Annotated in this window: 40 protein-coding genes and 1 other annotated feature (1 of these 41 running past the window's edge); of the genes, 20 read left to right on the top strand and 20 right to left on the bottom strand. The window is 58.6% G+C overall.

Features of this window, described 5'->3' with window-relative positions; translation table 11 throughout:
- From INF37_RS12895 to pdxA, 6 genes are all read left to right on the top strand, one after another.
- Positions 1-489, top strand: the 3' portion of a protein-coding gene (locus INF37_RS12895) for a cyclase family protein (protein WP_101692131.1). Its footprint begins 177 nt before the window's first position; the window shows 489 of its 666 coding nt (coding positions 178-666); the start codon falls outside the window, past its left edge; its stop codon occupies positions 487-489.
- 173 nt (positions 490-662) lie between these two features.
- Complete coding sequence (locus INF37_RS12890) at positions 663-1,904, top strand: four-carbon acid sugar kinase family protein (RefSeq protein ID WP_193538704.1); 1,242 nt, start codon at positions 663-665, stop codon at positions 1,902-1,904.
- On the top strand, positions 1,905-3,179 hold the full coding sequence (locus INF37_RS12885; protein WP_193538703.1) for a nickel pincer cofactor-dependent isomerase, group 22: 1,275 nt from the start codon (positions 1,905-1,907) through the stop codon (positions 3,177-3,179).
- 12 nt (positions 3,180-3,191) lie between these two features.
- On the top strand, positions 3,192-3,479 hold the full coding sequence (locus INF37_RS12880) for a UxaA family hydrolase (RefSeq protein WP_101692134.1): 288 nt from the start codon (positions 3,192-3,194) through the stop codon (positions 3,477-3,479).
- Positions 3,476-4,636 carry a UxaA family hydrolase gene (locus tag INF37_RS12875; protein WP_101692135.1) on the top strand — a complete coding sequence of 387 codons (1,161 nt, stop codon included), beginning with the start codon at positions 3,476-3,478 and terminating at the stop codon, positions 4,634-4,636. Before INF37_RS12880 ends, INF37_RS12875 begins: the two co-directional genes overlap by 4 nt.
- Positions 4,637-4,691: 55 nt before the next feature.
- Entirely contained in the window at positions 4,692-5,732 is a 1,041-nt protein-coding gene (gene pdxA / locus INF37_RS12870) for a 4-hydroxythreonine-4-phosphate dehydrogenase PdxA (RefSeq protein ID WP_101692136.1), read from the top strand.
- A gap of 100 nt (positions 5,733-5,832) precedes the next feature.
- Here the strand turns inward: pdxA and INF37_RS12865 are convergent, their stop codons facing one another.
- The 9 genes from INF37_RS12865 to purF form a co-directional block, all read right to left on the bottom strand.
- Positions 5,833-6,621 (bottom strand): creatininase family protein, encoded by a 789-nt coding sequence (locus tag INF37_RS12865; protein WP_193538700.1) that lies wholly within the window; start codon positions 6,619-6,621, stop codon positions 5,833-5,835.
- A 15-nt stretch (positions 6,622-6,636) separates the two neighbouring features.
- Positions 6,637-7,476 carry an energy-coupling factor ABC transporter ATP-binding protein gene (locus INF37_RS12860; protein ID WP_193538698.1) on the bottom strand — a complete coding sequence of 280 codons (840 nt, stop codon included), beginning with the start codon at positions 7,474-7,476 and terminating at the stop codon, positions 6,637-6,639.
- On the bottom strand, positions 7,473-8,342 hold the full coding sequence (locus INF37_RS12855; protein WP_101692139.1) for an ATP-binding cassette domain-containing protein: 870 nt from the start codon (positions 8,340-8,342) through the stop codon (positions 7,473-7,475). Before INF37_RS12855 ends, INF37_RS12860 begins: the two co-directional genes overlap by 4 nt.
- A 12-nt stretch (positions 8,343-8,354) precedes the next feature.
- Positions 8,355-9,149, bottom strand: a complete 795-nt coding sequence (locus tag INF37_RS12850; RefSeq protein WP_180956781.1) for an energy-coupling factor transporter transmembrane component T family protein — start codon at positions 9,147-9,149, stop codon at positions 8,355-8,357.
- Positions 9,146-9,988, bottom strand: coding sequence for an ECF transporter S component family protein (locus INF37_RS12845; protein WP_101692141.1), 843 nt, complete (start codon positions 9,986-9,988; stop codon positions 9,146-9,148). The genes INF37_RS12850 and INF37_RS12845 overlap by 4 nt, the downstream gene beginning before the upstream one ends.
- Positions 9,989-10,018: 30 nt before the next feature.
- Positions 10,019-10,774 carry a GntR family transcriptional regulator gene (locus INF37_RS12840; RefSeq protein ID WP_193538696.1) on the bottom strand — a complete coding sequence of 252 codons (756 nt, stop codon included), beginning with the start codon at positions 10,772-10,774 and terminating at the stop codon, positions 10,019-10,021.
- Between the two features lie 371 nt (positions 10,775-11,145).
- Entirely contained in the window at positions 11,146-12,777 is a 1,632-nt protein-coding gene (locus tag INF37_RS12835; RefSeq protein WP_193538694.1) for a CTP synthase, read from the bottom strand.
- Between the two features lie 33 nt (positions 12,778-12,810).
- Positions 12,811-14,391 carry an asparagine synthase B gene (gene asnB / locus INF37_RS12830; RefSeq protein ID WP_193538692.1) on the bottom strand — a complete coding sequence of 527 codons (1,581 nt, stop codon included), beginning with the start codon at positions 14,389-14,391 and terminating at the stop codon, positions 12,811-12,813.
- Positions 14,392-14,432: 41 nt separating this feature from the next.
- Positions 14,433-14,674, bottom strand: a binding site (T-box leader).
- Positions 14,675-14,833: 159 nt separating this feature from the next.
- Positions 14,834-16,216 (bottom strand): amidophosphoribosyltransferase, encoded by a 1,383-nt coding sequence (gene purF / locus INF37_RS12825; protein WP_193538690.1) that lies wholly within the window; start codon positions 16,214-16,216, stop codon positions 14,834-14,836.
- A 326-nt stretch (positions 16,217-16,542) separates the two neighbouring features.
- Here purF and glnA point away from each other — a divergent pair, with 326 nt between their 5' ends.
- The 3 genes from glnA (at position 16,543) to gltB (ending at position 23,060) form a co-directional block, all read left to right on the top strand.
- Entirely contained in the window at positions 16,543-17,874 is a 1,332-nt protein-coding gene (gene glnA, locus INF37_RS12820) for a type I glutamate--ammonia ligase (protein WP_193538688.1), read from the top strand.
- Between the two features lie 34 nt (positions 17,875-17,908).
- Entirely contained in the window at positions 17,909-18,451 is a 543-nt protein-coding gene (locus INF37_RS12815; RefSeq protein WP_186964208.1) for an ANTAR domain-containing response regulator, read from the top strand.
- A gap of 85 nt (positions 18,452-18,536) precedes the next feature.
- The gene (gltB, locus tag INF37_RS12810) at positions 18,537-23,060 is read left to right on the top strand and encodes a glutamate synthase large subunit (protein ID WP_193538686.1); all 4,524 of its coding nucleotides are present in this window, start codon (positions 18,537-18,539) and stop codon (positions 23,058-23,060) included.
- A gap of 93 nt (positions 23,061-23,153) precedes the next feature.
- Here the strand turns inward: gltB and INF37_RS12805 are convergent, their stop codons facing one another.
- The 5 genes from INF37_RS12805 to INF37_RS12785 form a co-directional block, all read right to left on the bottom strand.
- A complete protein-coding gene (locus INF37_RS12805; RefSeq protein ID WP_193538684.1) occupies positions 23,154-23,906 on the bottom strand; it encodes a flavodoxin family protein in 753 nt (250 codons plus the stop codon).
- 119 nt (positions 23,907-24,025) lie between these two features.
- Positions 24,026-24,466 carry an arsenate reductase ArsC gene (locus INF37_RS12800; RefSeq protein WP_193538767.1) on the bottom strand — a complete coding sequence of 147 codons (441 nt, stop codon included), beginning with the start codon at positions 24,464-24,466 and terminating at the stop codon, positions 24,026-24,028.
- Between the two features lie 20 nt (positions 24,467-24,486).
- On the bottom strand, positions 24,487-24,945 hold the full coding sequence (locus INF37_RS12795) for a C-GCAxxG-C-C family (seleno)protein (RefSeq protein ID WP_101692149.1): 459 nt from the start codon (positions 24,943-24,945) through the stop codon (positions 24,487-24,489).
- A gap of 72 nt (positions 24,946-25,017) precedes the next feature.
- Complete coding sequence (locus INF37_RS12790) at positions 25,018-26,031, bottom strand: permease (RefSeq protein ID WP_193538682.1); 1,014 nt, start codon at positions 26,029-26,031, stop codon at positions 25,018-25,020.
- Positions 26,032-26,115: 84 nt separating this feature from the next.
- A complete protein-coding gene (locus INF37_RS12785; RefSeq protein ID WP_193538680.1) occupies positions 26,116-26,427 on the bottom strand; it encodes an ArsR/SmtB family transcription factor in 312 nt (103 codons plus the stop codon).
- A 163-nt stretch (positions 26,428-26,590) separates the two neighbouring features.
- Between INF37_RS12785 and INF37_RS12780 the strand changes: the two genes are divergently transcribed.
- The 5 genes from INF37_RS12780 to INF37_RS12760 all read left to right on the top strand — a co-directional run bounded on the left by INF37_RS12780 (position 26,591) and on the right by INF37_RS12760 (position 30,644).
- Positions 26,591-27,520, top strand: coding sequence for a sugar-binding transcriptional regulator (locus INF37_RS12780; protein ID WP_193538678.1), 930 nt, complete (start codon positions 26,591-26,593; stop codon positions 27,518-27,520).
- Between the two features lie 243 nt (positions 27,521-27,763).
- On the top strand, positions 27,764-28,372 hold the full coding sequence (locus INF37_RS12775) for a DAK2 domain-containing protein (protein WP_193538676.1): 609 nt from the start codon (positions 27,764-27,766) through the stop codon (positions 28,370-28,372).
- A gap of 35 nt (positions 28,373-28,407) precedes the next feature.
- Positions 28,408-29,406, top strand: a complete 999-nt coding sequence (locus tag INF37_RS12770) for a dihydroxyacetone kinase subunit DhaK (protein ID WP_193538674.1) — start codon at positions 28,408-28,410, stop codon at positions 29,404-29,406.
- A 3-nt stretch (positions 29,407-29,409) separates the two neighbouring features.
- On the top strand, positions 29,410-30,297 hold the full coding sequence (gene lsrF / locus INF37_RS12765; protein WP_193538672.1) for a 3-hydroxy-5-phosphonooxypentane-2,4-dione thiolase: 888 nt from the start codon (positions 29,410-29,412) through the stop codon (positions 30,295-30,297).
- Positions 30,298-30,323: 26 nt separating this feature from the next.
- A complete protein-coding gene (locus tag INF37_RS12760) occupies positions 30,324-30,644 on the top strand; it encodes a hypothetical protein (RefSeq protein ID WP_101692156.1) in 321 nt (106 codons plus the stop codon).
- A gap of 174 nt (positions 30,645-30,818) precedes the next feature.
- Here the strand turns inward: INF37_RS12760 and INF37_RS12755 are convergent, their stop codons facing one another.
- Entirely contained in the window at positions 30,819-40,985 is a 10,167-nt protein-coding gene (locus INF37_RS12755) for an S-layer homology domain-containing protein (protein ID WP_193538670.1), read from the bottom strand.
- 557 nt (positions 40,986-41,542) lie between these two features.
- Between INF37_RS12755 and INF37_RS12750 the strand changes: the two genes are divergently transcribed.
- The 4 genes from INF37_RS12750 to INF37_RS12735 are packed head-to-tail and all read left to right on the top strand — an operon-like array spanning position 41,543 to position 46,346.
- Positions 41,543-43,072: a sugar ABC transporter ATP-binding protein gene (locus INF37_RS12750; RefSeq protein WP_193538668.1), complete on the top strand. Its 1,530-nt coding sequence runs from the start codon at positions 41,543-41,545 to the stop codon at positions 43,070-43,072.
- A complete protein-coding gene (locus tag INF37_RS12745) occupies positions 43,069-44,112 on the top strand; it encodes an ABC transporter permease subunit (RefSeq protein ID WP_193538666.1) in 1,044 nt (347 codons plus the stop codon). Before INF37_RS12750 ends, INF37_RS12745 begins: the two co-directional genes overlap by 4 nt.
- Positions 44,093-45,148 (top strand): ABC transporter permease subunit, encoded by a 1,056-nt coding sequence (locus INF37_RS12740; RefSeq protein WP_186964217.1) that lies wholly within the window; start codon positions 44,093-44,095, stop codon positions 45,146-45,148. Before INF37_RS12745 ends, INF37_RS12740 begins: the two co-directional genes overlap by 20 nt.
- A gap of 34 nt (positions 45,149-45,182) precedes the next feature.
- The gene (locus INF37_RS12735) at positions 45,183-46,346 is read left to right on the top strand and encodes a DUF3798 domain-containing protein (protein WP_101692160.1); all 1,164 of its coding nucleotides are present in this window, start codon (positions 45,183-45,185) and stop codon (positions 46,344-46,346) included.
- Between the two features lie 90 nt (positions 46,347-46,436).
- On the opposite strand, the gene INF37_RS12730 is transcribed toward INF37_RS12735, so the two are convergent.
- Positions 46,437-49,010: an S-layer homology domain-containing protein gene (locus tag INF37_RS12730; protein ID WP_193538664.1), complete on the bottom strand. Its 2,574-nt coding sequence runs from the start codon at positions 49,008-49,010 to the stop codon at positions 46,437-46,439.
- 694 nt (positions 49,011-49,704) lie between these two features.
- Between INF37_RS12730 and INF37_RS12725 the strand changes: the two genes are divergently transcribed.
- Complete coding sequence (locus INF37_RS12725) at positions 49,705-51,870, top strand: M28 family peptidase (protein ID WP_193538662.1); 2,166 nt, start codon at positions 49,705-49,707, stop codon at positions 51,868-51,870.
- 134 nt (positions 51,871-52,004) lie between these two features.
- Here the strand turns inward: INF37_RS12725 and INF37_RS12720 are convergent, their stop codons facing one another.
- From INF37_RS12720 to INF37_RS12705, 4 genes are all read right to left on the bottom strand, one after another.
- Positions 52,005-52,610: an NADPH-dependent FMN reductase family protein gene (locus INF37_RS12720; protein WP_193538660.1), complete on the bottom strand. Its 606-nt coding sequence runs from the start codon at positions 52,608-52,610 to the stop codon at positions 52,005-52,007.
- The gene (locus INF37_RS12715; RefSeq protein ID WP_193538658.1) at positions 52,595-53,110 is read right to left on the bottom strand and encodes an NAD(P)H-dependent oxidoreductase; all 516 of its coding nucleotides are present in this window, start codon (positions 53,108-53,110) and stop codon (positions 52,595-52,597) included. Before INF37_RS12715 ends, INF37_RS12720 begins: the two co-directional genes overlap by 16 nt.
- Positions 53,111-53,220: 110 nt before the next feature.
- Positions 53,221-55,323 (bottom strand): rubrerythrin, encoded by a 2,103-nt coding sequence (gene rbr / locus INF37_RS12710; RefSeq protein ID WP_193538656.1) that lies wholly within the window; start codon positions 55,321-55,323, stop codon positions 53,221-53,223.
- Positions 55,290-55,667, bottom strand: coding sequence for a Fur family transcriptional regulator (locus INF37_RS12705; RefSeq protein WP_193538654.1), 378 nt, complete (start codon positions 55,665-55,667; stop codon positions 55,290-55,292). Before INF37_RS12705 ends, rbr begins: the two co-directional genes overlap by 34 nt.
- Positions 55,668-56,071: 404 nt before the next feature.
- Between INF37_RS12705 and INF37_RS12700 the strand changes: the two genes are divergently transcribed.
- A complete protein-coding gene (locus INF37_RS12700; RefSeq protein WP_193538652.1) occupies positions 56,072-57,532 on the top strand; it encodes a recombinase family protein in 1,461 nt (486 codons plus the stop codon).
- Positions 57,533-57,671: the final 139 nt, after the last annotated feature.

Below are 57,671 nucleotides of genomic sequence, written 5' to 3'. Positions count from 1 at the left end.
TATCACTTCTTCCCGGATGGGACTACTGTCGAGAAGATGCCTCTGGAATCGTTCCAAGGTCGTGGCGTAGTCGTCGATCTGCGGAATATCGGCCGTATGCCGATCCTTGCCTCTGACCTGGAGCCCTATGCCGATAAGATCCAAAAAGATGATGTCGTGCTGCTCTATACCGGCTGGGCACAGAAGCGGAGCATGAGCAAAGAATACCTGTTCGAGTGGCCCTATATCACCAAAGAGGCGGCTGAATGGCTGGCCCAGAAGGAGATCCGCTGTGTCTGCATCGATGGTCTGTCTGCCGGTGGTTGGCCCGAGGGCACTGGTGCTCCTCCGCACATCGTTCTGTTGGGCGCAGGCATCGTGATCATTGAAGAGGTCTACATGGACGAGCGCCTCTTTGAAGAGGACGAGTGGTACATTACCGGCTATCCCCTGAAGCTGCAAGGCATGGGTGGTTCTCCCTGCCGCGTGGTCGCCACTGTGTTTGAATAACTGCAAAATAGAGGCCCACATCCCCGTTCCCCAGGGATAGCCGCCGAATCTCTCGCCTCCCTGCCTGCCGGAAATCTGACCGGGCAGGCAGGGAGGCGAAACAACAGGTACAGATATAGAGCGGGAGCCAGGAGATCCTCGGTGCTCCCAGCCGTGAGATGATGTGAGAGCTTATGATACAATTACTGATTTGCGCTGACGATCTGACCGGTGCCATGGACACCGGCGTACAATTTGCAAAAAAGGGGATCCGTACCGAGGTACTGGTGGGAAGACAGGTGGACTTCGACCGCATTGACCCGGCGGTTCAGGTCCTGGTGGTCGATACCGAGACGCGCCACACCTCTCCCGCCGAAGCAGAGGAGGCCATTTATCGCCTGGTTGTTCTCGGCCTTGAAGCGGGCATTCGCTATTATTACAAAAAAACCGATTCTGCGCTGCGGGGAAACATCGGCGCGGAGTTAGGCGGCATGCTGCGCGCAGGCGGAAAACCACTTTTCTTCTTCCCCGCCTTCCCCAAAAACGGAAGGACGACAAGCAAGGGAATTCAGATGGTGAACGGTGTCCCAGTTGCGGAATCCGTTTTTGGAAAGGACCCGTTTGAACCGGTACGCCATTCCCGGGTAGGGGACATCATCGGGGAACAGAGCCAGGCAAGGGTACGAGACTGCTTGCCCGGGGACGCTCTGGCCCCGACATGCGAAGATGATATCCTGGTGTGCTCCGCGGAGACGGACCAAGAGCTGGAGACCTGGAGCAGACAATTTCCCGAGAACGACTCTCTGTTTCTGGCTGGATGTGCCGGATTTGCGGAGTATTTACCCAACAGCATCTCTTTTGTCCGGGAGCAGCCGGAAAAGACGGTTGCCTCGGAAAAGCTGGTGGTGGTTTCCGGCAGCGTGAATGAGATCACACTTCTCCAGCTGCAAGAGAGCAAAGCACAGGCCGATCTCTGGATCGAACTGTCGGACCGGCAGAAGTTCGATCCATCCTATACGCAAAGCGAAGAGTGGCAGGCACAGCTGCGCCGGATCCGTGAACCGGATTGCCACCTGGCCGTACTGGGCGTTGGCAGGATCGACCTGGAGCATGAAGGCGAATTTGAACGGCAGACGCCGCAGTCCCAGCGTCGGGATGTGGTCAGCAGCAATTTGGGCAGCATAGCCCGAGACATCTTGCGGAACATCAAAGATGTGACTCTGGCCGTCTTCGGCGGCGACACGTTGTATAAGCTGCTGAGTCTTGCGGATACCCGGATACGACCCTGCTGGGAGATCGAACCGGGTGTCGTGGCGGCGCAGCTGCAAATGGAGGGAGAAACTCGTTACCTCATCACAAAATCGGGCGGTTTCGGATCATCGGATATGATTGGCAAAATCCAAGCAGCAGTCAATCCATGTAAGGAGGAATTTTAGATGGGCGTTATTGCGGAATTGTTGAAATCTACCCCTCTCCCCAAAATGGTGAAGATCAAGGAAAAGTTTGACGATACCTGTATCCCGGTAGATCAGATCCACGATACGGTTTTCGAGCAGCTGGGTCAGAAAAAGCTGGAGGGCATGATCAAACCTGACATGCGGATCGCAATCACCGTCGGCAGCCGCGGCATCTCCAACATACCGCTGATCGTCAGAAGCATTGCCGACTTCGTGAAATCCCAGGGCGGACAGCCCTTCGTGGTCCCGGCCATGGGCAGCCACGGCGGAGCCACGGCAGAGGGACAGCGTGCGGTAATCGAAGGCTATGGCGTTACGGAAGAGGCCATCGGCTGCCCCATCCTCTCTTCCATGGAGACTGTGGAAATCGGCCGCACAGAGGAAGGCCAGCCCGTCCGGATGGACAAGAATGCCTATGAAGCGGATGGCATCATCGTCTGCGGCCGGATCAAGCCCCACACGGGCTTCCGTGGTCCCTATGAGAGCGGTCTGATGAAGATGATGGCCATTGGCCTGGGCAAGCAGGCCGGTGCTGAAATCATCCACCAGGACGGATTTGGCCACTTCAAAAAGAATATCCCCATGTTCGGCACTGTGATCCTGCGTAATTCCAAGGTGATCTGCGGTCTGGCACTGGTGGAGAACGCCTATGACCACACCCGGGAGATCGTGGGGCTTACCCCGGACGAGATCATTACGGAGGAGCCCGTAATTTTGCAGAGAGCCAAGAGCTACATGCCGAGAATCCTCTTTGATTCCTGCGATGTGCTGATCGTGGATGAGATCGGTAAGAACATCAGCGGCGACGGCATGGACCCCAATATTTCCGGACGGTTCCCCACGCCCTATGCCACCGGCGGAATCGATGCCCAGCGGGTCGTGGTCCTGGACCTGACCAAGGAGAGTCACGGAAATGCTTGCGGCATTGGCCTGGCAGATGTGACCTGTATGCGCCTGTTTGAGAAGTTCGACAAAGAGGCGACCTATCCCAACGCCATCACCAATACCGTCACCGGCGAGCTGAAGATCCCCATGATCATGTACAACGACAAGCAGGCCATTCAGCTTGGCATCAAGTCCTGCAACGAAATTGACCGGGCACATCCCCGTGTTATCCGCATCAAGAATACCATGCAGATCGAAACCATCGAAATTTCTGAGGGTATGCTGGAAGAGGCCGCACAGAACCCTGACATCGAGATCCTCACCCAGCCGGAGGAGATGCACTTTAACGAACAGGACAATCTTTGGTAAAGGAGCAAAGCAGTGAAGTCGAATGCGTTGATCATTACGCCCAACGACGATGTCGTCGTGGCCATCACAGCGTTGAAAGCAGGGGACGAAGTCACCTACATGTGTCAGGACAAGCAGGAGAGTTTCTCCGCGGTAACGGATGTTCCTCGCTACCATAAGATCGCTGTTCACGACATCCCCCGCGGTAGTGTAGTGAAAAAATATAACCAGATCATCGGGGCCGCGACAAAAGACATTCGGAAAGGCGAGCACGTCCATGTACACAACCTGGACAGCTTGAATAAGGTGCAGGGAAAATGAAATTTTATGGTTATCGGCGGCCGGATGGCAGAGTCGGCGTGCGCAACAAGATCCTGATCCTGCCTGCCAGCATGTGTTCTTCCGATGTTTGCCGGATCGTGGCCTCCCGGGTGGAGGGTGCCGTATCCTTCAACAACCAGGTAGGCTGTGCCCAAGTGCCCAGCGATGCCAAGCTGGCCATGTCCATGATGAGCGGCATGGCGGCTAACCCCAACATCTATGGAACGATCCTGATCGGCCTGGGCTGTGAGACCTGTCAGGTGGCGGACATCGCAGCGATCATCCACCAGCGTACGAACAAACCCCTGCGCATGATGACCATCCAGGGTGAGGGCGGCACACTTCGCACGGTGGAAAAGGCGGTCCGCTGGGCAAAGGAGATGGTCAAGGAATCCTCCATGCTTCAAAAGGAAGAATTCCCCATCAGCGAACTGGTATTGGCCACAGAGTGCGGCGGTTCCGACCCCACCAGCGGTCTGGTCGCCAATCCGGTGATTGGCAACATGAGCGACAAGCTCGTAGGCATGGGCGGCACGTCCATTCTCTCCGAGACGACGGAGTTTGTGGGCGCAGAGCATATCCTGGCCGCCCGCGCAAAGGATGAGCGGGTCCATCAGCGGATACTGGATATCGTGGCTCGGTACGAGCGGCACTTTGTCGTCAATGGTGAAAATGTCCGGGACGGAAATCCCACCCCCGGCAATAAGGATGGCGGCCTGACCACGCTGGAGGAAAAGTCTCTGGGCTGCATTCACAAAGGCGGCGAGAGCATCATCCAGGAGGTATTCGATTACGGAGAGCAGGTCACTTGCAAGGGCCTGGTCATCATGGATACGCCGGGCAATGACAGCTCTTCTCTGGCCGGCATGGCTGCCGGCGGCGCCCAGGTAGCGGTGTTCAGCACCGGCCGTGGCACCGCCCTCGGCAATGCCATCATGCCCACGATCAAGATCACCGCGAACCGTGAGACATATCAGAACATGTCTGATGACATCGATTTTGATGCAAGCGGCGCCATTTTTGACGGGGTGTCCATTGACCAGCTGGGAGATGATTTGCTAAAATTGGTGGTAGACACCGCCAGCGGCAGATTTACGAACGCGGAGATCTTGGGCTATAACGAGACCTCCACGATGCGTGCGTGCAATTTCGTGTAAAATCACCACATTCCGCGTAATGATCGGAAAGACGGAGTAAAGAGAGGTTTTAATCGTGGAATATAGACCCATTCTTGGAATTACCATGGGCGATCCGGCCGGCAACGGTCCCGAGATCACAATGAAGGCGCTGAGCAAAAAAGAAATCTATGAGACCTGCCGCCCTCTGGTGATCGGTGACGCAAAAATGCTGGAGCAGGCCGCCCGCATCATCAATCGGCCCGATTTGCGCATCAATCGTGTTGATGATCCCGCCCAAGGCCTGTATACCTTCGGAACAGTGGATGTATACCACATGGACTTGGTGGACATGGACAAGTTCGCCTTTGGCAAGGTATCTGCCATGTGCGGTGAGGCAGCCTTTCAATGCGTGAAGAAGGTCATTGAACTGGCTATGGACCGCAAAATCGACGGCACGGTGACCAATGCTCTGAACAAAGAGGCCATCAATCTGGCTGGCCACCATTATTCCGGCCACACGGAAATTTACGCGGAATTCACCCATACTCCCAAGTACACCATGATGCTGGCCCATCATGATTTGCGCGTGGTGCACGTATCCACACATGTCTCTCTGCGCCAGGCCTGCGACTTGGTCAAGAAGCAGCGGGTACTCGATGTGATCCGCATTGCCCACGAGGGCTGCCGTGCCCTGGGGATCGAGCGTCCCAGAATCGGTGTTGCCGGACTGAATCCCCACGCCGGTGAGAACGGAATGTTTGGAACTGAGGAGATCGAAGAGATCATCCCCGCCATCCAGGAGGCCCAGGCGGAAGGGCTCTGTGTGGATGGCCCGGTCCCGCCGGACAGCCTCTACTCCAAGGCGCGGGGTGGCTGGTACGACATCGTCGTGGCCATGTACCACGATCAGGGGCACATTCCTCTGAAGGTGGTCGGCTTTGTCTACAACCGGGCCGAGCAGCATTGGGACGCCGTGGAGGGCGTAAATGTGACCCTGGGCCTGCCGATTATCCGCGCATCGGTGGACCACGGAACCGCATTCGGCCATGCGGGACAAGGCGTAGCCAACGAGCTGAGCCTGGTCAATGCCATCGAATACGCCAGAATGATGGCAGTGAACGGCAAAAAAGCGTGATCCGCTGAAAACCATAGCAGCAGACAGAAGAGATCCTTCCAGACAACTGCTAGATAAAGAGAGGCCCCCCCGGTCTAGCCGGGGGGCCTCTTTTTCCTTTTTATGCCCGAGGGGTGACCGATGCGTCCCAGGCAGCAATTTCATGGAGGGCTGTACAGGCCTTCTCCACAATGTATGCCATCATCTTTTCTCCCTGCTCTTTTGTGGCAAAAGTCGGGTTCCCGCAATTGCCGGCCGCCGAGAGATCATTGGCCAGCCAGCCCATTCCCACAGGCCCCTCCAGCGTAAAGACCTGGTTGCCCAGGAATTTCTCCGGCCGCGTGGGAACGGCCCGCTCCATCCGCACCGCCTCCGGCCGCGACACCAGCACCAGCGCGCTCTCCAGCTCTCCTGCATGGGAGTCGCAGCCCGGATCGGTCCGCACTTCCACCGGCTTGTCCGGCTGTGCCAGCAAAATGGAGATATCGATGATAAATACACCCGCGCCCGTCTCCGAGCGTACGGTATAGGCCACGTTGTTCAGCGTGGCGGAGTTCCCGCCATGCCCGTTCAGGAAGACCAGCTTCCGGAAGCCATGCCGGACCAGGCAGTCACAGATCTCTTTCAGCATCCGGTAGTATGTATCCGGCTGGAAGGTTACCGTACCGGGATATGCCATATGCTCCACACTGAGTCCCACCGGAATCATGGGGAAGAGCAACAGCTTGAATTCCGGCTCCAACTGGGCAAGGATCCGCTCCGCCGCACACTGTGCATCCAGCGTATCGGTCCCCAGCGGCAGATGGTGGCCATGCTGCTCGGTCGCCCCCACTGGAATCAGTATGATCGTCTTCTCCCGGTCCATCGCCTCAATATCCGGCCAGCACATGTCCTGGTAATCGCGTCCCATTATTTCCCCACTCCCTCACATTTGATTTGCCTGTACTCTGGCCGCAATACATCCGGAGAGCTCCTGTGTCGACAGGATCGTATGGTCTACCGGAAGGACGGCGGACATGGCCCGCGCCAGACGCGTTACCTGAGGCGGCAGCACGAAGGACTCTTTCAGCTTCTCCTCCTGGGCAAATACCTCCGCGGTGGGTCCGTCCAGAATCCGCCGTCCCTTGCACATGACGATGACCCGGTCGGCGTACTCCGCCACAAGGGACATGGCATGTGTCACAACGATCACCGTATGTCCGCGGCGCTGAAACTCTTTGGCAATGTCCATGATCTGGGCGCATCCCCGCCGGTCCTGGCCGGTGGTGGGCTCATCCAGAATGATGATCTCCGGCTGCATGGCGATCACCGAGGCGATGACCACCTTTGCCCGGTCACCGGCCGAGAGCGCCATGGGGAATTCCCGACGCAGTCTGATCAAGCCGGTCTGCTCCATGGCATGTTCTACCCGGGCGTCGATCTCCGCCTTGTCCAGCTTTAAATTTTGAGGGCCAAACCGGATCTCCTCCTCCACCGAGTCGGCGAAGAGCTGCCGGTCCGGGTTCTGGAGCACAAATCCCACCTTGGTGGACAGGCGGGCCACGCTGATCTCCCGGGTGTTGACGCCATCCACGATAATATTTCCCTGGGTCGGCTTATGCAGCCCCACCAGATTTTTCAGGAGGGTGGATTTTCCCGCGCCGTTCTGCCCAATGATCGCCACAAAGTCATTCTTCTCGATGGTAAAGCTGACATCGTGCAGCGCCTCAAAGCCATTGGGGTAGGTATAGGTCAGGTGGTCCACTTGAATGACAGGTTCCCTCATATCCTCGCCTCCGTTTCTTGCAGCAGGGCGGAAAAGACCTCTACGCCCTCTTCCAGCCGGACCGGAAAGGCGTCCAGCGGGATCCCGCTCTGTTCCAGCTCCACCGCTACCATGGAGACCTGCGGAACGGCCAGCCATGCCTTGTCCACAATCTCCTTATTCCGGAAAATACGCTGGGGCGTGTCCATGGCCAGCACCTCTCCCTCATGCAGTACCAGAACACGGTCTGCAAACTGGGCGATCTCTTCGCTCTTATGGGTGACCATGATGATAGTCATATTGTATTTTTCCTTCAGTTCCCGGACCACCTGAAACACCTCGATGGTGCCGATGGGGTCCAGCTGGGAGGTCGGCTCGTCCAGAATCAAAATCTCCGGCTGCATGGTCAGTGCAGAGGCGATCGCCACGCGCTGCTTCTGTCCTCCCGACAGGCGGGTGGGGTCTTTTTCCTCATATCCCGCCATCCGCACCACCTGGAGCGCCCAATCCGCGTTGCGCTGGATCTCATCGGTGGGGATCTCCAGATTTTCCGCACCAAAGGCCACCTCATCCAGCACCTCTGTGGTAAAAATCTGCGATTCGGGGTCATCCAGCACAATGCCGATATGCTGGCAGAGCTCGGGGAGGGTATGCTCCTTGCTGTTCAGGCCGCAGATGGTCACATCGCCGAAGTATACTCCCTCCTGGCTGTGGGGGATGATGCCGGAGAGCATCTTGCACAGGGTGGTTTTTCCTGCACCATTCTCGCCCATGATGACCAGAAACTCGCCCTTCCGGACCTGAAAGTTGATGTGCTTCAGGCTATACGCCGGCGCATTGGGATAGCGGAACGAGGCGTCAAACACATCCAGAATGATCTCATCCATGATACTCCCCCCTTACAGCATGACATTCAGTGTGAACATACCGGCGCAGAAGGCCAGGATAAAACAGAGGAAGGCCCAATCCGCCCCGTGCATCGCGATATCGTGCAGATAGGTCCGCTTGGGACGGCTCCCAAAGGAACGGACATCCATCGCGGTTCCGATCAGTGTGGATTTCTTCATACTGCCCATCACCAGCGGCACCACCAGGGCAGGATACGACTTCAGTTTCTGGAGGGTTCCGCCATCTTCAAAGGCGGTAAATGCCCGGAGCTTCTGCGCATCCGTAATGGTGGCGATCTGTTCCTGGAGCACCGGCACCTGATTGAGGGCCGTGGTGATCATAAACGCATACCGGTAGGGCAGCCCCAGCTTGACAAATCCAAGTGCCAGATCCCGCACTCGGGTGGTCATGATGATCAGCGGCATCAGGCACATAATGACCATCAGGCGGAATCCCAGGAGCAGGCCAAAGAGCACGCCTTCCACCGCAATGCTCCCCATTCCTCCGATCAGCGGGACAAAGTCCGGAATAATGGGGCTGATCAGAATGGTTTCTCCGCCCTGGAAAAGCGTCTGGATCAATACCACAAAGAGCACCAGGCCCACCAAGAGCTTCAGGTATCCGCCCAACTCACGGATCGATATGCCGGACACCTTCCAGCAGATCATAATCAGAAGAAAGACCAGCCCCAGAACGGGGAAATTGCGGGTGACAAACACCAGAATCGTCAGGATCAGGAGCATAATGATTTTGACACGCGGATCCAACTTATGGAGAAAGGACTCTCCAGCATGGTATTTGATCATGACCGAACCTCCTCCTGACAAAAGACCTTCTCTGCACATTCCTTCTGCATCGCGTCCCGTTTTCTCCGGTTCTCCTCATACTCCAGCCGCATCTGCCGGTCCAGCTCTGTCTCCTCCTCCAGATTGTCATAGGCGGGCCCCACAAAGACCCCGATCTTGGGAAGGCCCATCAGGAGGGGGATCCCAATGATCACCGCCGCAAAGGAAAAGACAAGCCGCTCTGCCGGCACGCTGAAGGCCAGCACCTTCAGAAGATCCGCCGGGAGATCCATCAGCATCATCACGAAGATGCAGTTAATTCCCTGGGCCACAATATAGCACGGATAGAGGATCAAAAAGAGGCCGATCGCCTTCCAGAGAAAGCGCTTCTTTTCAAAGAGGTATACGCCAAGGGTCCCTCCCACCAGCGCCATGACCAGACCGACACACCAGACCGTCACGCTGTAGATCCACGCTTCCCGTGCGGCCGGGTAGAGCAGCCAGCTGCCGATGCTCAGTACGATCAGGCCAAAGGCCGGCTTCCAGTTTCCACGGCTCAGATAGCCGGCGGCAAAGGCATTGGATGCGCCCGTCAGGCAGGTAAAGATGCCCACGTTGGCGGTATGGGGCGCGATCAGCGTACCGATGAAATCTCCGATCAACGCGGCCAGTCCGCCCGGGATCGGTCCGAACATCACTCCCGCCAGGGGGGCCAGTGTATAGCTGATGCTGAAGTTTCCGCCGCCGCCCAAAATGGGGAACGAGGGCAGCATACTTGCCGCCGCCATCAGGGCGGCCCACACGGTGATCGTGGCAAAATGGGTCTTGCGTTTACGGGTCAGGTTTTGGCGCATGGTCATTCTTCCTCCTTCAACGCATGAGAGCGGTCGTCAGATTCGGTGCCGTACCAATTTGACCGGCAGAATGTCAGAGCGCAGATAGGCGTTGGCCCGGACAATGGCCTCTCCCTCCACGGTATATCCGGTATCCCGCATCAGAAGCAGGGGTGTCCCCTGGGATACCTCCAGCTGCTGCGCAAGGGATGTGTCCGCCGGCACAATGTTCAATTCTGCCAGTGTAATATGGACCTGCTTGACACAGAAGGTCTCCAGAAACTCAAAGATCGACAGGTCCTGATAACCGTTCCACTTGCTGTAATCCAATCGGAAAATACTCTCTTTGATGTACACGCGGCTATAAATCAGCGGTATCCCACCTCCATAGAAACAGCGTTCCAGACGCAGAAGACGCTCCCCCGGCTCCGTCCGGAAGGTCTCATCCAAAACAGGTTCCTCCGGCGTCAAAATCCATGCGTCTGATAGATACTTACATTCCGGCTCCCGGCCTGTGGCACGGATCAGCTCCAGATAGTCCAGCTGCTCATCCACCCGCGGCTGTGCCATAAAAATGTGGGTATTGATCCGGGTCCCCACACCGCGCTTGCGCGTTACGTATCCCCGGGACTCCAGTTCTCCCATGACATCCCGGATGACCATACGGCTCACGCCGAGCTGTTTTCCCAGATCTTCTTCCGACGGAAGACGCTCTACCCCCTGCCGGCTACAGGAAACCAGCATCCGAAGCAGTGCTACCTTTGTTTGTGCGTAGAGATCCATTGTCTCCCGCGCCGAAAATTTCGTCCCCATTCTGATCCATTCCTTTCTGATTCCACGGCATAGCATGAAACGCGCCAATTTGCTTCACAGCCTATCATAGCATATCACTTTATGCCGCTGCGCGCCTCCTTTCCTGGAACCAGTTTGATATAATATTATATTTCAAAATAAGTATTACTCTTTTATATTAGTATGATATACATATCCACCAAGAATGTCAAGTGCCCTTTTCACTTTTTTGTCGATTCTGTTCCAGGGCGGCACATCCGCTTTTCTGCACCTCACACAAATATCCCCAAAGAAACAGAGCGTCTGCCCTCTGTGACATCGCACAGAGAACAGACGCTCCTTCTAATAAAGCCATGATTGCGCTGTGGGCACTCCGTCCGCCCCGCCACAGGTCATCTCGTCTCGGCCTCTTTTGCCCCACGCTTGGCCGCATACTCAACCGCTGCGGCCACAAAGTCTCGGAACAGTGGGTGGGCTTTGTTGGGACGGGACTTGAATTCCGGATGGAATTGGACGCCCACAAACCAGGGATGCCCGGGCAGCTCCACCATCTCCACCAGACTGCCGTCCGGGGAGAGTCCGGAGAGGCAGAGCCCCTTTTCCACAAGCAGTGTCCGGAAATCGTTGTTGAACTCGTAGCGATGGCGGTGCCGCTCCCAGATCTCCTCTGTGCCGTAGGCGTGAAAGGCCCTGGTGTCCCGGCTGGTGATATGGCAGGGATAGGCCCCCAGACGCATGGTCCCACCCTTGCTGACCACCTCCCGCTGCTCGGGCATCAGATCGATGACCGGGTGGGCAGTGGAAGCCAGCTCCGTGGAATGGGCGTCCGCCAGACCGGCTGCGTGGCGGGCAAACTCGATCACCGCCATCTGCATGCCCAGACAGATCCCAAAGTATGGGACACGGTTCTCTCTGGCCCAGCGGATGGCCGAAAGCATCCCGTCCACCCCGCGGGAACCAAAGCCGCCCGGGACAATGACTCCGGCGCATCCGCCCAGCATTTGCGCGGCATTGTCATCGTTCAGCTGCTCCGAGTCCACCCAGCGGATGGCCACCTGAACACTGTTCTCGATCCCACCGTGGGCCAGGGCCTCCGCGACGGAGAGATAGGCGTCGTGCAGCGCCACATACTTTCCCACCAGCGCGATCTCCACCCATCCGTGCGGGTGTTTCGCCCGTTCCACCATGGTGCGCCACTGGTTCAGATCCGCATCCGCTCCGCCCAGCTTCAATCTTTGGCAGACCACTCTGGCCAACCCCTCCCGCTCCAGCATGAGCGGGACTTCATACAGAATGGGCGCCGTCTGATTGGCAATCACCTGTTCCGGCGGGATATTGCAGAAGAGGGAAATTTTATCCCGGATGTCCTGGGGGATCTCCGCGTCGGAGCGACAGAGAATCACATCCGGCTGGATCCCCAGGCCCAGCAGCTCCTTGACCGAGTGCTGGGTGGGCTTACTCTTGAGCTCCCCGGTCCCCGGGATGGAGACAATGAGAGAGACGTGGATATAGAGCACATTCTGCCGTCCCACCTCCACCGCCACCTGGCGGATGGCCTCCAGGAAGGGCTGGGACTCGATATCGCCCACCGTGCCGCCGATCTCCGTGATGACCACATCGATGCCCGGACGCCGTCCCACCCGGTAGACCCGCTCCTTGATCTCGTTGGTGATGTGGGGGATGACCTGGACGGTACCGCCCAGAAAAGCCCCCTCCCGCTCCCGGTTGAGCACCGACCAGTATATCTTGCCCGAGGTGACCGAGGAGTCCACCGTCAAATCCTCGTCGGTGAAGCGCTCATAGTGTCCCAGATCCAAATCGGTCTCGGCGCCGTCCTCCGTGACAAACACCTCGCCGTGCTGATAGGGACTCATGGTACCCGGGTCCACATTGAGATAGGGATCAAATTTCTGAAGGGCCACCTTGAGTCCCCGGGCCTTCAGCAGGCGTCCCAGGGAGGCCGCCGCGATCCCTTTTCCCAAGCCGGATACCACGCCTCCGGTCACAAAAATATACTTTGTCATGTGCTGTTCCCTCTTTTTTCATGGATTTTATACTCAAAAACCGCTGGCGCCGTAGTTTCCCAGCACCCGGGCGGATGGGTCATCCACATCGCAGCCCTCCCATTCCCGGTTGGGCATCCAGAAATCGCGGATCATTTCGGCCTGACCCGGGTAGTACTTCTCGAAGAGATCCCGGTAGAGCAGGCTCTCCTTGGTAAAGGGAGGCCGGAAAGGATACCTGGCGCACCCGCTCAAAAAGGCCCCGTCCGTGTACTGTCCGGCGGCGTATTCCTTCAGATCATCCACCATGGAGTGGCCCACCGCGTCGGAAAAGGCCGCCTTCTCCCGCCAGAGGATCTGTTCGGGCAGCAGGCCGTCCTCCGCAAAAGCCCGGCGCAGCAGATACTTTCCCTTGCCATAGGTGTTCATCTTGAGGGTCGGGTCCACCGACATGACGTACCGGGCAAAATCCAGGTCACCAAAGGGCACCCGCGCCTCCATGGAGTGGACACTGATACAGCGGTCGGCCCGGAGCACATCGTACAGATGGAGCTCCTCGATCCGCTTGCGGGACTCCTGCTGGAAGGCCTCCGGTGTGGGGGCAAAGTCGGTGTACTTATACCCAAAGAGCTCATCGGAGATCTCTCCGGTAAGGAGCACCCGGACATTGGTCCGCTCCCGGATGGCCCGGCAGCACAGGTACATGCCGATGCTGGCCCGGATGGTGGTGATGTCCCAGGTTCCCAGTGCGGCTACCACCTCAGGGAGTGCCCGGAGCACATCTTCCCGGGTCATGATGATCTCGGTGTGCTCCGCGCCGATAAAGTCGGCTACGGTCCGGGCATACTTGAGGTCGATGGCGTCCGTGTCCATGCCGATGGCAAAGGTACGGATGGGCCTGCCCAGGAGCTTGGCGGCAATGGCGCACACCAGGCTGGAATCCAGGCCGCCGGAGAGGAGAAATCCCAGGGGCGCGTCCGCATCCAGCCGCTTTTCCACCGCCGCGATCAGCTTGTCATGGATCTTGCGGCAGACCGTCTCCAGATCGTCGGTGCAGTCGCACGGCGTCTGCGCAATGTCCGCATACCGGATAAACTGTCCACGGTAATAGTAATGCCCCGGCGGGAAGGGAAAAATCTCTCCGCACAGCCCCACCAGGTTTTTTGCCTCACTGGCAAAGACGATGCCTCCGTCCCGGTCATAGCCGTAGAACAGCGGCCGGATGCCGATGGGGTCCCGGGCGGCAATGTAGGTGTCCTCCTGTCCATCGTAGAGGATGAGGGCAAATTCCGCGTCCAGCTTGGAGAACATCTCCACCCCATACTCCCGGTAGAGGGGGAGCAGGATCTCACAGTCGCTCTCACTGCGGAAGGAATACTTCCTCTTCAGGGCCTCCCGCCATTTTCTCCAGCCGTAGAGTTCCCCGTTGCACACCACCATATCCGCACCCAGGGAGAAGGGCTGCATCCCCCGCTCGTCCAGTCCCATGATGGAAAGGCGCCGGAAGCCCAGCCAGCCCGACGGCGTCTCTGTCACACGGGCCATGTCCGGCCCCCGGGAACGGGTCCGGTCCAGATAGTACCGCACCTCCTCCGCCGTCCTGGTCTTTTGGGTAAAACCGATGATCGAACACATAAAAAAGCACCTCCGGATCTCTTTGCGCAGCCTTCTCCTTTTCTTAGGACGAATGCTGCGCTCCGCGGTGCCACCTAACTTTGCCGCCTTCCGACGGCCCCTTTTCCAGCTCTGGACAAGCCGGTGCGATATAACGGTCGCGCCCGGTCCCCCTACTGGCCGTACCGGCGTTCAGGTTTCTGCTCCGGAGTGTTCTTCACGCAGCCTCTGGTGCGGGTTTTCCACTCTCACCCGTTCACTGTGACCGACCCTCTGCGCTACTTTTCTCCCTCATTGCCTCTGGTTTCTGATAAAAATAGACAAGGGCGCCGTGGCCCATGCCACAGCGCCCTTGCTGTTGTTAGGCATTATAGCCGGATGACGACGCTCTGTCAAGGGGGAGTCCCATTTTCAGCAAAGTGTCCCATTTTTTACACGGAACACCCCAACAGATTTTGTGCCTTTAAAAACGAATGGGATAGGTGCCGGTAAAGCACCCCTCACAGAAGCCGCAGGTGGCGTCCGGAACCATCTGATGCAGATCCTCCCGGCGGAGGAAGGCCAGACTGTCTGCCCCGATGAGGGTCTGGATCTCCTCCATGGAATAGCGGCAGGCGATCAGCTCCTCTCGGTCCGGAATATCCGTCCCGAAATGGCAGGGCGCCAGGAAGGGCGGGGAGGAAACCCGCATATGCACCTGTGCCGCTCCGGCCTCCCGCAGCAGGGAGACGATCTGGCGGGAGGTCGTTCCACGGACGATGGAGTCGTCGATCATGACCACCCGTTTGCCCTCCACGCAGCTTCTCAGGGCGCCCAGCTTGATGCGCACGGCCTGCTCCCGGCTCTGCTGTCCGGGCGTGATGAAGGTGCGCCCCACATAGCGGTTTTTAACCAGCCCGATCCCATAGGGAATGCCGGACTCCTCCGCATAGCCCATGGCGGCATCCAGCCCGGAGTCCGGAACGCCGATGACCACATCCGCCTCCGCCGGGCTGGACCGGGCCAGCAGGCGCCCCGCCTGCCGCCTGGCCATGTGGACCGATTGGCCGCAGAGGATGGAGTCCGGCCGGGCAAAGTAGATGTACTCAAAGATGCACATATGGCTGGAGGCGTTTACGCAGTTTTCCCGGATGGAGGTGATCTCTCCGTTCTCCACCACCACGATTTCCCCGGGTTCCACCTCCCGCACCAGTTCCGCCCCCACCGCACTCAGCGCACAGCTCTCCGAGGCAAACAGGATGGCCTCCCCCCGCCGTCCCATGCACAGAGGCCGGAATCCCCAGGGGTCCCGGACGGCGATCAGCTTTTGAGGGGACATGACCAGCAGGGAGTAGGCCCCACGCAGGCCCTTTACCGCCTGGCAGACCGCATCCTCCACACAGCTGCAGCGCAGACGCTCCTGGGCAATGGCATAGGCGATCAGCTCAGAGTCGGTGGTGGTCTGAAAGATAGCCCCCCGGTACTCAAAGGCAGTGCGCAGCTCCTGGGTGTTTACCAGGTTTCCGTTGTGCGCCACCGCCAGCGTCCCCTTCACATACTTCAGCGTGAGGGGCTGTGCATTTTCCCGCCGGTTGCCGCCGGTGGTGGCATAGCGCACATGGCCCACTGCCATGGTCCCGTTGAGCTGATCCAGACGCCCGGCATCGAACACCTCGCCCACAAGTCCCACATCCTTGTGGAAGGAGAGCTCCCGGTCATTGATCGCGGCGATCCCGCAGGCCTCCTGCCCCCGGTGCTGAAGTGCGTAGAGGCCATAGTAAACGGTGCGGGCACAGTCTCCGGCCGGGTCCCAGATGCCAAAGATCCCGCATTCTTCATGGATGGACAATTCTGATTCCTCCTCCATCGTTCCATCTCCAAAAAGAGACAAGGGCGCTGCGGTTAAATTCCGCAGCGCCCTTGCTGTCCGACATGATTATATATACTTTCCCCTTCTCCTGTCAAGACCACAGCTGCACGCTCCAGCCTAAAATATGAATGTTATAAACTTATTAGTTTTATTTTGCAGGAATTTCTCTCAAAAAATCATTTTCAAAAAATATTAAAAAAACTATTGACATCTTCAAAAAACAGGACTATACTTTCGCCCATAGTTCAGAGCAAAGGCGTTCTGACCGAAAGGTCGGTTCGCCTTTGTTTTTGTTTTATGAAAGTCCGAAAGGGGAGTCTTGCATGTCGTACAGCAAAGAAGATATCATCCGCATGGTAAAGGACGAAGATGTGGAGTTTATCCGCCTCCAGTTCACCGACATTTTTGGTCAACTGAAAAATGTCGCCATCACCGCATCTCAGATTGAAAAAGCGGTCAACAATCAGATCATGTTCGACGGCTCCTCCATCGAAGGTTTTGTCCGCATCGATGAGTCGGACCAGTACCTCTACCCCGATCTGGACTCCTTTGTCATTTTCCCCTGGCGTCCCAGCCACGGCAAGGTGGCCCGTCTCATCTGCGACGTCTACAACCCGGACGGCACCCCCTTTGCAGGGGATCCCCGCGGTGTGCTCAAGCGGATCCTGAAGCGGGCCTCCGACATGGGATACGACGCCTTCAACGTAGGCCCCGAGGCCGAGTTTTTCCTCTTCCAGACCGACGACGAGGGCAAGCCCACCACCAAGACCAACGATGAGGCGGGTTACTTCGATCTGGGCCCTCTGGACCACGGTGAGGGCACCCGCCGGGAGATCTGCATGGCGCTGGAGCAGATGGGCTTTGAGATCGAGGCCAGCCACCACGAGGTGGCCCAGGGACAGCACGAGATCGACTTCAAATACGCCGATGCCCTGCGGGCGGCCGACAACATCATGACCTTCAAGCTGGCGGTCAAGACCCTGGCCCAGCGCAACGGGCTCCACGCCACCTTCATGCCCAAGCCCATCTTCGGGATCAACGGCTCCGGCATGCACACCAACATGTCCCTCTTCCGCAACGGGAAGAACGTCTTCTACGACCCCGACGGGGAGAAGGGCCTCTCCAAGGAGGCGTACAGCTTCATCGCCGGTCTGCTCCACCATGTCAAGGGCATGGCGGCCGTGACCAACCCCCTGGTCAACTCCTACAAGCGGCTGGTGCCCGGCTACGAGGCCCCCTGCTACCTGGCCTGGTCGGCCTCCAACCGTTCCGCCCTCATCCGCATTCCCGCCGCCCGCGGCCAGTCCACCCGGGTAGAGCTGCGCTCTCCTGACCCCGCCTGCAACCCCTATCTGGAGCTGGCGGTCTGCCTGGCCGCCGGACTGGACGGCATCGAGCAGGGCATGACGCCCCCCGCCGAGGTGACTGAGAACATCTTCGTCATGGACCAGGCTACCCGGGAGGCCCACGGCATCGAGAGTCTGCCCGGCTCGCTGGAGGAGGCCATCCGCGCCATGCAGGCCGACCCCCTGATTCTGGAGACCCTGGGCGAGCACGTGTCGGAAAACTACATTGCCGGAAAAGTCAAGGAGTGGGATGAATACCGCACCCGCGTCAGCTCCTGGGAGTGCGACAAATACATGATCAACTACTGACCGGCACGCCCGGCCCCCGGAGGGAGAGGAATCTATGGAGCAGATCATTCTGGCTTTTGAGCAGGAAAAGACCGCCCGGCGGATCAAAGAGCTTCTGGAGAGCTCCGGCACCGCCGCCTGTCTCCTCTGTACCTCTGCCGACCAGGTGCGCCGGATGGTGTGCAAGCGCCGCATCACCACGGTGGTGTGCGGATACAAGCTGCGGGACCAGTCCGCCCAGCTGCTGGCCGAAGATCTGCCCCCGTTCTGCTCCGTTCTGGTCCTGGCCCCACAGAATCTATTGGAACTGCTGGAAAATGTGGAGCTCTTTCGTCTCCCCACCCCCGTCACCCGGCGGGACCTCCTCACCACGGTGGAGATGCTTCTGCGGATGGGGCACCGTCTGGAACGGATCCTCGCCCCCCGGCGTCCCACCGAGGAACAGCAGCTGGTGGACCGGGCCAAGCACCTGCTCATGGACCGCAACGGCATGACCGAGGAGCAGGCCCACCGGTTCCTGCAAAAAAACAGTATGGACCACGGCGTGCGGATGAGCCAGACCGCCCAGCTGGTCCTGGACAGTGAAGATCTGGAATAAGACAGAGACAAGGCGGTCTCGTGGCGGCAGTCCGGGAACGCGGCTGCCGCCTTTTTCTATCCCTTACGTGAAAGGAGCGCTATATATGGAGAGAACCGGCTGCCCGCCCCGAGGCCTGTACACCCCCTCCTTCGAGCATGACGCCTGCGGGATCGGCGCGGTGGTGGAGATCAACGGCCAACCCAGCCGCAGAACGGTGGACGACGCCCTGAAGATCGTGGAAAAGCTGGAACACCGGGCCGGAAAGGATGCCACAGGAGAGACCGGCGACGGAGTGGGCATCCTGCTTCAGATCTCCCACCGGTTTTTTGCCGCTGCCGCCCGGGATGCCGGCATCTCTCTCCCCGGCCCGCGCGAGTATGGTGTGGGAATGTTTTTCTTTCCCCAGGACGAGGCGGTCCGCCGCCGCGCCAAAGAGATGTTTGAGGTCCTTACCCGGCGGGAGGGGCTCCCCTTCCTGGGCTGGCGGAAGGTACCGGTCTGCCCGGATATTCTGGGCCGCAAGGCGCGGGACAAGATGCCCTGCATCGAACAGGCCTTTGTGACCAAGCCCGAGTCCCTCCCCACAGGCCTCCCCTTTGACCGGAAGCTCTACCTCCTCCGGCGGGTCTTTGAGCACTCCAACCGGGAGACCTACGTGGTCTCCCTCTCCAGCCGCACCATCGTCTACAAGGGGATGTTCCTGGTGGACCAGCTCCGCCGGTTCTATCCCGATCTCCAGAGCGCCGACTATGAGTCGGCCATCGCCCTGGTCCACTCCCGCTTCTCCACCAACACGAATCCCTCCTGGGAGCGGGCCCACCCCAACCGCCTCATGGCCCACAACGGCGAGATCAACACGATTCGGGGCAACGCCGACCGGATGATGGCCCGGGAGGAGACCATGTCCACCCCCCTGCTGGCCGGAGACATGGACAAGGTCCTGCCGGTGGTCGATCCCTCCGGCTCCGACTCCGCCATGCTGGACAACACGCTGGAATTTCTGATGATGGCGGGCATGGATCTGCCGCTGGCCGTCATGGCCTGTATCCCGGAGCCCTGGCGGGAGGACCGGAACATCTCCCGGGCCAGACGGGATCTGTACCACTACTATTCCACCCTGATGGAGCCCTGGGACGGCCCGGCCGCCATTCTCTTCTCGGATGGCGACCTGGTGGGCGCGGTGCTGGACCGGAACGGTCTGCGTCCCGCCCGCTACTACATCACTGCCGACCACCGGCTCATCCTCTCCTCCGAGGTGGGGGTGCTGGATCTGCCCAGCGGGGAGATCGTCCGCAAGGGCAGGCTCCAGCCCGGGCGGATGCTGCTGGTGGACACCGTGCAGGGACGCATCCGCTCCGACCAGGAGGTAAAGGAGGCCTATGCCGCCCGTCAGCCCTACGGCGAGTGGCTGGACCGGAATCTGCTCCGCCTGCGGGATCTCCCCATCCCCAACCGCCGGGTGGAGCGGCACAGCTGGGAGGAACTGCTCCGCCTGCGCACGGCCTTTGGCTATACCGAGCAGGAGATCACCGACACCATCCTTCCCATGGCGAAGACCGGCGCGGAGCCCACCGCCGCCATGGGCGCCGATGTGCCGCTGGCCGTGCTGGACCCCAAGGATCAGCCGCTCTTCCACTATTTCAAGCAGCTCTTTGCCCAGGTGACCAATCCCCCCATTGACGCCATTCGGGAGGAAGTGGTCACCGACACCACCATCTATGTGGGCGACGACGGCAATCTCCTCCAGGAGTGCGCCGAGAACTGCCGGGTGCTCCAGATCCACAATCCCATCCTCACCTCCACCGACATGATGAAGATCAAGGCCATGGACCAGCCCGGCTTCCGGGTGGAGACCGTGTCCATGCTCCAATATAAAAACACTCCGCTGGACCAGGCCCTGGACCAGTTGGCCCTCTCGGTGGACCGGGCCTGGCGGGCAGGAGCCAATGTGGTCATCCTGTCCGACCGGGGCGTGGATGAAAACCATGTGGCCATCCCCTCCCTGCTGGCCGTGTCCTCCATCGAGCAGCATCTCATCCGCAGCCGCAAGCGCACAGCCGTGTCCATCCTGCTGGAGACCGGCGAGCCCCGGGATGTCCACCACTTCGCCACCCTTCTGGGCTATGGTGCCCGGGCCGTGAATCCCTATCTGGTGGAGGAGACCATCGTGGACCTCATTGAGTCCGGGCAGCTGGACAAGGATTTCCACACCGCCGTGGCCGACTACAACGCCGCCGTGCTCCATGGCATCGTAAAGATCGCCGCCAAAATGGGGATCTCCACCCTCCAGTCCTACCAGTCCGCCCAGATCTTCGAGGCGGTGGGCATCCGACAGGAGGTCATCGACCGCCACTTCACCAACACGGTCTCCCGGGTGGGCGGGATCGGCCTGGAGGAGATCGGCGCCATGGCTGAGCGCAATCACTCCCGGGCCTTCCAGACTCCGCCCGGTACGCCGCCCTCCCCCCAGGTCACCCGGGAGGACCGCCAGGACCACCTCTTCAACCCCCAGACCATCCGTCTCTTGCGGGAGGCCACCCACCAGGGCAGCTATGAGACCTTCCGGCAGTACACCGCCCTGGTAGATGACGAGACCAGGCCCCGCACCCTGCGCGGTCTGCTGGAATTCCGCTATGCCGCCCAGCCCATCCCGCTGGATGAGGTGGAGAGCGTGGACGCCATCGTCCGGCGCTTCCGGACCGGGGCCATGAGCTACGGTTCCATCTCCCCGGAGGCTCACGAGTGTTTGGCCCTGGCCATGAACCAGCTGGGCGGGCGGTCCAACTCGGGCGAGGGCGGCGAGGAGCCCGACCGCCTCCGTGACCCGGCCCGCAACTCGGCCATCAAGCAGGTGGCCTCCGGCCGCTTTGGGGTCACCAGCGAATATCTGGTCAGCGCGGAGGAGCTCCAGATCAAGCTGGCCCAGGGGGCCAAGCCCGGGGAGGGCGGCCATCTTCCGGCCGGGAAGGTCTATCCCTGGATCGCCCGGTGCCGCCACGCCACCCCCGGTGTCCCCCTCATCTCGCCGCCGCCCCATCATGATATCTACTCCATCGAGGATCTGGCCCAGCTCATCTATGATCTGAAATGCGCCAATCGCAGGGCCTCCATCTCCGTCAAACTGGTCAGCGAGGCCGGTGTGGGGACGGTGGCCGCCGGAGCGGCCAAGGCAGGGGCCCAAGCCATCCTCATCTCCGGCTATGACGGCGGAACCGGAGCCGCGCCCCGCACCTCCATCTACAACGCCGGTCTGCCCTGGGAGCTGGGACTTGCCGAGGCCCACCAGACCCTCATCCAGAACGATCTGCGTACCCGGGTCATGCTGGAGGTGGACGGCAAGCTCATGTCCGGCCGGGACGTGGCCATCGCCTGTATGCTGGGCGCCGAGACCTTCGGCTTTGCCACCGCCCCGCTGGTGGCTCTGGGCTGCGTGATGAAGCGGGTGTGCAACCTGGACACCTGCCCTGTGGGCGTGGCCACCCAGAATCCGGAGCTGCGCAAACGCTTCCGGGGCAAGGCGGAGTATGTGGTGAATTTCATGCGCTTCATCGCCCAGGAGCTGCGGGAATACATGGCGCAGCTGGGCGTACGCACCGTGGAGGAGCTGGTGGGGCGCACCGACCTGCTGGCTGTCCGCTCCCCTGCCGCCAATCCCCGCTCTGCCACGGTGGACCTGTCCCGCCTCCTCCAGAACCCCTGCACCGCGCAGGATGGGCAGCACTTTCAGCCAAGCGATGTCTACGACTTTCACCTGGAGAACACCGTGGACCGGAAGGTTCTGGAGCCCGCTCTGGGGAAGGATCTGGCCGCCGGACACCCCCGCACTCTCTCTATCTCCGTCTCCTCCACCGACCGGGCCGTGGGTACTCAGCTGGGCTCGGAGATCACCCGTCTCCACGGGAACGATCTGCCTGAGGACACCTTCCGCATCCACTGTACCGGCGGGGGTGGCCAGTCTTTCGGCGCGTTTCTGCCCCGGGGCCTGACCCTGGAGCTGGAAGGCGACGCCAACGACTATCTGGGCAAGGGGCTCTCCGGCGGTAAGCTGGTGGTCTACCCGCCCCGGGACAGTCGGTTTGATCCGGCCGAAAATATCCTGGTGGGCAATGTGGCCCTCTACGGCGCCACCAGTGGTACCGCCTTCCTCAACGGCGTGGCCGGGGAGCGCTTTTGCGTGCGCAACTCCGGTGCAACCGCTGTGGTCGAGGGGACGGGAGACCACGGCTGCGAGTACATGACCGGCGGCCGGGTGGTGATCCTGGGTCCTACCGGCAAAAACTTTGCCGCCGGAATGAGCGGCGGCATCGCCTATGTGCTGGATGAGCACCGGGACCTGTACCTGCGCATCAACAAGGAACTGGTGTCCATGGACCCGGTGAGCGACCCACAGGATGCCGCGGAGCTGCGTGCTCTCATCCAGGCACACGCCGCGGCCACCGGCTCCCCCAGAGCCAAAGCCATTCTGGCCGAGTTTGAAGCGTACCTGCCCCGGTTCAAGAAAATCCTCCCCCGGGATTATGACCGCATGCTCCATGCCATTGCAGCCTATGAGGCCCAGGGTATGAGCCGGGAGGAGGCCGAAATGGCGGCCTTCTATGCCTCCCAGACATCCCGCACACCAACCTGATTCCCTCTCTTCCATTCTCTCCTATCGAAGTAGAAGCCAGCGTCCAAAGGACGCTGGCTTCTGCTCTGATACTCCCCTTACTCTTCTACTCTTTTAAGGATGCGTAGGGTCCTCCTTCCCTCCGCCCTTCATTTTGGACCGGATCAGTCCGCCGATCCCCCGGCTGATGAGAGCATAGGGGCGGTGGATTCTGCAGGGGAAATAATAGGGCCGGTCCACCCATCCCTTCTCCTCCCAGTAGGCCCGATCCAGCTTTCCCAGGAAGAGGGCCATGGATTTCTGCACCTCAAAGTCGATCATCTGGCCCAGCGAGGGGGAGTAGCGCTCCGGCTGCTCCATCAGGCATACGAATCGCTCCACCTCCCGCTCGGAGATCTTCCGGTCCTGATTGAAGATAGTCCGCCCCACCTTTCCTGCCGGCATGGCTCCCCACTGTACCGCAATGCTCTCCAGATAGGACAGGGTCTTTTTCAGTCCCGACCCCTTGGTGCTGGCTACCGCCAACATTGGCTTGCCCGTGAGGACCGGGCGGTGATACCACCGGCAGGTCCGGTCCAGAAAGGTCTTCAATTTTCCCGACACCTGCTGGAGATAGACCGGCGAGGCGAGGATCACGCCATCTGCCTCCGCGAGGCGTTCCATCAGCTCCTCCGCGCCATCCTTCCACACGCATTCCCCATTCAGAATGCAGCGGTCACAGCCCGCGCAGAATTGAATGTCATACCGGTAGAGCTCGATCACCTCCAGAGCGATCCCGTGCTTTGCCAAGATCTCCCCGATTTCCCCCAGCAGACGGAAGGTATTCTGTCTCCTCTGGGCGCCAAGCAACGCCACTGCCTTTTTCATTCCTACTCCTCTCCAACCCGGTTTTCCTATGGCAGCCATCATCTGCCCCAACCTAAGGATATTCCGCAGTTTCTTCCACAAACCGCAAAAGGCTGCCGCCAAGGGGCGGCAGCCTTTGCTCACATCCGCAGCGTCTCCTTCAGGGCCAGGACACGCGCCTCGATCTTGGCAATGGTCTCTGCCAAAACCTCATCCCCCTTGCCGGTGGGGTCATCCAGTCCCCAGTTCTCGGCATACTGGAAGGGGAGATTGGGGCAGCTCACATTGCAGCCCATGAAAATCACCACATCCGGCTGAGGGATGTCAAAAATCAGCTTGTTGTACTGCGTCTCCTCCATATCGATGCCGTGGAGGGCCTTCATCATCCGCACTGCGTCCGGATTGATATGGTCCTTCAATTCGGTACCGGCGGAGTAGCTCTCAAACACATCGCTGGCCAATTTCTTGCCCAGGGCCTCCGCCATCTGGCTGCGGCAGGAGTTATGGACGCAGACAAAGGCCACCTTGGGCTTGCCCTGGCATACGATCTGGGGCCGGGTGCGATCCGCGCCGCACTCCATGCCCGGATTCCAGCTTTCACTCATTGCTTCGCGCCCCGCTCTTCCTCCAGAATGATCTTCGCCGTCTCATAGGCCATCTCGCCCGTGAAGGCGATGCACTGCTCCATGTGCTCCTTGGAGCCCTTCTCCATCCCCTTGGTCAGCACTTTACAGCAGCTGACCTTGTGCCGCTGGCAGAAAATCTGATAGAGCTTCGCGCTCAGGGCCATGGCCCGGTCCACACTGGGGTCCTTTCCCTCGGTTCTGCCGTAGACCAGACCGATGGTCAGGATACCGCCCGTCAGCGCGCCGCAGGTACAGCCCATACCGCCCATGCCCACGGGAAAACCGGAGGCCATTTTGACCGCCTCCGCCGGTGCATCGATTTCCAGCTCCTCCACCACGGTCTTTACTACCGCCTCGGAGCAGTAGAATTCCCCCTTGCGGTAGTACTCCTCCGCCCGCGCCCGGATCTGATCCAGATCTGCCTCCAACCTCATAACTCAAACCTCCTGTATTTCTGGCTGATTTCTGTGCCTATTAAACCACACCAGTGTACGATTTGCAATGGATCAGACCAACAGGAACTGGATCGCATTGAAGAAATACCCTACCACCACGATTCCAAGGATGCAGATGGCAATAAAGGTGCCCAGCAGTCTGGGTTTGACCGCCTTTTTCAGCATGATCATGGAGGGCAGGCTCAGGGTGGTGACTGCCATCATGAAGGAGAGGATGGTCCCCAGCCCGGCTCCCTTAAAGAGCAGACTCTCTGCCACGGGGATGGTGCCGAAGATGTCGGCATACATGGGGACGCCCACCAGGGTGGCCAAAATCACGGCAAAGGGATTGTCCCCGCCCAGAACCCGCTCCACCCACGCCTGGGGCACCACATTGTGGATCAGCGCACCGATCCCCACGCCGATCAGAATATAGGGGGCCACCTTCCGAATCGTACCCAAAAGCTGCTCTTTCGCATAGAGCACCCGGTCGCGGCGGGTCAGTTTTCGGCCTTCCACTTCAATGTGGGGAGCGTTTTTGATGAAGTCCTCCACGTAGCGGTCCATCTTCAGCTTTTCGATTACGGTTCCGCCGATGACGGCAATGACCAGTCCCAGGAGCACATAAACCACAGCCACTCTGGCCCCAAAGATGCTCATCAGCAGCACCAGGGACCCCAGGTCCACCATGGGGGAGGAGATCAGGAAGGAGAAGGTCACCCCCACCGGAAGGCCCGCGCTGGTAAAGCCCATAAAAATGGGGATGGACGAACAGGAGCAGAAGGGAGTCACGGTCCCCAGCAGGGCTGCCACCGAATTGGCGCCGATCCCGTGGAATCGTCCCAAGATGCGCTTGGTGCGCTCCGGGGGAAAATAGCTCTGGATATAGGAGATCCCAAAAATCAGCACCGAGAGCAGCACAAAAATCTTAATGGTGTCGTAGATAAAAAATTGCAGGGCGCCTCCCAACATGGAATCGGTAGAAAGCCCGGCGGCGGTAAGCCCGTGGCCTACCAGCGCTTTGAGCCATTGCATGCCCAGGATCTGGTCCTGGAAAAACAGCCAGACCGTGCGAAGTACTTCCATTTCTTTGTCCCCTTTCCTCGGAAAACAGTTCTAAAATTTTCGATTTTACTTTCTGAAGAAAAGCCATCGCGTATGGGATGGCTCTTATCCTTGGCAGGTACAGTTCATTTCTGCACTGGTATTTACTTCCGTGAGGCATTGCAGCAGCTCTTTTGCATACCGGCTGCCCGCTTCACTGATTCCGTAGTGGGTCCACTTGCCCTCCACACGGCCCTCCACGATACCCGAATCACACAGGATCTTCATGTGATAGGACAGCGTGGACTGGCTGATGTTCAGGTCTTCCAGCAGGACGCAGGAGCATTTTTCCCCACTGCGGAGCAATTCCAGGATCTGCAGGCGGTTCACATCGCAGAAGGCTTTGAACACCTTTGCATCCGCCCCGTGGTCACGCATGGTATCCCTCCTTTCCAATCGATTCTATTCGAATTAATTCTCAGTATACCTTTCAAATCGAAAAAAGTCAATCTATTTCTTCACCTTGTCCTCATTGCATTCGGAGGTATTCTGTACTATGATAGAGTTACAAATGTAACACACTCCATCGCAGGGGGTATTTATGGACCGCAATCAGGAAAAATTGCAAAAACTGGCCTATGTCGCCCAGCGCTACTATCTGGATGACTGGAAGCAGAGCGACATCGCCGCAGAACTGGGTGTATCCCGCCCCCTGGTCAGCCGGATGCTCCACGAGGCCCGCGCCCTCGGCGTGGTCAAGATCATCGTCTGTCCCCCCGCCTCCGACGCAAACTCACTGCTGGAACAGCTGCGGCTGTCCTCCTCCATCCGGGACGGCGTTCTGGTGGAGGACGGCAAAGACGACGACGCCACCAACCAGCTGCTCTCCCAGGGTGCGGTACAGCTTCTGTGGCAGCTCCGCTCCCGGCATCTGGGGATTGGCTGGGGCCATCTGATCGGACAGCTGGTCACCTGGCTGGAGGCGCATCCCCAGCTGGGCAGTACCGTCACCGACATCTGCCCCCTGGTGGGCAACGCCAGTATCCCCGCCCGCAATTATCAGTCCAACGAGAATGTCCGCCTCATCGCCCAGCAGTTGGGCGCCACCCCCCACTTTATCTACCTCCCCGCCCTGCCGGACAGCCTGGAGGAAAAGCAGCTGCTCTGCTCCACCGAGATCTATCGGCAGATTCAGTTCCAGTGGAACAAGATGGACACCGCCCTGGTGAACATCGGAAACTATCCCTCCAGCCCGGACTTTGCCTCCCTGGTCCGCTATGGCAGCTTGCTCCAGGAGGAGCACACCTGCGGGCGGTTACTGGTCTACTATTTCAATGCCGACGGGAAGGTCATCCAGTCGGAGCAGGATTTCGCCATTCAGATTCCGCTGGATACGCTCAAGCGCTGTCCCAACATCGTGGGCGTCTGCTCTGCCAATACCAGCGCTAAGGCACTGCGCGGCGCGCTGAAGTCAGGACTTCTGACCCACCTGGTGGCCCGGGCCGATCTCGTCCGCGAGGCATTGAACTGATTTTCTTTTCAAATGTAACTCTTTCCTTCGGAGTTTCTTCCGTCGGAAAGAGTTCTTTTTGTTTATTGCACAATTTTAAAGGATATATTTTATAATTTATATAGAATCTGCACACCATTAATTGACTTTTGTTACATACAGAGATAAGATGATTGCACATAAGTAACACCCAATGTGTCGCTCTCCTATCTGTACACACCGGAACGGTCTATCTTTGTCTGATCGGAAAGAAGGAATCGCACCATGAAAAAGACGGAACTTGCCGCACGGTTTCAGCATGCCTGCGCCTGTGTCACTGCCGCAGAGCAGATTTTGACGGAAATCGACTCCAAATTCGGCGACGCGGACCACGGTCTCACCATGAACAAAATTGCAGGCGCCATCGCACAGGCCATAGAGGAGTCCGAGGGTGGGATCCAGTCCATGCTGGATGATGCCGCTATGGCGGTCATGGTCCTCAACGGCGGCAGCGCAGTCCCCCTCTGGAACACCTGGCTGGACGGCATGCAGGAGGCCGCCCCCGCTGGTGACGAGATCGATGTTCCCGGCCTCCAGGCCATGTTTGCCCATGGATTTGAGGCTCTGGACGACATCTCCGGGGCCAAGGTTGGCGATAAGACCATGATGGACGCTCTGATCCCGGCCAGTCAGGCCATTGCCGCCTACACGGGACAGGACGAAAGCAAGCTCTTTACCCTGGCGGCCCTGGCGGCCCACGGCGGTGCCGAGGCCACCAAACAGTTTACTGCAAAATTCGGCCGGGCCAAGAGCTACGGGGAGCAGACCATCGGTACCCCCGACGCCGGCGCCACCTCAATGGCCCTCTTTTTCCAGGGCCTGGCCCAGAGCTGAATCAATCTGCTATTTTAACCGGGAGGTAATGTCACATGAAAATGAAGAAGTTTATCAATGCCCCTGAGACCATCACGGACGAGGAACTGATCGGACTGGGCATGGCCTATCCCGATATCCTGGACGTGGACGGCCATCTGGTCATCAGCAAAGACCTGGCAAATGCCGACCGCGTGACCATCGTCACCTACGGTGGCTCCGGCCATGAGCCCGCCCAGGCCGGTTTCGTGGGCAAGGGCATGCTGGATGTGCAGGCCGTGGGCGATATCTTCGCCGCCCCCAACGCCAAGCTGGTCTTTGACGCCATGAAGCTGGCCGACAAGGGCCACGGCGTACTGCTCCTCACCCTGAACTACGCGGGCGACCAGCTGGCCGGCAAGCAGGCCATCAAGCTGGCCCAGAAGGCGGGCCTCAACTTCCGCCAGGTGGTCACCGGGGAAGAGGTCCAGTACGACCCCAACGGCGAAGACAACAAGCGCGGCCTGGCCGGCGCGGTGGCTCTCTACCACATCGCAGCCGCCGCTGCCCGGGAGGGCAAGAGCCTGGACGAGGTGGCCGAGATCGCCCAGCGCTATGCGGACAACATGGCTTCCATCACGGTCAAATCCACCGACGCCACCCATCCCCAGAACGGCATGTCCTTCGGCGACCTGGGTGAGACCGACATGATGGAGATCGGCGCGGGCCAGCACGGCGAGGGCGGCGGCGTCCGGGTTCCCATGATGTCCTCCAAGGACACGGTGGCCACAGTGGCCGAGGCCCTGAGCAAGAAGCTGGACCTAAAGGCGGGCGACAAGACCTTTGTGATGATCAACGGCTGCGGCACCACCACCATGATGGAGATGCTGGTGCTCTTCAAGGACACGGTGGAGTTCCTGAAGGCCAAGGGCGTGGAGGTAGTCGCCAGCATGGTGGGCGAGATCCTCACGGTCCAGGAGGCCGGCGGCTTCCAGATGAACATCGCCAAGTGGGACGAGGAGTTCATCCGTCTGTGGAATACCCCCTGTCACACCCCCGCATACAGCAAGGAGTAAGTTATGGCAGATAACATTGGAAACAAGGCCGCCCACGACTACCACCTGGACACCCCCGTGGCCCTGGATGGCTTCTTCGTCAAGGGTGCGGCCCACAGCGACTGGGGCATGCAGAACCGTCTGGCCCGACTCTTCAACCCGAAGTCCGGCAATACCGTCATGCTGGCCTTTGACCACGGCTATATCATGGGCCCCACCGCCGGTCTGGAGCGGATCGACCTGGTCATTCCGCCCCTCATCCCCTATGTGGACGTACTCATGGGCACCAAGGGAGTCATCCGCTCCTGCATCTCCCCTGCCGCCCGGGTGGCCAAGTGCGTGCGGGTCACCTACGACACCACCGTCCTCTTTGATGAGATGTCCAACGGAGGCGGCATCGCCTGCGACATCGAAAATGCCATCCGCATGAACGCCGACTGTATGGCCGTGCAGACCTTCCTGGGTGCCCCCGGCGAGTCCCGCTCTCTGGAGCTCCTCGCCCGCACCGCCGACGCCGGAACCAAATACGGCATCCCCACCCTGGGTGTGGTGGCCGTTGGCAAGCAGATGGAGCGCACCGAGAAGTTCTTCCAGCTGGCCACCCGCGTGCTGGCCGAAAACGGCGCCAATATCGTCAAGAGCTACTACTGTGAGGGCTTTGAGCGGGTGGCCGCCGCCTGCCCGGTGCCCATCGTCATTGCCGGCGGCAAGAAGCTGCCCGAACTGGAGGCTCTGGAGATGGCCTACCGCGCCATCCAGGAAGGAGCCCACGGCGTGGATATGGGCCGGAACATCTTCCAGTCCGACTGTCCCGCAGGTATGGCCCAGGCCATCGGCACGGTGGTCCACCAGGGCAGCACCCCCAAGGAGGCCTTCCAGGTCTATGAGGCCGTGAAAAACGGGGAAATTTGATTTCAAATCGTATAGGAGGCATTATTATGTCCGCTGAGTATATGCATATTGGTATCCCCGTCACCAACCGCAAGCCCAACATGACCTACAATGCAGAGGCCAAATTCTGGGTAAGCTGCGTGGATGACTATGACTACAAGATCGAATATCTGAAATTTGAGGAGGGCACCCCCTTCCCCGAGGACATCCACCGCAACCCCCATGTGGCCTATAAGGTGGACAATCTGGAGAAGTACATTGCCGACGCCGACCGTGTCATCTGCGGCCCCATGCCCGCCGGGGAGAAGGACCGTCTGGCCTTCGTGTGGAAGGACGGCGCGATCATCGAGCTCTATGAGGCGAATTGAGCCTTCTCATCGGGCAGTCCTCGTCACTCCGCTCTGCGGTGCAGGTCATTGACGCGTCCCTCAAATTTTCTGGTTCTCAACACACAAAATGATTGTTAGAGAAAATACGAGCGCCTCCGGCTATATTAGCCGGAGGCGCTCGCTACTTTTTCGATTGGATTTTGTATCAGAGCATTACTGCATGACATTCTGGGCAAACCGCATAAGAATGGCGGCGATCTGCCCGCGGCTGGCATTGCCCTGGGGCGACAGTGTCCCGTCTCCCATACCGCTGATCAGACCGTTTCCTACAGCCCATTCCACACCTTCTCTGGACCAGACAGCTACCGCACTCTGGTCCGGGAAGTCCGTCAAGTCGTTGTCTGCGGCCGTATCATAGCCCTTATATTGCGCATAGCGGTAAAGCATGACAGCCAACTGTTCCCGTGTGAGGTTGTCATCTGCACCGAACTGCTCGTCGCTGTATCCGCTGACGATCCCGTGGAGCCGTGCCCAATAGACGGCATCGGCAAACCAGGCGTCTCCCGGTACATCCGTAAAGGGATAGCCAAGGTTTTCCCCTTCCAGGCTGGGCTTCCCCTCCAGATTATAGAGGATCTGGGCCAGCTGGGCCCGGGTGAGGTCGTCGTCAGGTCCAAAGCGATCGGCTCCATAGCCACTCATTAAGCCGTTTTCGCTGACATACCGCACCGCGTCATAGTACCATGCATCAGCAGACACATCAGAAAACGGATTCGTCCACCCGCTCGCCTCCACAAAGGTCACTTTGAGCTCCACGGCTTCATCGGGCATGGTAAAGGTGTAGATTCCGTCTCCCCTGTCCTGAACGGCAACGGCATTGCCGTTTGCCCGGACTACGGTCACAGTACCAACCTGGTAGCCCTCGTCTGCCTTGGCGGTGATGGTCACGGTCTGGCCGCTTCTGGCCTTGTCCGGTGTGACGGACACCGTGCCGTGCTCCGTATTTTCCGGCACAGTGACAGTATAGAGGTTGCCGGAGCTGCCGCCGGCAGGATAGTTGTTCTGCACTGCCAGCGTGTAGGTCTGCTTCTCACTTCCGGAAGTGACCTCGATCGTCAGGATATTCTTACCGCTGCTCAGAGCGAGTGTCACGCCCTCCAGTCCCAAAGGCTGGCCATTCACTGTGACGGTTGCGCCGGGGTCTGCCGTCATGGCGGTGACCACAGTCGAAGCCACCTGAGATACGATCACAGAGGCGGCATAGCTGCCGTCCGCCTGCTGTGTGAAGTCCTGCAGCGTGGCAACGCCGCTCAGCTTCAAATCCTTCAGCGTTGCGTCCGCCTGATCCAGCACCAGATCGCCATAGGACACCTCTGCGCGAACACCGGTCTTGTCCGAGGAGAAGGTCAGCGTCTTACGCTCCTCCGGCGCCAGCGTGATCAGGTCCTGTGCCGTGGTATAGCTCTGCTGGACATCCACCACATTCCCCTGCTCATCGTACAGCCGCACGACCACATTTCCGCTCTCACTGTTCACGATCGAGTTGTTGTTCAGGGTAACGGTAACCACCGTCCCGCCGTCCGGAGTCTGGGTCAGCTGCTGACTGGTGGTCACGTGTTCGCCGCCCGCCTGCTTCAGCAGACTCTCCACCTGAACCGCAGCGATGTTATTGCTGCTCACAGCCTCCAGCATTTCACCGTCGCCATTCTCGTCGGTGGTCTCCACCCAGGCTTTGGCATACAGGGTGATACCTCCATCGCGCACTTCACCTGCCTCGTCCGCATAGAGCGCCTTTCCTTCCTCATTGGTCTGCTTGATATACTCTGCCAGATCGAACCGATACTGCACTGTGTAGTAGCCCTCGTCAATTTTGGCAAGATCACTGCCATCAATGATTTTCAGGGCATCCTCCCCGTCCGATCGGGTCACGATTTCCTGGAAATACTGGGCCGGGATGGGCTGAGTACATGCGGAGTCACTATAAAGATTGAATTTGACCTTCCGCCCGGAACCGGCCAGCTCCGCATCGCTGTTGTTATAAAGCGTGAATTGCAGCACACGCTGGCCATCCTTTGCCTCCAGCAGTGTTTCATTCCCGGCAATCCCCAGGTCGGGAATATTGAGAGTAAGCACGCCCTCTGTCTCAGAGGTAACGCCGCTCTGGAAGGTACCGGTAACCGTGTACGTGGGGTTAGGAATCCCATCGGCAGGAACGGTGTAGAACACGGTCAGCGCCCTGGTCTCACCAGGGGCAATGGACACAAAGCTGCTCTCCTGTGCCCCAGCCTCGAAGGTGGTGGTGCTCGTCCCAATGGTCACCTGGACCTTATCCATGGGCTGGGTCCCCAGATTGGTGACGCTGAGTTGAACAGGGATGGACATCCCCTTTTTGATGTTCAGATAGTCAGGAATGACGGAATCCAGCCGCATCGTGTCGGTGTAGGAGCCGGAGCCCAGATAGACGCTGGTCCTCTCCGCAGGCAGGAACACCGTGTATTCCGATCCGGTACCGGGATTCATCGTGATGGTCTCCGGGTTCTCATAGTCGTAGAACGTACCCTGGAGCACCGAAATCAGCTTCCCACTCTTATCCACATAGGCGTCAAAATGATCAATGGCTGTGGACTCGTCCATCTGAGCCACCCGCTGGGCAGCGGTAACCGAGAGATTGCCCATGTCGTCTGTGCGGAAGCGCAGGCCGCTGAGGTAGTCACGGTTGGCAGTGGTCGTCTGTTCGGTCTGTGTCGCAGAGTCCTCATTGCTCTCCACAACAGATTCCTTCCAGAGGATCGAGAGCTCATCCAGCGTATCCGCATTGCGCGAGAAGCGGAAGTTGGCATTGATGCGGACGCCGGTATTGGCCGTGAGATGGGACAGAGAGTCCACAAAGCCGATGACCCGGTTTCCGTCGGCATCCACAGCCGCCAGTCGGATATCGTTCTCCTGATTCTCATTGACACCGCTGGTGCTGCTCCAACCAATGACAAAGGACTCCTGTTCATCACTGTTTTTCAGCTTCACCGCGGCAATCTGGGGATTCTCGTCCATGGCCTCGTCATCGGTCAGCTGGACATAGCGCACCACCTGGTACTCCGCCGGAGTCCCATCGGCCAGCAGCTCAGCCTCGCCCTGGGCAGGCTTGTCGATTACGGCGTAGACCACCTCCTGCTGGAAGTCTCCAGTACGGACATTGTGCTCACCGGTCTGAAGCGTGAATACGACCGCAGCCTCACCGGAGTCCAGCATAGCGGCCTCGATGCCCTTGACCGAGCCGGAGGTACCGTTATAGATGGGCTGGGGCTGTGTCCACGTCTCTCCCTGATCTTCCGATACCGCGTACATAATGTAGTCCTTGGTGTCAAACGTGGTAATGGCGTCAGTCTGAGAAGAGGCTACCTGCCGCCACGCGACCAGAATGCGCTCACCGTTCGTGGCTACCACAGGCGCAAGATCGGCCATGCCATCAGAGGTCACAGCGCCGCTCTCATCCCTGTTTCCGGTGAGATAGCTGACATTCCAGCCGCTTCCGTTCCGGACCGCTACCATGATTTCCGAGCTGTTCATCATGCCCGCCTGCACGTCTCCGGTGACAGAACTTCCCGGCTCGGTGGTCGCAGGGCGCTCGGTGATCCGGCTCCAGACAGCCACCGCATACTCCCCGGAACCGGCCGCCTTCAGCCCGCTGTCGCCGTAGCCTTCGTCGCTCAGGGCCTTTGCCGCCCGGGCGTCATAGCCCTCACCGCTCTGGGACGCAGCCTTGACGCGTACCACAGTGGCGTCACTCCCATTGCCCATGTCATCCAAATAGAACATCCATGCGCCGTCATCTGAGAGGACAGGCGCGGCCTGGGGATAGGCGTTCCCAATGACCTCGGTGCGGATGGTACTCTCGGCCTCGCTACCGCCGGTAAAGAAATCGCCGATGGCGTTGAGGAAACCGCTGCTTTCCTCCGGACCGGAGCGGTCATAGGTGCGCGGATACTGGCTGAGATAGTCGCGCTCCAGAAGCTTGGGCTCCAAATCAGCCTCGTAGATACCCATGCCGTTTCCGGCAGACATCAGAAGACGGCCGCTTGTCCCGTCAGGCCAAATGATCTCGGAGCCCGACGTACCGTTTCCGACCTGCTCCCAGTAGTCGTTGATCATATCCCAGTCATCACCGGTACCGCTGTACACGTTGATGGGCTGGGACCAGAGAATACTCTCGTAGGAAATGAACAGAAGCTCCACCTGGAATTTCATACCCACGCTCCCCCTCACATCCACAGACCAGCCAAAATGCTCGCCATTCCGGAAGGAGTTGAGCCACTGGAGTTGGGCATTCATGGAAATCTGGCCGAACATACCTAGTTTCAGGGCGATGACCGCATAGTCAAAGCCAAAACCGCCGAATGCCTGCATGTAGGAATAGATGTAGAACTGGGTCAGATAGTCGGTGTCCTTGGCCACGTTATCCACCGCGGCGTTGAAATCCACAATAGCCGAGGCGCCCAATTCCAACTGGGCCAGCAGGGGGACAGGTCCCGCCTGGGTGTTCCAGGTCCACTCGTAGCCCATACCGCCGCCGGCCTGGAGTCCACCATTCATGACCACCATTTTCCAACGGTTGGCGGTAAAGTCAAAATAGACCTCTGTCTCAAAACCGCCGTTCAGGGCGTAATATGTCTTCCGGTCGCCGGTCTTGCTGGTACCGCCGCCCTGCTTGATATTGGCCTCGAGTATCTTGGCCGCCATCTTCACCTGGTTGGCCATGGTTTTGCCGTATGCCAAGCCCTGCCGGTACAGCCCCTTGATCTGCTCCAGGCCCGGTGTGGGATCCAAGTCATAGTCCCGCGCGGTTGTATCGGCGTCGATGCCAGTCACATTGTCACCCTGGATATTGTTCAGTCCAACATAGACGATGCCGCGGAACACGGTTGGATCCTCTGTGGGCACCAGCTTGAGCTGAAGGAAAGGCAGATCCAGCCCCACTTGGGTGGCAAGGGTGATCCCCGCACCGATAAAATCGTTGACCAGGGACTGGAACATGCTGCCATCTGCGGCACTGGATATGTTGGCCAGGCTTTTCAACTCTTCCGGCAATGCCGCAGAGCCGGTGGCCTTCTCCAGTTTCAGCGCATTGAAAAACGACCAGGACATGGTTTCACTCTTGGGCTCCTTGCCGTCTGCGCCCACATAATGAAGCTGAATGCCGCGCCCCCGCAGATCCTCGATCTTCAGGTACTCCACCTGTTTCTGGTCCATGGGGGTAAGAACGGTGGTCACGGGCATGGAGGCAAAGGGATACCGGTCATTGACAATCTCCTGCTCGGTGAGTTTGTTGTCACGGCTATCCGTGTAATAGGCGGAACGCTTGGTATCAGGATCGGTATCCGTGCCTTTCTCGCCCCACCAGAGCACGACGGTGGAGAGCAGCGGGTCGGGATAGTCCGCGCTGGGACCGACCTTTCCGGCACGGCCCCGGAGGTCCGCACTCAGTCCGCTCTCCTTGCCGGAGAAATACAGCGTCTGTTGGGCCGCAAAGGGCTGGTTCTCCTGTCCGGCGGGTACTTTCTCCAGATTAAGGATGCGCTCCCCCATACGGATGGCGTCACTCTCATTGGTGGTGCCGCTGGCCGAGAAGAAGATGGGATAATAGGTCTCTCCGGTCCGGATCTCCACCGCGAACTCAATGTTGTCCGCCGCCGTGATGGGATCTTCCCCGTTGTTAGTATTGAACTGGGTCACATCGAAATAGAAGGTGGCCTTGCCGTCCTGGAATGTGACCTTCTGGTCCTGATCACCGGGGAGCGCGGCAGCCTGTTCTTTCTTCAACGAGTAACGGGCATCCGGACAATACTCGCCGTTGCGGTAGACGCCCACGCGGACCGTGGCCTCCCCACTGTAATCCGCTCCATCCGGCGTTTTCAGATACAGGGGCAGGGTGGCAACCTTGCGCAGGGTCAGGGAATTGAGCGGATAGAGCTCCAGGCTCACCGCGTCCTTCTCCTGTGTAACCAGTCTGTTCTGGTAGACTGTTCCAAGATACACTTCGTCGTCAACCATTCCCTGCACATACACGTCAGATGCAATGCCGCTGGCCTCATAGATGGCAAAACGGCCCTGATCATCGCTTGTGGCGGTCTTTTCCTCTCCCGCGCCGTTGGTATAGGTCATGGTGAGGCCGGACACAGCGGGATAGAACTGGAACAGATAAAGCTTGTCCTTCAGAGTCTCCACCGTAATCTCTACGCTGGAGCCAAGTGCATCCCCAGCCAGGTCGTGGATGGCCTGCACCACCGTCTTGCCGTCATTCTTGCCGGACAGCAGAAACTGGGTAGCCGGGGCATAGGAGGAGTAGGGCAGCCCCTCGATGTTCTCATAATAGGCGCCCTGGGGATAGTTTACAGTGGCCGCTTCACTGTTTTCCACCACCCAGCGAATGCGGTCGCTGGCCTCGCCCCAGGCGTGGTCTCCGTAGTTAATGGAGATGGCGGTCTGGAGGTTGATATCCCGGTTCAGGGCCAGAATCTCATCCTGGGACAGCGAGGCGATCCAATCCTCGTTGGACATCGTGATGGTGTTTCCTTTTACATCCACAGTGCTGACGCCATTGCGGCTCACCGGCTGTACCAGGATGTCCAGAGCACTCTTGTCGTAAATATAGAGAGTGAAGCTGTCCCGGCTCCAGTCTTGTCCGGCGGTCGTATTTTTGGCCTGGAGCGATACGTCATAGATGGTACGGAATCCGTCATTGGGCCGGACTCCGCCCAAATCCAGGACGAAGGAACCGCCCGCAACATCGCCGTAAGCCTTGTAATCCGTTGTGTTGACGATGGTCTTGCCAGTAGCATTGTCGGTAACGGTGAGTTTGAATGCACCGCCGCCTCCCTCGGCGTCAAAATTGGCGAGGGTGTAGGGGATCGTCAGGCTGCCCTCATTGGTAACGAACAGCCGCTGGGGCCGGGCAAGGGCCACAGATACCGGCTGCGCTGTCACCGTCACGCGGGTCTGGGCCTTGAAGGTGCGCTCTTCCGCGCTCACACCGGGCACGCCCTTAGCCGCCTGCACGGAGAGGACGATGGTATAACCATCCTTTGTGTCATCCAGGCCCGGGATGAGAAAGGACTGATTGGGCGTCATCGTTCCGTCTTCTCCCATCGTCCACATGGGAGCGGTGGTCCCGTTGCCCATTTCAAGGGTACCATCGGGAGTGCTGGGATCATAGGTGACGGTGTAAGTCTTCACCGCCTGGCCCTGCGTCTTGTCCCCGGGGTAGACTGCAATGGTAAAAGAGGTCTTTTTTTCCTCCTCTGTCATGCCGAACTCGCGATTCTTCTGGGCCAGGTTGGAGGCCCAGCGCAGAGTCAGCGGGTCGCCGGAACGCAGGGTGATCTGGCTCTCCGGAATACGGAGATAGGGTTCTGCGCCCTCCTGAACGGTGAGGGTAATCCCCTCAGAGCGGTAGTCCTCCCCCTGATATTCTTCCAGATTGCCATTGACGGCCTCCAGGTAGAAGGTGACCGTACCGGCCTTCAGGGGGTGGATGACACCCTGGGCGTCGATACTGGCGATGGTCTCATCGTCGGATACCCAGCGTGTCTGGGTCCAGGTGTACCCACTGCCAGACACTTTTCCGGTGAGCATCAACGCTTCATCGGCGGGCGGGTCGTTCACATAGATGGTGTCCTGCCACCCCTCCGGTGTTTCGATGGCCAGATTCTCCCCGGTGAGCGGAACCGGGGGCTTCACCGAGAAAGCCGTATAATATCCGAACAACAGATCTCCAGCGGAGACTGTATTGCCGTTTTCCTTGTCCACGGAGATCTGATAGAACTCCATGACAAAGCTCTTGGCATCTCCGTCAAAACCGGCCAGCTCGGATGCGTCGATCTCCACCGTAGCGGTCATGGAGGCAGGCGATGTGCCATTGTCCAGAACCAGAGGGATGAGGGTATCCCCGCCGTCGATGGAGGCCGCCACCTTGCCGCTGGCAAAGCCGCTGTCCAGAGTATAGCTGTCCAGAAGCAGATTGCGCAGATCCTTGTTGGTCTTCTGCTCCTGGGTCAGCTGGTCATCAGGAGTCGTGTCCTCGTAATTTTTGAGGGGCAAGTCGATGGTAACGTTCACTGTGGCGGTGGTTTTTTCTGGCTGGTCGCCTTGGGCCGGCTCATAGGTCAGATCCGTGACCTCCGCTTCGTGGCCCGGCTGCCGCTTCAATGCCTCCAGAATGGTGATCGTATCCAGGATCTGGTCAGAGGTCCGGGAGGTCGTGTCCGCCGCCATGGCGTTCCCCGCCGCGTCTTTGGCGCCGGAGATTTTGGCAACAGAGATCCTCTGCTGCCCCACCGTTTCCACCGGATAGAGGAAGGTCAGGGTCTTGCTGACCGTGTTCTGTTCCTGAGCGGACAGTTCCTTTCCGTCTGCCGTCAGCTGGACGCCGGAGGACTGCACCGGCTCGGAGAAGGTGACGGTGATGGGAGCCTGTGCCCCCATGGAGAAGGTCTCCTCAGGGAAGGCCACCCCAGTCACCTTGGGTGCCTGTGTATCCTTAATGGTAACCGTAGTGGTAGCATCGAAGGTGCCGTCTGTTGCTTCCAGTCCGTAGTAATACGGGAAACTCGAATACACCCAAGAAGATTTTACATGGTCACAGATGCCCGTAGATTGCAATGTAATACTGTCCGCAGTTTTTAATGCGGCAGGGATCGCGGTATTTTGAGAACCGGTGTTTTTGACCGGGGTGCTCGCTGTGGAACCACTGACCAAAGGCAGCTGGGAAGAAGCGTTTCCTCCCAAAATCAGATTGTAAAAATCGGCTGCATCTTTATTTTTTAATGTACTTCCCCGCTGGGTGTAGCCCAATTCGGTACCGACCAACTGTTTATCACCCAAATAGGCCCCGCTCTTCAAGTACTGATAGTAAAGATGGTATTCACTCCATCCCGGATTTTCTTCTGTCTGTGTGAACACAGTGCTCTTATTGCCGGACACTGACACAGACCAGTCCATATGGCTGGCCTGGTTGCGCAAAAAGTACTTTTGCGCGTCCGTGAAGTTTACCGTTCGGCTGGTGTTTTTAGCGCTTTCTGAGATGAGGGTCTGGAAGTTTATCTCATTGGTTACCTTTACCGCCTGCGTGTGGCTGAGGGCGCCGCCGGCAAAGGCGGCATTTTTTACATTGGATGCGTAGAGATAGAAGGTCTTTTCTCCCTTCCAGGTATCATCCGTCCACTGGGAGGACAGCTTGCCCACTGGGATCGTCACGGTGCCCGTCCCGTTCCCGGTGATTTCCACCGGGTAGGTTTTGGACGTTACCAATCCTGCCGCAGAGGCAGGGAGTACGGACACCTCAAAGGAGATATCCTGGTCCTCCTCTGCTCCAGTGACCGTATAGGTAGCGGTCACGCTGCCGCCGGCTACCGCTGAAACAGAAGTTTTGTCCAGACTCACCGAGATCGCTGCATTCTGGTCGATACCCGACGGGAACACCAGGCCGTCCGCCCCCTGGGTGTTGTAGAGGGTAATCCCCTCATTCTGGAGCTGTAAATAGAGGTCATAAAGGCTCTCCAGTTGCTCCTCTGTCCAATCCACGCCTCCCTCGGGGAAGTAGGTGGAGCGGATACGCTCCACTTCCTTCTGGATGTCCATCATGGTCTTGAAGTCCGCCATGGTGATGGGAGTGCCATCCACAGTGATGACCATAGCGGGGTCGTAGTTACCGCGCTCCAGCATAGCCAGCAGCTCGGTCAGATCGGTCTTTCGCTCCCCGTCGGGCAGGATGATGTCCCACTCGGAGCGCGCGCCGGTGTCGGTCAGCAGGCCATACTGGTCCAGGAAGTCGATTACTGCCAGTACGTCCGCACTGTCCACGGCAGTTCCCAACACCGTCACTGCCGGTGTCTCGTCCTCCGACAGGGCGGCCGCCAATCCTGCGGGTGCCACCGACTGACCGTCTACCTGGAGCTGCCACTCTGCCGCGGGCACATCGCCCACCAGCAGTCCCAGCTTTTCCATGGTTTCCAACACAGCCTTCAACTCAGTGCTTTCACAGGCGCGGCCATTCACAGTCACATTGTTCTCAGACATGGTCCGCGCCTCAGCGATGGTCAAGGAACGTCCCTTCTCCTGGATGGTCATAGTTCCACTCCAGTCTGTGAGGACATTTCCCTCCTCGTCGATGAGTCCATAGGTACGCAGCAGCTCCATGGCCTCCTTGGCGGTCTTTTCATCGCCCCAGAATTCGGTCAGACTCTCCAAGATCTCCTGGTTCTGATCCGGGGTGTTGTCCCACAGAGCGGCATAGGCCGCTGTGGGCAGGAGTCCGGTCAGCATCACGACAGTCAAAATGCCGGATACTAACCGGTCCCGGAAGCGTGTATGCTTCCAATTTCCTTTCATTTTGCTTCCTCCCTCTATGATTTTCGTAGTGCCATCCTTAGAAAACAGGATCTTCTCTTATATTGCTGCTGCCATACATCGTCTCAGACCAGATGCAGCAAAAGCATCATAAATCCAACTTCAAAATCGAAAGATCCACAAAAGAAACAGATAGGGATCGATCCATCTCTATCTGCATCTGCTTTTACTCTATTCGATATCCACTTTATTTCATTCTACCTTGTAATATTTTATCAAAACACCCGGAATAATCAAGAAAAAAAGTTACTAATTACAGAGCAGTCGTTTGGGCAACTGGCAGCCCTGCGGGCTTTTTTTCTGCTCTCCTTATAGAGAAACCCTATATATTTCGAGTCATTATTACATCTAAAGATAAACCTTGACAAACGCCCCCCCTTCCAGTATCCTACCATAGGCATTGGCCTTTTTCCCAATGAAACCACACAGTCAGTTTTCTAAGCACGGTGCATGCTTCCACATCCCATCGCGTTTGGGGAACTGTTTTTTTATGTCTACTTGGAAGCACCATTCTGCTGAACCCATGTCCGGAGGGCATTATGCTGGAACTCAAACATCTGTCAAAGGCATTTGACGGACACACGGTACTCAACGACATCAACCTGACCATCCTCCCCGGAAAGGTCCACGGTCTCATCGGCGCCAACGGCTCGGGAAAGAGCACCCTCATGAACATCCTCAACGGCAACGAGACCATCGCCCGCTCGGGGGGCTACACCGGCCGGATCCTCCTGGACGGCCGGGATATTACCATCCAGAATCACAGTCAGTCCGTAGCCTGCGGCATCGCTATGGTACACCAGGAGCTGGCTCTGTTCTCCGGCATGACTGTGACGGAAAATATCAAGATCAACCGGGAAAAGACCCGGTTTTCCACCCTGCTCCTGCCGGAGCTCTCCCTGCTGGACCCAAACAAAAATGTTCGCGACGCCCAGCACGCACTGGAGGCCATCGGCGCCCATATGGACCCGGGCCAGGTGATTGACGCCCTCTCCCTGAACCAGAAGCAGTTTGTGGAGCTTGCCCGGGAGCTGGACCAGCAGAACATCCGTCTGCTGATCCTGGACGAGCCCACCAGCTCTCTCAACATCACCGAGACCAAGGCACTTCTCTCCTGTATCCGGGAGATTGCGGACCGGGGCATCGCCGTCATCTTCATCTCCCACCGGCTGGAGGAGATCATGCAGGTCTGCGATACCGTCTCCGTGCTCCGGGACGGTACATTGATCTCCACCTATGAAAAGGCCGATTTTTCCGTCGGAAAATTTGCCGACGACATGGTCGGGCGGAAAATCGTCAAGACCCAGCGCGCGGCAAAGGAGCAGAAGGGCGATGTCCTGATGCAGCTCTCCCAGATCAACGGCACCGGGCTGGACATCCGGGAGGGGGAGGTGCTGGGGATCACCGGCCTGGCCGGTCAGGGGCAGGAACTGCTGGCAGAAGGCCTCTTCGGGCTCAAGCCGGCTAGCTTCCAGGCCCGTTTCAAGGGGGAAAAGCTCTCCCTGGGGGATAACAGCACCCTGACCGCCCGGGGGATCTACTACCTCTCGGACGACCGGGCAAAGACCAGCCTCTTCCGGGAGAGCCCGGTCTGGAAAAACATGATCTTCGGCACGGAGCTGCGGCACCGGGAGTTCCTGCGCTGGAAGGCCTGCCCCGCCCTCTCCCTGCTGGACCGCAAGGCCATCCAGGCCCACGCCCAGGCCATGATCGAGCAGCTCAACATCGTCTGCCGCTCGCCCGACGCCCCGGTCCGGGAGCTCAGCGGCGGCAATCAGCAAAAGGTCTGCATCGCCCGGGCCCTCACCTTTGCGCCTAAGCTGCTCTTTGTCAACGAGCCCACCCGCGGCATTGACATCTATTCCAAAGAACTGATTCTGGACTGGCTCTTGAAGATGAACGAGCGGGACCACACCACCGTCATCATTACCTCCGGCGAGCTGGAGGAGCTGGTCCGGGTCTGCGACCGGGTGGTGGTCATGTATCAGGGTCAGGTATTTCAGACCTTCGAGGGTGAGATGGACCTGGAAGAACTGACGCTGTCGCTGTACGGGAGGGGAAACGCATGAAGCTTCACGCCATCAATCCTCCGCGGTTCATCATGTCCCTCTACATGCTGGTGCTCCTGATCCTGGCCGTGCTGGTGGATATCAGCTTTGTCAGCCTTATCAACGACGCCCTCATCAAATGGGCCATGAACGGCATTCTGGTCCTTTCCCTGATCCCCATGATGAACGTGGGCGCCGGGCGAAACTTCGGCATGTCCATCGGACTCTCCGCCGGTCTGCTGGGTATGGTATTCGCCCTCAATTACAAGATGACCGGCTGGCTGGGCTTCTCTGTATCCCTTCTGGTGGGGGCTGCCATCGCCGTTCTCTTCGGCTTTGGATACAGCAGGATTCTGAACCGTCTCAAGCTGAACGAGGAGATCGTGGGCACCTTTGCCGGGTACTCCTTCATCCCCATCATGAACATCTTCTATACCTTCGTCCCGGTGACCAACCGCCAGATGCTCTATCCCATCGGCGGACAGGGCCTGCGCCCCCGGGTCAATCTGGACATCTATTTCGGCGGCATTCTGGACCGGCTGTGGCAGATCAAGGTGGGGGAGATCGTCATTCCGGTGGGCCTGCTCCTCTTTTTCTTTGTCATCGCGGCCCTGCTCTGGCTCTTCTCCAAGACCCGCACCGGCATCATCTTCTCCGCCATTGCGGAAAATGAGCGCTTTTCCAGCCTTGCCGGCCTGCGGGTGAACCGGTACCGGACCATCGGCATCATCCTCTCCATGGTCCTGGCCGCCGTGGGCGTGGTGGTCTACTCTCAGAGCTACGGCTTCCTGCACCTCTACGACGGGCCCTTTATGATGAGCTTCCCCGCCATTTCCGCCATTGTCATCGGCGGCGCCAGCCAGAAAAAGGCCGCGGTGGCCAACGCGCTGATCGGAACCTTCCTGTATCAGACCACCTATCTCCTGTCCATTCCCGTGGCCAACGCCCTTCTGCTGCCGGAAATGGCCGAGATCCTCCGTACCATCGTCACCAGCGGCATTATTCTTTATGCGTTTATCTTCCAGAGAAAGGATGCGGGAAATGAAGTTCTTAAAAAATAACCTGGTCCCCATTGCCGTATTCCTGCTCTGCCTGCTGTCCTTTCACTACGCCGGGGTGAGCCTTTCCTATCTCTCCTCGGAGGTCTATACCCGCTTCATCCGCAACACTCTCTTTGTCCTGGCCCTGATCCTGCCGGTGACCTGCGGCATGGGCATCAACTTCGCCATTGTGGTGGGGGCCATCTGTGCCCAGACCGCCATCGTCCTGGCTATGGACCTGAATCTCTCCGGCCTCCCCATCCTGCTCTTTGTGGTGGGGGTCAGCATTGCGCTGTCGGTGCTCTTCGGCACCCTGGTGGCCATGCTGCTCAACCGGGCCCGGGGGACCGAGATGATCGTCTCCATCATGATCGGACAGCTCAGCTCCGTCCTCTACCAGTTTGTCTTTATGGTGGGTTACGGGACTATTTTCCACCCCGCCAATGAGGCGATCCTGCTGGATACCGGCGTGGGCGTACGCAACATGCTGGATGTGGCCCCCCTCAAGCAGGTATTCACCAGCGTCCTGCCCTTTACGCTGGACGGAAAGGTCTACTCCCTGCTCCCTCTCCTTATCATCGGCACCTTTACCCTGATCCTGATCTACCTGCAAAAGTCCAAGCTGGGGGTCCTGGCCAAGGCGGTGGGCAGTGATCTGCACAATGCCAATCTGCTGGGTGTCAACAGCAACCGCATCCGCACCATCTGCATTGTGATCTCCACCATCTTTGCCGCCATGAGCCAGATCATCACCGTGAGCGACTTTGGCACCGCCATGGTCTATACCGGGCACCTGGGGATCGAGACCTATGCGGCCGCGGCCATTTTAGTGGGCGGTGCCACCATCCGGGAAGCCAAACTGCGCAATTGCTTCCTGGGCGTGGTGCTCTTCCACACTCTCTTTATCACCTCCCCCATGGCGGGCCAGAATCTCTTCAACAACCCCTCCGTAGGCGAATACTTCCGGTCCTTCCTGGCCTACGGCGTGATCGTGATCGCCATTATCATGAATCTCAAGAAGGAAAAGGACCTGAAACTTCAGAATTTTAAAGCGTAGGCTTTAAAAAATAGAATCAGGAGGAACACACACCATGAAGAAACTCGTTTCCCTGCTGCTGTCCGTGCTGATGGTCGTATCCATGGCCGCCGGATGCAGCACCACCGGGAGCAATCCCCAGGGCACCCCGGCTGCCAATCCTTCCGCCAGCGCCGCCGCCGAGGACTCCTACAAGATCGGCATCGTGACCCCCACCCTGACCGTCTCTGAGGACGAGTTCCGCGGCGCCCAGGAGATGGTGGAGAAGTACCCCGACATCGTGGTGCACAAGACCCTGCCCGAGGATTTTGCCACCAACGTGGAGGGCTGCATCTCCGTAGTCACCAGCCTGGCCGATGACCCCGAGATGAAGTACATCCTCTTCAACAACGGCATGGAGGGCATTGTCCCCGCCTTCCAGACCATCAAGGAGAAGCGCCCCGACATCACCACCATCGTCACCAGCAACGACGATCCCCAGCTTCTCAACGACTATGTGGATCTGGCCATCAACACCGACTGGGTCCGCCGCGGCGTGACCATCCCCACCAAGGCCTATGAGATGGGCGCCCGGACCTTTATCCACTACTCCTTCCCCACTCACATGGCCTCTGAGTCCAAGGTCCAGAGACGGGACATGATGAAGGCCACCTGTGAGGAGCTGGGCATGGAGTTTGTGGAGGTCATGACCCCCGATCCTCAGACCGGCAACGGCAAGGCCGCCATGCTCCAGTTCCTCCGGGAGGACCTGCCCCGCCAGATCGAGAAGTACGGCCCCAATACCAACATCTTCGGCACCAACTGCCCCATGTACGACGTGATCCTGGACGAGGCCTTCAAGCAGGGCTTCATCGTGGCCGAGCAGTGCTGCCCCACCCCCACCCAGGCCTACCCCACCGTTCTCAACCTGGAGATCACCGAGGATGATCTGGGCGACTATGACAAAATCAACAGCATGATCACCGAGAAGGCCGCCGAGGCCGGTATGACCGGTAAGCTGTCCGGATGGGCCATGCCCTCCTCCGTCTACGTGCCCCAGTTCCAGGTGGAGCTGGCCGTCTACATGCACGACAATGGCCTGACCATCGACGACGTCCTGAGCAAGGAGTTCCTGGACAACTTCTCCAAGGAGCATATGCCCGTGGCCGCCGACTTTGCCATGGCCGGCGAGGGTCTGGACCACTACTGGATGCTGATCCTGGAGGATATCTACTATTAATCTCTGATCCCCCACACAGAGCAATCCCCCTGCCGGAAAGATTCCGGCAGGGGGATTTTTCATATTCCAGCCCGCTTGGTTCGATCGATCCTAGGAAAGGATTGCATTCCAGAATTCAAGGCCATCTCTTTTCTCATACCCGTGTCCGTTGGCCGCTTCACAGATGTCAAAATAGGCCCAGTGGGACTTTGAAACATCCCGGAATTCCCGCAGCCCATGGTCTTCGGCAAGGAAGGTCCGATCTGCGCTGCGTCCCAACATCCGGTTCAGGATGGCGGCTGCCTGGGCGCGGGTCATGGGTTGTTCCGATCCAAAGGTGCCGTCCGGATACCCAGAAATCCAGCCGTACCAGACGGCGCTCTGAACCGCCTCATAAAACCAGTCATCCTCCTGGACATCCGCAAAGGTCATGCCTCCCGCTTCCACAGGATGTGCAAACCGCCCGGCCATTGCGACAAATTCTGCACGAGTGATCGGCGCTTCCGGCCAGAATTTTTCACCGCCTACCCCTGCAACCACTCCCATGGATGCCAGCGTGTTGACTGCCCTGGCATACCACGCATCCTCCGGCACATCGGAGAACCCCGCATCCGTGGCATTCCCCGGAGTAAGAAGCAGCGAATAAAAGAGCTGTGCGGCCTGAGCGCGGGTCAGTGTATCGTCCGCTCCAAAGCGCTCACCAGGATAGCCGAAGAAAAAGGCGTTATGGTCTCTGGTGTTCAGGGTCTGTGCGACCCCGGTGATCTCCGGATCCACAACGACGGACTTTTGAACAAATACTGCAGATATCGTATGGTTTTGGGTGATATTTTCAAAAGAATAGGTCTCGGTATACTCCACGGCACTTCCATCGACCAGGAGCTGCTCCAACCGGTATCCGGCCTGTGGCCGTATCGCAAAGCTCTGATCGCTGCCGCGCACCAGGCGGACCCTGCCGCTGGGCGTGATTTCTCCACCGCCGGTGGATTCCGCCAGGATCGACACGTACTGAGGGCCCGCACCCCCACCAGCGCCCATATCTGCAAAGGTCCGCAGGACGGTTCCGGTATAGTTCCCCATAAAGCGAATCGTGACCTGACGCTCTCCGTCCCCGGATGTCAGCTCAACTGTATAGTCTACGTCTGTTCGAAGCTGGTATTTGCCGTGCCAGATCTCCAGCTTTTCCACATCTTCCACACTGGAAAGCGCGGGGATGGGGAGCTGCGTGCCGTCATAGGGCAGAACCCGGATGTGGACCGGAATGTGTGCCACTGTCAGATAATCGATCGCATCTTCCGGGGTATAGGATGCAAAGTGGATCCGATCTCCAGCCTCTCCCACCGGAAGGGTGGGGTCCTCCCACAAAAAGCCGGTTTCCAATCTCACATCGCCCAGGGAATCCCCATAGACCGCCGTTTTTTCCCCGGGTTCCAGGTAATTGGGGACCGCCTGTCGGATCTCAAAGGGCACGACCGCGGTGAGCCCCTGGTATTGCTCGGTTCCCTCTACGGCCGCACGGACGTACCATGCTCCCGCGTGGACCGGCGCCTCCGCCTGATAGGGGCCGTCCCTTCCTTCGGAATAGGAAAATATGGTCTCGCCAAAGGCCGCTTTTGCCTGTGGTTTGGAGGGGTTCGCCCCATATTCCCAATTTTCAATGGACAGCGGAACCGTCCAGCCATTTTCTCCCGTCACAGAAATGGCGGCATCCAGGACCGCATCCCCCTCCCGATAGCGATAGGTCAGGGTCTCATTGGGTGCGTCCAGCTGGATCCGTGTTCCATCCAGAACGCCACCCTTCAATTCGGTGATTTTTTCGGGCTGGATCCACGGCGCAAACGGTTCCAGTGAAATCCCATTTTCCCCCGGCTCCAGCGCGATCCGGGCTGGGCTCTGCTCTGTAAAATCCAAAAAGAGTGCCTCTCGATCCGGAAGGCGAAGGGCAAGCAGCTGGTTTTTCCCCGCATAAACGGTCTCCAGCTTTGTGTTATGGGACAGGTCCAAGGAGAACAGCTGGTTATCCGTACAGTTCAGATAGGTCAACTCGGTCTGCTGGGACAGATCCAACGTCTGGATGAACGTATGATTCCAAAGCACCGTCTCCAGTTTTCGGTTCTGGGACAAGTCCGCAGTGGTCAGCGTCCCACCCAGAACATGGAGAATTTGTAACTCCGGATTTCCGCTCAGATCCAATTCTGTGAGCGGGCTGCCGCCCCATGCAAAATAGGTCAGTCCGGGTACGTCGTGCAGATCCAGTTCGAAAAGGTTGGAGTGAAAGCAGTAGAGATGTTCCAGTGTCGGAACCCCTTCCAAACGCAGCTCAGAGAGCCTCGGATTCTCATTGCAGGTCAGTGAGTTCATGGCAGGAAAATCGGTCAATTCCAGGACGGTAAGATCGTTTTCGCTGCAATTCAAGCTCTCCAGATTTCGAAAATACTCCAGGCCTTGCAAATCCTGAATTCCCAATTTTCTCAGGTCCATTTTTGTCACTGCGTCCAACTCCATCTGGGAGAGGCCGCCGTCACGATCGGTATCCCGGTCGCTTACCCAGCTCAAAAAAGCGGGGTCCGGAAAGGTCTCGCTGTTCAGCGGGATCTCCGCTTTCTCTGCCGCTCCCGCCATCATCATTCCGCTCATGATCCCCAGCAGTGAAATCAGCACCGCTCCTGTTTTCCATTGTTTCATAGGCCCTCCCGCTCCGCGCAGATCTGTACCACTCTATCGTTATATAATTCATGATACAGCATTTCAGCCCAAAGAGCGGTTGTCTGCCCAACGGGATATCAGATCGGACGCCCCCTTTTTCATTACTATTCGACATTTTAGTATAAAATATTACACTTTATTATCACTCAAGCCCTTATTTTATTCCATCAAAGAAGCAAAAAGCCCCAAGCAATCTTTTTTTCGAAACGTAAAATTTTTTCTTGACAAAGTGACATCGCTCTTTTACAATAGCACTCAGCAATTAGATACCTGTGCGAGATGCACGTTTGACCATCCGTCTGCCAGGCGGATCGAGGCTACACGGACGGCCGGGTCAAATGCCGAAAACCCGTCGAAGAGCCGGGGACCGTACCGCGGGTACGGATTGGCAACTTTTGTTGCCTTATTGATGGAGCGGCTTTCGCTCCGATTTTATAAGTTGGTTTACTTTATAACCTGCGCCTGGCGCACATCAACTTGTGAAATGGTCAATAAGAGTGATTTAAAAGTCTTGCATCCGCAGGAACAATCTCTCTCGACGGGGACTCCATCGGTATCGTTATGGAGAAAATTTCGCAGACACGGTGTGCCAGTATGGGTGGCGCATCGTGTTTTTTTATCATCCGCCCCTGGCGGTGGTATAAAAATTTGCTGAGGTATCGAGGAGAGAGACATGAAACACACGAACCATTTCCTGCCCCTGCTGCTGGCAGGCGCACTGACCCTTTCGGTCACCGCCTGCACCGCTGCTGCCCCGAAGGAATCCGCGGTCGCTGCTCCGGCCGACCCCGAGGCTGCCTATGAGAGCTTTTTGAATGCGGTATCCCCGGACTATGCCTATGATATCGCCTACGAGCTGACCACCAACCCGGATTTCTTCAATTCGGAGCTGGGCGGACGGACTGCGGGCAGCGATGCCGAGCATGCCGCTGCGGACTATCTGGTGCAGACCATGGAGGAAATCGGCCTCTCCGACGTGGAAAAGGTGGCGGCCGACTGCGACCGCTGGCAGTTCAACGGCGCCTCTTTTACGGTGGACGGCGTGTCCTATCCGGTCTACTCCTATGCCACCGCCAGCACCCCCGCGGAAGGTATCACCGCCGAGGTGGTCTATGTGGGAAAGGGTACCATGTGGGACTATGAGGGCCTGGATGTGACCGGAAAGATCGTGCTCATCGACATCGATCAGCGCAACGACTGGTGGATCACCTACCCCATGCTGGAGGCCCAGCACCAGGGCGCCGCCGCCATTCTGGCGGCCAATGTGGGCGGTTTCTCTCAGATTGCAGATGACGCCCTGAACTGCCAGGATATCTGCGGTCCCACCGCCATCCCCACCCTGTCCATCGGCCTTTCCGACTCCCAGGAGATCCAGGAAAAACTGGCCGCCGGTCCGGTCACCGCCACGCTGGTCGTGGACAACGAGGTCAATGTGGGTGAGGGCACCACGTACAATATCATGGGCCGCATCCCCGGAAAGTCCTCTGACCATCAGATCCTGGTGGGCGGACACTATGACGTGCACTTCAAGGGCTTCCAGGACGACAACTGCGCCGTCGGCCTGGTCCTCGCCATGGCCAAGGCCATGATCGACTCCGGCTATCAGCCCGAAAATGATCTGGTCTTCTGCCTGCACGGCGCGGAAGAGTGGGGTTCCTCCTACACCCAGTACGACTGGACCGTGGGCGCCTGGGAGATGATCAACCGGGTCCACCCGGACTGGGTAGGCAAGACCCTGGCCTTCCTGAACTTTGAGCTTCCGGCCTATGAGTTCGACACCTATACCAGCTCCTACTCCGCCCCCGAGATGTACGCCATGCTGGACTACTTTGTCAACGAATATCCCTACTCCCCCGAGCCCGAGGGATGCTTTGAGGACGGCGTGCTGACCGAGGGGTATCAGACCTACACCTACTCGGATGACTTCTCCTACTATGCAGCCGGCGTCCCCTCCACGGTCAACGGCTTCCTGCTGCAGAAGGACATGGAGACCGTCTTCCCCTTCTACGAGGAGATCTACCATTCCCAGTACGATACCCCTGAAACCTACAACGAAGCGGTCATGAACTTCAATATCCGCTATTACGGCGCCCTCGCCATGTACATCGACCAGACTCCCGCGCTCTATCTGGACTTCACCGCCCAGTATGACCGAATCCTCGCCTCGCTGGATGAGGAGCTTCTGACTCGGGTGGGGGTCGACATGGACGCCTACCACACCGCTCTGGAGTCCCTGAAGCAGACCGCCCAGGCCATGAGCGAGGATATCTGCTCCGTCAACGAGGCCTATGCCGAGGCCCGGAACGCCCAGGATACCGCCAAGATGGAGGAGCTCTGGAACCGCGGCCGGGAGCTGACCACCCAGAACCTGACCGCTTTTGCCTATGCTCAGAAGCATCTGCTGGGTCTCATGTATGAGCGTCCCATCGTCCCCCACGAGGCCCCCCAGGAGAACATCACCCTGTGTGAGAACATCATCTCCTGCCTGGAGGAGGGCCAGGTGGCCACTGCGGTGGACGAGTACGCCTGGACCGTGAACAACGTGCTGGAGTGGTATGCCATGTACTTCTCCCCCGAGGTCATCGCCATCCAGGATGACATGCTCTGGGGCGAATCCAACGCCGACAACCTCTACTGGGGCACCGGCAAGAGCTTTGCCAAGGCCGATGTGGACCAGGCCACCCGCAGCCTCTACACCCGCTACGAGGAGGAGGGCGGCGACTTCTCCCAGGAGATTGCTGTCTACCAGAAGGCCGTGGAGGCCCAGAGCGAGATCCTCCTCCAGCTCGCCCAGCAGGAAATCGACTCCATCAACGAGCTGACCCAGCTGCTCGCCTAATGGCAGATTTCCTCTGCCCGTGGATCATCCCGAATGGATTTCCACTAGACTGAGACAAACCGGGCTTGCCGTCTGCATATTGCAGGCGGCAAGCCCGGTTTCTTTGTTCTGATATTGCGGCACGAAGTCTCTGCTCAGCCTTCGATCTCCATGGTCTCCATCTGTTCTCTCGTCACGCCGTTTTTTCTACCATATTCTTCCCAATAGCGGCTGGACGCTTTCAAAAAGAGCTTTTTCGGCAGCGGCATCGTGACGCCCATGACCCGCTCTCGGTCCTTGGCCACAGCGCGCGCCAGCGCTCGGATCTTGGCGCGTGCAAAGCCGCGGAAGGGGGTGTCCAGAATGGCCTCTCCTCCCCCGATTTTCAGCACAGCGCCCATGGGATAGCCGTTTTTACGGGCAAACAGACGGATCATCTCCACCGCGATGTTATTCTGCTCCAGCTCCAGGAAGCCGCAGTTGATCAGCACCGACAGCGTGGGCCGGTTCTCAGGTGGGTGCTCCTCCAGGTACTTCAAAAATTCCAGCAGTACCACCGGCAATCCATCCACATAGAGTGGAAAAACCAGCAGAACGCGGGAAGTCTCTTCCATCGCTTCCAGCACCTTGGCCTGTTCCGTTTTGATGAGGTCAAAGTACACCGTCTCCAAAGGACAGGTCTCCGAAAACAGCTGGGCGTAGCGCTTGGAATTGGATCGAGGCGCTCTCGGGCTGCCGTTGAGGATCAGGACAGAATCCATTTCTGCACCTCCTCCCGTACAGCCTGCTCCACCGCTTCCTCCGGAACGAACCGGACCTGATGGCGTGCAAAGTTCATGTTGAAGGCATTCCGGTCCACCAGACGCCGGAACAGCGCCTGTTCCTCCTCGGAATCGGCGCCATAGCCCAGGATAACCGCATCCTTTGTCGCCACGGCGCGCTGCACATGGTGTGTCTCCCCATGGTGCAGGCGGAGAAAGGCCTGCTGCACCGGGATGGAGCGCTCCAGCATGGTCTTCATGGTGGTATCATAGCCTCCGTACCGCAACCGGCTCACATACAGAAGCCGGGTGCTGGCGGCGATGGCCGGATAGACCTTCACGGCGTCATCCCGGATGACACAGCGGCCCGGTGTTTTGGTCCAGCAGCCAAAACAGCCGATGCAGTGCTTGATGTTCAGACTGGACAGGTCGATATACTCCAGATCCGGCACGAAAAGTCCCGACAGGTCCAGAGGTCGGTCGCTTAAGATGAGATTCATAAAAACTCCTGATATTGGGTATGTTTCGCTCAGGTAAACGGAGCCGCGTGGTCTTCTGCCTCACGATAGCTTTCCCCGATATGGGGATCCAAACCGCACTTCCAGGACGATCAATAGTTATCCTCGTGGATCTCGAAGAAGCTCTTTCCGTACTGGCAGGTGGGGCACACCTCCGGTGCGGCCGTGCCCACCACAATGTGGCCGCAGTTGCGGCACTCCCACACCTTGACTTCGCTCTTCTCGAAGACCTGTGCGGTCTCTACATTGTGCAGCAGCGCACGGTAGCGCTCCTCGTGGCGCTTCTCGATGGCGGCCACCAGGCGGAACTTGGCGGCCAGCTCCGGAAAGCCCTCCTCCTCAGCGGTCTTGGCAAAGCCGTCATACATGTCGGTCCACTCGTAGTTTTCGCCCTCGGCGGCATGGCGCAGATTCTCGGCAGTGTCCCCCAGGCCGTGAAGCTCCTCAAACCACAGCTTGGCATGGGCCTTCTCATTTTCAGCGGTCTTGAGGAACAGCTCCGCGATCTGCTCATAGCCCTCCCGCAGGGCCACTGAGGCAAAGTAGGTGTATTTGTTCCGGGCCTGGGACTCTCCGGCGAAGGCGGCCTCCAGGTTCTTTTCGGTCTGGGTCCCGGCGTACTTGCCTGCGCTCTTGACAGGGGCCTCCTCCATCAGCTCAAAGACAGAGGCGGGCTGCTTGCAGATGGGGCAGAACTCCGGGGCGCTATCGCCCTCGTGAATATATCCGCAGACTTTGCATTTCCACTTCTTCATGGTCTTTTCTTCTCCTTTCTGGTTGGGACGATCCGCCTGGATGAGTCCGCTTTGGTCCTGATAGGTGGTGTGGAGCATCTTCTCGGCCATCTCGCTCAGAGGCTTGCCATAAAAGGCCTCGTAGACCGCCTGAATCTCCGGGTTCTCATGGCTGCTGCGCAGCGCCATAGAGCTGTCCCGCCGGTAGAGGGCGGCAATCCGGCTCTTGCGGGTCTCATCCCCGTCGCGCAGCAGGTCCTTTGGCTGTCCGCCACCGCCGATGCAGCCGCCCGGACAGGCCATCACCTCCACGAAGTGGTATTCCTTCCCGCTCTCCTGGATGTGCTTCCAAAATGTTCTGGCATTAGCGGTGCCAAAGACCACTGCCACCTGCAGTGTCTGGTCCCCGATCTCCACCTGGGCCTCCCGCACTCCTTCATAACCTCTCACACTCTCCAGCTCCAGCAGGGCGGCCGGAGCCTCCTGTCCGGTGAGGTATGCATAGGCAGTACGCAGTGCGGCCTCCATCACACCGCCGGTATTGCCGAAGATGACTCCGGCTCCCGAGGCCGTGCCCATCAGGGAATCATAGGCCGAGTCCTCCAGGGTATTCCAGTCCACCCCCGCCTCCTTGGCCCACCGGGCCAACTCCCGGGTGGTGATCACCTGGTCGGTATCCCGCATCCCCTCTACGCCGTGGTAGTCGGCGGCGGCATGCATCTCTTCCCGCCGGATCTCAAATTTTTTGGCGGTACACGGGGTCAGGGCCACATGGACGATTTTACGGGGATCCAGCCCCATCTTCTGCGCAAAATAGGTCTTGACCGTGGGCCCCTGCATCCCGATCGGGCTCTTGGCGGTGGAGAGATGGGGCAGCAGCTCCGGGGCATAGATCTCCGCAAAATGGACCCAGCCCGGGCAGCAGCTGGTGAACTGGGGCAGCGGACGGTCCTTCTCCGTCATGCGGCGGATGAGCTCACTGGCCTCCTCCACAATGGTGAGATCCGCGGCAAAGTTGGTATCCAGCACATAGTCCGCGCCCAGTGCCCGGAGGAGGGCCACCATCTTCCCCTCCACAAAGGCGCCCGGCTCCATCCCGAAGGCCTCGCCCAAACTCGCCCGCACGGAGGGAGAGGTGCTGACCACCACCACCCGGTCGGGGTCTGCGATGGCCTGCCGCACCTGGGGACACTCGTCCCGCTCGGTGATGCTGTCCACCGGACAGACATTGGCACACTGGCCGCAGTAAATACAGATCGCCTTTCCTCCGGTTTGCTCCAGGGTATAAGTGCCGTGCACACCCATTCGTTCGGTGCAGGCCTCCTTACACATACCACAGCGGATACACTTCTCTTCCCAGCGCACGATGCTGGGGTTGTCCTCCTCAATCGGGACACGGACAGACAGGGGCAAATGCTTCAGTTTCCTCACGTTCCTTTCTCTTGGGCTTCGTTTCTGCATTCCTCACATAGGTACATCAGCTTCAGATCATAGGACAGGATCGAACGACCGGCCGCCTGTTCCAGCTGCGCCGTCAGGTCCCCCAGATCCACATCCGCCAAGCGGCCGCATCGCTTGCACACCAAATGATCATGCCGCTCGATCCGATCATAGCGATCCGCCATTCCCTCCACCGATATTTTGCGGATCGCTCCCGCGCTCCACAGCCGGTTGAGGTTATTATAGACGGTCGCCAGGACCACGGTCGGGTAGGTTTTCCGCAATTCGTCAAAGACCTGCTCGGCCGTCATATGGCTTCGGGATGCCGTTACCAACTCCAGAATCTTTGCCTCGTACTTTGTCATTTCACCACAACTCTTTTTAGAATTATTCTAATTCTATTATAACTATTTTTTGATCTATGTCAAGGACATCTCTCTTCCCCACAAAGGACAAGGCCCCGGAGGATTCTCCGGGGCCTTATCTTGTTTCCTGTCATGAAAACACAGCCTGTCCTGCTGGCCGCATAGAGCCGCTTCCACTTGCATAGGGTAATCTGTCCGACCGGCCAGTTTGTCCGAAAGGAGGGTCTCCCATTGGAAATCATACATCAGCATCCCATACAGGGCAACGATAAGGCCCGCAGTGCCCTTTTGGAAACGCTATACCAGCGCTGTATCACAGAACTTCGGGAACAGCACCGTATTCTCGAGGTCCGCGGAAGATAGCATCCTAAAAAATATGTGAGTGAGGACAGGAGGTGTCCGCCTTGGATGCAATCTATGCCCGACAGTCCGTGGACAAGGCGGACAGCCTCTCCATCCAGGGACAGATCGATCTGTGCCGCCGGGAAGTATCTCTGGAATACCAGGTCTACGAGGACAAGGGGTATTCCGGTAAAAACACCGACCGCCCCGCCTTTCAGCGGCTCATGGCCGATGTGGAACAGGGGCTCATCCGGAAGATCGTGGTCTACCGTCTGGACCGCTTCTCCCGGTCCATTGCCGACTTTGGTCGGCTGTGGGAGATTCTGAAACGGCACAAAGTCGAGTTCATATCCATCAATGAGACCTTTGATACCTCCACGCCCATGGGCCGGGCCATGCTGAACATCATCATGGTCTTTGCGCAGCTGGAGCGGGAGACCACCGCCGAACGGGTGCGGGACAACTACTTCCAGAGGGCCAAGCTGGGCTCCTGGCCCGGGGGGCCGGCCCCCTATGGGTTCTCCATCCAGAAACTTCCCGCCGCGGATGGGCGGCAGGTCCCCGCTCTCTGTCCCAACGAGCACGCGTCCGTGGTGCAGCGGATCTTTTCCGCCTATGCCCAGCCGGAGGCCACCCTGGGCAGTGTGGCCCGCGCCCTGAACACGGATGAAATTCCCGGCCCAAAACGCCCCACCTGGGACAATGTGACCCTCTCCCGCATCCTGCATAGCCCGGTATACGTCATGGCAGACGAGGATGTCTACCTCTTCTATCAAGGGAAGGGGCTCCGCTGCTCCAATCCGCTGGACGAGTTTGACGGCCTCCACGGGGGCATGATCATCGGAAAGCGGGACCGGAGCGCCGGAAAGTATCAGGACCTCCGGGACCAGCATTTCTCGCTGGCCCTCCACCATGGAATCATCCCCTCCGCCCTGTGGCTCCAGTGCCAGTATAAGCTGGAGGCAAACCGCCAGCTGGGCGGCTCCGGCCGTGGAAAGCACACCTGGCTCTCCGGGCTTCTGAAATGCGCCCACTGTGGATACAGTGTCAAGGTAAACCGGGACGGCAGCAAGTTCTATCTGCTGTGCAGCGGGCGCTCCAACCTGGGTCTGTGTGACCATTCCATCCGGGTGGACCTGCGGGCACTGGAGGCGTCGGTAGCCGCCGAACTGGAACAGCTGCTGCTGGAGTGTCCCGATATGGAGGAACCCCAGGGAGAAGATGCGGAAAGTGCCCGGCTTCTGGCGGAGATCGACCAGAAGATCGACCATCTCATGTCCGCTCTGGCCGAGGGCTCTGCCCTGACCATGGCCTACATCAACCGGACCATTCAGAAGCTGGAGGTTCAGCGGCAGGAGATTCTGGCAAAGCAAGCCCAAATACATAGCAAAAAGCAGGTACCGAAGTGGAAGCGCCTTCAATTTGCCCCCCTGAGCTTTGAGCAGAAAAAGATTGTCGCCGCCCAGTTTATCCGGGAGATCAAACTGGACGGCGAGCGGGCAGAGGTGGTTTGGAGGATCTAATGGGAGAGAATCGGTAGTGTCAAGAGTTTTGCGCAAATTGGTTTACAGCCCCTGGCATGAATGAAGTTAGCCAGCAATGGAGGCATCCTCAAAGGCTGCTTCCAGGTGCTTCATATTCATGTATTTCTTGTTGCCCCAC

It is taken from the genome of Pseudoflavonifractor gallinarum (assembly GCF_014982855.1).
Taxonomy (GTDB): domain Bacteria; phylum Bacillota; class Clostridia; order Oscillospirales; family Oscillospiraceae; genus Pseudoflavonifractor_A; species Pseudoflavonifractor_A gallinarum.
This window is presented reverse-complemented; position numbering and strand designations above follow the sequence as displayed.

Bases quoted from the DNA above. Each gene is read 5' to 3' on its own strand.
- INF37_RS12890 (WP_193538704.1), top strand. From the start codon at position 663: ATGATACAATTACTGATTTGCGCTGACGATCTGACCGGTGCCATGGAC.
- INF37_RS12885 (WP_193538703.1), top strand. From the start codon at position 1,905: ATGGGCGTTATTGCGGAATTGTTGAAATCTACCCCTCTCCCCAAAATG.
- INF37_RS12875 (WP_101692135.1), top strand. From the start codon at position 3,476: ATGAAATTTTATGGTTATCGGCGGCCGGATGGCAGAGTCGGCGTGCGC.
- INF37_RS12865 (WP_193538700.1), bottom strand. From the start codon at position 6,621: ATGGGACGCGATTACCAGGACATGTGCTGGCCGGATATTGAGGCGATG.
- INF37_RS12860 (WP_193538698.1), bottom strand. From the start codon at position 7,476: ATGAGGGAACCTGTCATTCAAGTGGACCACCTGACCTATACCTACCCC.
- INF37_RS12855 (WP_101692139.1), bottom strand. From the start codon at position 8,342: ATGGATGAGATCATTCTGGATGTGTTTGACGCCTCGTTCCGCTATCCC.
- INF37_RS12850 (WP_180956781.1), bottom strand. From the start codon at position 9,149: ATGATCAAATACCATGCTGGAGAGTCCTTTCTCCATAAGTTGGATCCG.
- INF37_RS12845 (WP_101692141.1), bottom strand. From the start codon at position 9,988: ATGACCATGCGCCAAAACCTGACCCGTAAACGCAAGACCCATTTTGCC.
- INF37_RS12840 (WP_193538696.1), bottom strand. From the start codon at position 10,774: ATGGGGACGAAATTTTCGGCGCGGGAGACAATGGATCTCTACGCACAA.
- INF37_RS12835 (WP_193538694.1), bottom strand. From the start codon at position 12,777: ATGACAAAGTATATTTTTGTGACCGGAGGCGTGGTATCCGGCTTGGGA.
- asnB (WP_193538692.1), bottom strand. From the start codon at position 14,391: ATGTGTTCGATCATCGGTTTTACCCAAAAGACCAGGACGGCGGAGGAG.
- purF (WP_193538690.1), bottom strand. From the start codon at position 16,216: ATGGAGGAGGAATCAGAATTGTCCATCCATGAAGAATGCGGGATCTTT.
- glnA (WP_193538688.1), top strand. From the start codon at position 16,543: ATGTCGTACAGCAAAGAAGATATCATCCGCATGGTAAAGGACGAAGAT.
- INF37_RS12815 (WP_186964208.1), top strand. From the start codon at position 17,909: ATGGAGCAGATCATTCTGGCTTTTGAGCAGGAAAAGACCGCCCGGCGG.
- gltB (WP_193538686.1), top strand. From the start codon at position 18,537: ATGGAGAGAACCGGCTGCCCGCCCCGAGGCCTGTACACCCCCTCCTTC.
- INF37_RS12805 (WP_193538684.1), bottom strand. From the start codon at position 23,906: ATGAAAAAGGCAGTGGCGTTGCTTGGCGCCCAGAGGAGACAGAATACC.
- INF37_RS12800 (WP_193538767.1), bottom strand. From the start codon at position 24,466: ATGGAGTGCGGCGCGGATCGCACCCGGCCCCAGATCGTATGCCAGGGC.
- INF37_RS12795 (WP_101692149.1), bottom strand. From the start codon at position 24,945: ATGAGGTTGGAGGCAGATCTGGATCAGATCCGGGCGCGGGCGGAGGAG.
- INF37_RS12790 (WP_193538682.1), bottom strand. From the start codon at position 26,031: ATGGAAGTACTTCGCACGGTCTGGCTGTTTTTCCAGGACCAGATCCTG.
- INF37_RS12785 (WP_193538680.1), bottom strand. From the start codon at position 26,427: ATGCGTGACCACGGGGCGGATGCAAAGGTGTTCAAAGCCTTCTGCGAT.
- INF37_RS12780 (WP_193538678.1), top strand. From the start codon at position 26,591: ATGGACCGCAATCAGGAAAAATTGCAAAAACTGGCCTATGTCGCCCAG.
- INF37_RS12775 (WP_193538676.1), top strand. From the start codon at position 27,764: ATGAAAAAGACGGAACTTGCCGCACGGTTTCAGCATGCCTGCGCCTGT.
- INF37_RS12770 (WP_193538674.1), top strand. From the start codon at position 28,408: ATGAAAATGAAGAAGTTTATCAATGCCCCTGAGACCATCACGGACGAG.
- lsrF (WP_193538672.1), top strand. From the start codon at position 29,410: ATGGCAGATAACATTGGAAACAAGGCCGCCCACGACTACCACCTGGAC.
- INF37_RS12760 (WP_101692156.1), top strand. From the start codon at position 30,324: ATGTCCGCTGAGTATATGCATATTGGTATCCCCGTCACCAACCGCAAG.
- INF37_RS12755 (WP_193538670.1), bottom strand. From the start codon at position 40,985: ATGAAAGGAAATTGGAAGCATACACGCTTCCGGGACCGGTTAGTATCC.
- INF37_RS12750 (WP_193538668.1), top strand. From the start codon at position 41,543: ATGCTGGAACTCAAACATCTGTCAAAGGCATTTGACGGACACACGGTA.
- INF37_RS12745 (WP_193538666.1), top strand. From the start codon at position 43,069: ATGAAGCTTCACGCCATCAATCCTCCGCGGTTCATCATGTCCCTCTAC.
- INF37_RS12740 (WP_186964217.1), top strand. From the start codon at position 44,093: ATGAAGTTCTTAAAAAATAACCTGGTCCCCATTGCCGTATTCCTGCTC.
- INF37_RS12735 (WP_101692160.1), top strand. From the start codon at position 45,183: ATGAAGAAACTCGTTTCCCTGCTGCTGTCCGTGCTGATGGTCGTATCC.
- INF37_RS12730 (WP_193538664.1), bottom strand. From the start codon at position 49,010: ATGAAACAATGGAAAACAGGAGCGGTGCTGATTTCACTGCTGGGGATC.
- INF37_RS12725 (WP_193538662.1), top strand. From the start codon at position 49,705: ATGAAACACACGAACCATTTCCTGCCCCTGCTGCTGGCAGGCGCACTG.
- INF37_RS12720 (WP_193538660.1), bottom strand. From the start codon at position 52,610: ATGGATTCTGTCCTGATCCTCAACGGCAGCCCGAGAGCGCCTCGATCC.
- INF37_RS12715 (WP_193538658.1), bottom strand. From the start codon at position 53,110: ATGAATCTCATCTTAAGCGACCGACCTCTGGACCTGTCGGGACTTTTC.
- rbr (WP_193538656.1), bottom strand. From the start codon at position 55,323: ATGCAGAAACGAAGCCCAAGAGAAAGGAACGTGAGGAAACTGAAGCAT.
- INF37_RS12705 (WP_193538654.1), bottom strand. From the start codon at position 55,667: ATGACAAAGTACGAGGCAAAGATTCTGGAGTTGGTAACGGCATCCCGA.